The sequence below is a fragment of the Williamsia sp. 1138 genome (assembly GCF_002095435.2).
In the GTDB taxonomy this organism is placed as follows: Bacteria; Actinomycetota; Actinomycetes; order Mycobacteriales; family Mycobacteriaceae; genus Williamsia.
Genome location: NZ_MJEJ02000029.1, coordinates 1 through 57,671 on the forward strand (window position 1 = coordinate 1; position 57,671 = coordinate 57,671).

The following is a 57,671-nucleotide window of genomic DNA, read 5'->3' on the forward strand; positions in this document are numbered from 1 at the left end:
TGGGGCCACCCATTCACACCACCATCCCCGCAAAGAGATGACGCCGGCGCTGGTACAAAGCAGCGCAAAGAACGGGTTTATGTTGCTCCTTAGAAAGGAGGTGATCCAGCCGCACCTTCCGGTACGGCTACCTTGTTACGACTTCGTCCCAATCGCCAATCCCACCTTCGACGGCTCCCTCCCACAAAGGGGTTGGGCCACCGGCTTCGGGTGTTACCAACTTTCATGACGTGACGGGCGGTGTGTACAAGGCCCGGGAACGTATTCACCGCAGCGTTGCTGATCTGCGATTACTAGCGACTCCGACTTCACGGGGTCGAGTTGCAGACCCCGATCCGAACTGAGACCGGCTTTAAGGGATTCGCTCCACCTCACGGTATCGCAGCCCTCTGTACCGGCCATTGTAGCATGTGTGAAGCCCTGGACATAAGGGGCATGATGACTTGACGTCATCCCCACCTTCCTCCGAGTTGACCCCGGCAGTCTCTCACGAGTCCCCGCCATTACGCGCTGGCAACATAAGATAAGGGTTGCGCTCGTTGCGGGACTTAACCCAACATCTCACGACACGAGCTGACGACAGCCATGCACCACCTGTACACCAACCACAAGGGGGGCCATATCTCTATGGCTTTCTGGTGTATGTCAAACCCAGGTAAGGTTCTTCGCGTTGCATCGAATTAATCCACATGCTCCGCCGCTTGTGCGGGCCCCCGTCAATTCCTTTGAGTTTTAGCCTTGCGGCCGTACTCCCCAGGCGGGGTACTTAATGCGTTAGCTACGGCACGGATCCCGTGAAAAGGAACCCACACCTAGTACCCACCGTTTACAGCGTGGACTACCAGGGTATCTAATCCTGTTCGCTACCCACGCTTTCGTTCCTCAGCGTCAGTTACTACCCAGAGACCCGCCTTCGCCACCGGTGTTCCTCCTGATATCTGCGCATTTCACCGCTACACCAGGAATTCCAGTCTCCCCTGTAGTACTCAAGTCTGCCCGTATCGCCCGCACGCTTGGAGTTAAGCCCCAAGTTTTCACGAACGACGCGACAAACCGCCTACGAACTCTTTACGCCCAGTAATTCCGGACAACGCTCGCACCCTACGTATTACCGCGGCTGCTGGCACGTAGTTGGCCGGTGCTTCTTCTCCAGGTACCGTCACTTTCGCTTCGTCCCTGGTGAAAGAGGTTTACAACCCGAAGGCCGTCATCCCTCACGCGGCGTCGCTGCATCAGGCTTGCGCCCATTGTGCAATATTCCCCACTGCTGCCTCCCGTAGGAGTCTGGGCCGTGTCTCAGTCCCAGTGTGGCCGGTCGCCCTCTCAGGCCGGCTACCCGTCGTCGCCTTGGTAGGCCATTACCCCACCAACAAGCTGATAGGCCGCGGGCCCATCCCAAACCGCCGGAGCTTTCCACCACAAAACATGCATTCCGTGGTCATATTCGGTATTAGACCCAGTTTCCCAGGCTTATCCCAAAGTTTGGGGCAGATCACCCACGTGTTACTCACCCGTTCGCCACTAATCCACCAGCAAGCTGGCTTCATCGTTCGACTTGCATGTGTTAAGCACGCCGCCAGCGTTCGTCCTGAGCCAGGATCAAACTCTCCATGAAAACTCACTAAAACCACCCCCGAAAGGGCACGTTTCAACAAAATCCGTCAAGAAGAGATTTTCATAATCCCAACCAAACAAAAACTGACACCACCACAGGACTCAAAACCTGCGATGGAATCAAAAATAAACTAACTAATGCCGGCACCACAACCACCACAACAACCTCCCCCCTATGCCGGAGAAAAGTCACAGTGACAGAAGCAGCACCTAAATGGCACTAACAATCCATCGACACACTATCGAGTTCTCAAAGAACACACCCCCACCGACTTCGACACCCACAACAGGCGCCATCTCCGGCAAAGATATTTTTACTAGCAGATGTTGTCCCCGTCTCCGAGGCAACTCTACCAGCCTACCTGGTCTCCGTCTGCGGCGCAACTCTCCGTTTCGAGGCGGTGAGCAGCACCCGTGATCGTCTGACCTCAGGCCACCCACGACGATACGCTCCACACTGAAGTGGACTCGTTTCCATCCTGGGCGATCAACGTTGTTCCTTCAGGAAAAACATCCCGTCGGTGTTGTTGGCAACTCCGGACTCTCGCTCTCCGGCGCCTCACTCGCTGACTTGAAGAAAGTTACGGGAGACGCCTCCGTGGCGTCAAATCGCCTGGACGGCCGCCTAGATCGAGCGCCTTTCCCCAGGTCAGAGGCCCTCGGTTGCAACGCATACATACCCGCAGAGCCTCCGAAGAGCCTTTCCTGGCGTTGTGATGCCTGACACCGGCCCGCCGCCAGCGCGCCCTGTTGACAGCTACGACCCAGGCGTCCGGGCCCCGACAGTCGGTCGACTCCGAGAGAACTCACCCTTTGGACAGGGACTGCAGCCCTTTGGGCAGTTACCGGCGAGCGTCCATCGCCGTAGCGTCAAAGAATGCCGACCCCCACCTTGCTCCGGCGGCGCCACGTTTCGAATTCAGTTGTCGTGGAACAAAGTTCGATTCCGCCCGGATACCGTCGCAACAGTCTTCTGGCCTGGGCCCGTGACGAGAACGGCGCGCTCGACATTCGCCACGCTCTGACAACCGACACCATCTCCGACGCGCTCATGATCGACGAACTCCTGCAATTGGTGAACACAGGTGTGCTCTGTGGTCAGGAGCAGTTCGAAGCCGCGGCGATCGGCCTGATCCTCACCTGCGGCGACAGCCCGGAGTCCTGTTGGCAGGCGTTCTACCGGAACTCACTCGCGGAACTCGAGTCCGGCCGCTCACCGTTTGCCCCGATCCACCGCCGCGCGTTGTCTCTGCTGCAGGGTTCGAGCGTTCTGGAGGTGGGCAGCTGTTTCGGGTTCTTCGCTTTGCGCGCGGCCGCCGCAGGCTTTGACGTCTCGGCCTGCGATATCTCATCTGGTGCGGTCACCCTGCTGGGAAAGGCTGCCGGCCGCATGGGCCTGACCGTGCAAACCCAGGTCGGCAACGCCGTCGAGCTGCCTTATCCTACTGATTGCACCGATACCGTCACCCTCATTCACCTGCTGGAACACCTGCCCGACCAGGTGGACGTCGCCATCAACGAAGCGTTGCGGGTCGCGCGCCGGCGGGTGGTGATCGCGGTGCCCTTCGAAGAGGTACCCAGCCCCCACTTCGGCCACCACCAGCGACTGACCTCAGAAACCCTTGTCACCTGGGCTGCACGCGCAGACCATCGGGGTGCGCGGATCTTCACCGACCATGGAGGCTGGCTGGTCTTGCAGCCACCGGGCGCCTAGATCAAGCCCCGCTTGCTCGCCGAGTACACCGCCTCGGTCCGCTTACTGACCCCGAGTTTCCGGATGATGTTGCGGATATGGAACTTCACCGTCGACGGTGAGATGAACAGGGTCTCGCCGATCTTTATGTTGGACAACCCGTCTGCCATCAATTGCAACACCTGCCGTTCCCGATCGGTCAGCGTTTCCGAACTACCCTGGCCGGTGACGGCACGCAGCACCACCGCCGCACTACGTGGGTCGAACGCACTGTCACCCCTGGACACGGATTTGATGGCCCGGACGAGTTCCGTCGTGTCGATGTCCTTCACCACGTACCCTTTGGCGCCACTACGGACGGCCCTGACCACCAACTCGTCGTCAAGGAACGTGGTGAGCACCAACGCAGCCACCGATGGATAGCGCTTCGACAATTCACTGATCAGACGAAGGCCCTCGTAGTCGGCACCCGCGGTCAGTTTGAGGTCGACGACCATGACGTCCGGCGAACAGCGCGCCACGCCGTCCAGGGCCTCGGCGACCGTGTTTGCCTCCCCCACCACCGAGATGCTGCACTCCCGTTCGAGCAGCGACCGCATCCCTTCCCGCAGCAGCGCGTGATCATCTACCAGCATCGTGCGGATCGGTCGGGTCCGTTCACCGCGATCGCGGTCGATGACGTCCATCAGTTGTCCACCTTCTGTGTTGCCGGGATCTCGACCACTATGCGGACGCCACCCAGACGGGAGCGCCGGATTCGTAGATCACCGCCGAGTTCTATTGCCCGCGAATGCATGTTGGCCAATCCGTGGTGCCGGCCGGAGAGATCGCCGACCGTTGCGGTCCGCATCACCCGCCGCATGTGGTCGGGGTCGCCGCTCCCGTCGTCGTCGACGGTCAGCCGCACCTGAGACTCGGCGTAGCTCAGGGCCACCTTGGCGGTCGTGGCCTGCGCGTGGATAGCGGTGTTGAACAGCGCTTCGCCTGCGATCCGCAGGATCGCGTGCTGGACCTCGTGCGACAGGTCGCGTTGCCTGCCCACGACCTTGACATCGGTACGCAGATCGGCAGGCATGTGCATCGAGCAGAGTTCGTCAAGGATCGCCGCCAGGTCTCCCGCGCCGCCGGAAGGCGCGTGGTTGAGGGTGTAGATCACCGAACGCACTTGCTCCACAGCGTCTTTGGTCAACCTTCCCGCCACCGCCAACCGGTCGGCGAGGACGGGGTCGGCGTCGATTCTGCAGACCTCGATCTGCACCCCGGCCGACAGCACGGACTGTGCGACCGAGTCATGGAGTTCCCTGGCGATCCTGGAACGCTCGGTATTGAGAACCTCTTGGCGCATCGCAGCGGACAACTCACGTTGGGTTCGTTCGAGCTCGGTGTTTCGCTCCGCCAGATGCGCGGCGTGCCGCCTGCTCTCGTCGTAGGCCTGTTCGGCCCGATCCAACAGGTGTCGACTCTCCTCGAACAGTGCAGCGTTCAGTAGCGCCACCGTGGCCTGCCCGGCCAGGATTCGTAGCACCACCACATCGGACGGGTCAACCGTGTGAGTCAGTGGCATCCAGGCCGAGAGTCCACCGACAACCTCCCCGTCCAGTTCCACGGGGACGTGCACATGGTGGTCGTCGATCACGGGCCTGCCCAGCCTCACCACCTGACCACGCAAGATGTCGTTGAGGCGGTTCAGGACATCGTCGGGCAGGTTGATCGGTTCAGCCGCCGAGTCCACCCCTTCGAAGGCGTAGACCACACCGCTCGAGTCCATCATCAGGTGACGTGGGCCCGTGCGCTCGAGTCGGCCATCACTGAGGGCGAACAGCACCCAATCCGCACCCAGGTGTTCACGTGCGGCGTCGAGGACCGCGATCACCAGGGTCTCCGGCCCTTCGGCGGTTCGAACAAGCGCCCGTGAGATCCGTTCCAGCGCGCTGACAACCCGGGTCAGCCGCTGTTCTACACCTCGGAACTGCGCGTAGTGGGTGCCCTTGACCGAGCGCAGGCCGACCAGCGATTCCAGATCGCCAGAGCTGTCCGGGCGGGGCGTCACAGCGCTTCCAGGTATATCTCCGCGACGGTGTCGCGGTCGGGCCGGCGCGGGTTGGTGGTCATACATGAATCCGCGAGCGCGTAACCGGACAGCGTCTCGATGTCTGCTTTCTCAACACCGAGCGGGGTCAATGTCGCGGGCATCCCGATGCGTCCCGCAAACTTCGCGACCTGATCGGCCAGCCGTTCGGCAACGTCCATGGACGAACCATCGGTGGAGATCCCGACGGCTGCGGCCAAATCCACGAATCCATCAGCACAGACGTGCGCGTTGTAGCGGATGACGTGAGGCAGCAGAACCGAATTGATGGCTCCATGCGGTGCGTCACAGTGCCCGCCGACGGGGTGACTCATGGCGTGCGCCGCCCCCAGGATCGCATTCGTGAAGGCCATCCCGGCCTCCAGCGAGGCGTGCGCCATCGCCACCGAGGCCACCGGATCCGACGGATTGTCCACGAGGCGCTCCAGGTTGCGCCACGTCGTTGAAATCGACTGCAGCGCAAATGTATCCGTCATCCGACTATGTGCAATCGAGACGTACGCCTCGATGCAGTGGGTCAACACGTCCATCCCGCACTGTGCGGTGACCTCGGGTGGAACGGTCGCCAGGACCCGAGGATCGACGACGGTCACGTCCGGCACCAGGCCGCGGCCGATGATCGTGATCTTGGTGCCGCGCGCCTTGTCGTTCACGATGCAGAACTGGGAGACGTCGGAACCGCTGCCTGCAGTGGTCGGGATGGCGACCACCGGCGGAAGCGGCCTGCCCGCGCGGTCGATCCCCTCGTATTCGAGAATATGACCACCGTTCGAGGCAAGGATTGCGACGCCCTTCGCGGCATCGATCACCGAGCCGCCCCCGAGCGCGATGATCCCGTCGCAAGCGAAACGCTCGTACCTCTCGAATGCGGCAGTGATCTCGGTGGCCCGCGGGTTCGGGGAGACCCCGGTGAATCGCTCCGCCCGCAGCCCCACCGACTTGATCGTCGCCGTGAGCTCGTCGTACCAGGTGGTGGCGCCCACTCGCAGATCTGACACCAGCAAGGGCCGGCGCATCCCCAATCGTGACGCGGCGAGCGCGGCTTCCGTCAGGGCGCCCTCGCCGATGATCATCTCCGGCGCATGAAACTTCACCACCCGGGGCGAAGGCGTGTTGCGCGTCATCTGTCTATTCCTACTCCGATGAACAACTCACGACCGCGGGTTGCGGGGGTTTCCGCCGCAGCGATCATGAGAGTGCCGTACCGATCTCGTCGGCCCGCTCGATCAACTCCGCCGCATCGCGCGCCGACACAACCTCGTCGCAGTGAGCCGAATATTCGGTCATGTCGCAGCCTGCCTGGTTCCAATACCTGCTCGGCTCGGGCGTGATCCAGGCGAGCCGATGGACCCGACGCCTGAGTTCGCCCAGTAATTCCGGGTGGCCGGCGAAGCCGTTGCTGCGGGCATCACCCACGAACAGCACGCTGGTCCGCCGGTCGAGCAGCCCTCCGTGGGTCGAGAGCATCCTTCCGAGAACCTGCCCGTAGTCGCTGGTCGCGGCCAGATCGAGTCCGGGCGCAGACAAAACTCGGGCCAGTGCGTCATCGCCGTGGCCGACCAACAGCGGGGTCGTCACGTCAATCGGATCGTCCACGAACGCCAGCACCGTGCAGCGGTCGGCGATGCCGTGCAGCGATTGCGCCATCCGCAGGATGAAGCCCGCAACCGGTCGCACCGACAGGGACACATCGGCAACTACGAGCAGTCGAATCCGGCCGGGAACACGAGTGCGCCGGAAAAGATGGACCGGATCGCCGTCGGTTTTCAGTGCGGCCCGAAGTGTGTGCCGGATTGCGAGCCTGCCACTGCCCTGCGATCGCGCACGCGTCCGGGGGGCACCACGCATCCGGCGGATGATGCGATGGCACGCCTGGTCGATGTCGGCGCGCGTCACCACCACTGCGTCGCCGGCGGGCGCAGCCGGAGAGGCGGGCGGTACCGGAGGGGTCAGCGCCTCGACGAAAGCTTCGATGGCGGCCATCAGATGGTCCAGTTGAGCGGCGGTGAGGTCATCGTCGCCCGCAGTTCCGTAGGCGCGCCGGGCGTCATAACCGTCGAGACCGGCGAGCACCGCCTGGGCATCGGCGATGGTCAGAACTCCTGAGCGCACCCGCATCGGCGACGACGCCATCTCCCCCACGTCGGCAGCACCTGCGTTGTCGACCTCGATCGTGTACGTGATGCCGCCGGACACCGAATCCGAATCGGGGTCGACCGCAAGCGATTCCGCACCCGAGGACACCGTGAAATCGTTCTCCTCGCGATGCGCGGAATCCCCGTGCCGTTCGGCACCCTCAGGATCGGTCTCCATCAGGTCACCGATCTCGTCGGTGTGCTCATCGGCGCCGATCATCCGGGAAGCGCCTTCGAGCTCGGGGTCCCACGCGAACTCTTCCGGCAGGCCGCCCGCGGTGCCCCTGACCTTCGGGAGGGTGTCAGGGCCGTGCGCGGCGGCCGGACCGTCGATGAACAGTGCGGTGAACACCGACTCGAAGGCCTCGACCTCGTAGTCGTATTTCACCGTCACAGCCTGCAGGGCCGGCCGCAGCACCGGTAGGTCCGTGCCGAACAGCGCCAGCACCCGCCGCGCCTCGATGCTCTCGGCGGGCGACACCCGCACCCCACGCCGACGGAGCATTCGGCTCAGTACGCCGGCGACGATGTCCAGCACGGGGTCCCGGCCGGTCGACTCGAAATCCTTCACCCCAGACACCCTCACCGCTATCGCCGGCCCGCCGACCGTGCGCGGCCCGCGCCGAACGCCGCCGAGGTGACCGAACCTCGGGGGCTGCTGCCATCCGCAGCGATACCGGGCGCGCCGCGGGAGTGTTCGGACCTCTTGTCGCCATCCAGGGCCGCCATCGCCGTGTCGACGTCGGCGCCGAACTTCACCAGCAGCGACATCAGCGCCCTGGTCCGGTCCGGTGAATCGTCCCCCAAGATCGACGCCGCCCGCGCCGCGTCGATCACCTCGGCGATCGACGGACTCTTGCGTAGTGGGAGATCACGGAGGCGACCTGCCAGTGCCACCACGTCCGCAACGGCCGCCTCCTCGACCTCGGGGGCTCGCGACGCCACGATCTCGCGTTCGCGCGCAGCGTCCGGATACTCGACGGAGAAATGCACGCAACGTCTCTTCAGCGCTGCCGACAGTTCGCGAGTGTCGTTGGAGGTCAAAACGATCCACGGCTCGGAACGGGCCGTGAAGCTGCCCAGTTCGGGAATCGTCACCTGGCGCTCGGCCAGCACCTCCAACATCACCGCTTCCATCGCCTCATCCGTGCGGTCGATCTCGTCGATCAACAACACCACCGGCTCTGGTGAGAGGATCGCCGCCAACAGCGGCCTGGCGACCAGGAAGTCCTCGGTGAAAACACCGACGTCCTTGCGCGCCAGAGCCGCCGAGGCGGACGACAGATCCTCATACCCCGACAACTCCGCCGTGATCCGATCGCGGAGCATCTGGACATGGAGCAGTTGGCGGGCGTAGTCCCATTCGTACAGGGCACGAGCGTCGTCGAGACCTTCATAACACTGCAACCTGATCAACCGGCGGCCCGAGGCCGCTGCCAGCGACTTCGCGAGTTCGGTCTTTCCGACTCCCGCCGGCCCCTCCAGGAGCAGCGGTCGACCGAGCTCGGTTGCCAGGTAGACCACCACCGAGAGGTCGTGATCGACGACGTATCCCTCGCCCCGAAGCGCCTCGGCAAGGGCTTCCGGACCAGCGAAACCCGAAGTATCCGAAACGGTCTGGCCCACGTCCGCCAACTCTGTCATGCGGGTCCTTCCTTCTGTCGTGCGTGCCGCTCGACCCCCTGTGGGGGTCGAGCTCCGCCTTCGGCTCAGTACGTACCGGTGAACGCGTGCGTGACCATCGGGATCAGCGATTCGACGGTCGACTCGCGGGGGTTGCCCGGCGTGCACCAGTCGCCCATCATGTGTTCGGCGACGGCCTTGATCTGCTTGTCCGAGGTGTCCATCTTGTCGCCGCGACCCTCGTACTTGCCGGTGTTCATCCGGTTCTTGTCGTAGCTGTTGACCGACAGCTGACCGAAGTTGTCCGGGATTCCGAGGTCCTTCGAAAGCCGGATCGCTTCCTCGACCGCCGCGTCAGCTGCCTGGACCTTGGTCATCTTCGAGGTGTCGACGCCCATGAGCGCGGCGATCTCTGCATAGCGCTCGAAGCGGGACGGGAGGTTGTACTCCCACACACGGGGAAGCGCGATGGCATTGTTGAGTCCGTGGTGGCTGTCATAGAAGGCGCTCACCGCGTGCGACATCGAGTGCACCAAACCCAGACCTCCCGAGTTGAAGGCCTGTGCCGCAATGTATTGCGCGTGCATCATGCCGGTACGGGCCTCCAGGTTGCGGGGGTCGTACACCGCGGTCCGCAGGTGATCGCGAATCAGCTCGATCGAGTACTTCGCATTGCCCAATGACGGCGCGAAGTCCAGTCGCGAGACGTACGGCTCACTGGCGTGGGCCAGTACGTCGAAGCCGCAGAATGCTGTGAAGTGCTCGGGGCAGGTGTAATACAGCAGCGGATCGTCCATCGCCAGGTCGACGAGGCAGGAGTCGTCGAAGGCAACCCACTTGTGCGGATTGTTCATGTCCGACGTATCGGTGATCACGTACGCCCACGAGGTCTCCGAACCGGTGCCGGCCGTGGTCGACACAGCGATGTGCTTCGGGTTCTCCTTGTTCGTCGCCTTCGAAAAACCCTCGAACTCATTGATGTTGCGGCCATCGTGGGCAATGACCATGCGGGCGCCCTTCGCGGCATCGTGGCTCGAGCCGCCGCCGACGGAGATGATGCCGTCGCACTTCTCCGACTGGTACAGCGCAGCCGAATCCATGCAGTTGTAGTCCTTCGGATTGGATTCGACCTTGTCGTAGAGCACCACATCGACGCCCTGGTACTCGATCTTGCCGATCAGCTCTTCGATGATGCCCGAGCCGCGGAGTCCGGTGGTCATGAGCAGAACCCGTGTCATTCCGAGTTCTTTCGCCTCGACACCGATCATGTCGTGCGCGCCGACACCGAGCTTGGCTTTGGGGAACGGGTGGAATTCCTTGATCGGGAAATCCCAAATCTGGTTGAGCTCAATGGCCATTGCCGGACTCTCCTTTTGCGAGGGCAGAAAACTGTTGCCTCACAAGGATGTTGCCCAGGTCACACCGGACACAAGGGCACCTGACCCGGCCACCCGTAACCATGTCCGTACCGCCAGCTGCCGCACCTGGCCAAAGGGACAGGTGCGAACCGCACTCACTCCTCGGGCGTGACCCGTTCGATTCCGCCGCCGAGGCTGCGCATGATCTCGACGAAGTCCGGATACCCGCGGTCGATATGGGACACATCGTGGACCTCGGTGACGCCGTCGGCCACCAGGCCCGCCAGCACCAGACCGGCACCGGCGCGTATGTCCGAACTCCACACGGGAGCGCTCGACAGCCGTTCGATCCCCCGGATCACGGCGTGGTGGCCGTCGGTCCTGGCATCTGAGCCGAGGCGGACCATCTCCTCGACGAAACGGAATCGGGCCTCGAAGACGTTCTCGGTGATCACAGACATCCCGTCGCTGATCGCCGCAAGGCCGATGACCATGGGCTGCAAGTCCGTCGGAAACCCGGGGAACGGCAGAGTCGAGTAGTTGACAGCCTTCGGGCGCGTCGATTGCACGACTCGAAATCCGTTGTCGTATTTGGTGATCTCGGCGCCGGCTCCCTCGAGCTTGGTCAGCACCAGCTGCAGGTGCGCAGGATCGACGCCCCGGACGGTGATGTCGCCGCGCGTCATCACCGCAGCAATTGCCCACGTTGCACCGACGATGCGATCACCTATGACGCGGTGCGTCACAGGAGTCAGGCGCTCGACGCCTTCGACCGTCAGGGTCGAGGTTCCCGCACCGCTGATCCTCGCGCCCATCTGGACGAGCATCACGCACAGGTCGACGATCTCCGGCTCGCGGGCCGCATTGTCGATGGTGGTGGTTCCCTCGGCCAGCACGGCCGCCATGAGGATGTTCTCGGTGGCCCCCACCGAGGGAAACTCGAGGGAGATCGGCGCACCGACCAGCTTGTCCGCCTCCGCCACGACGCACCCGTGCTCGATGACACTGTGGGCACCCAGCAGACGCAACCCGTTCTGATGCATGTCCAGGGGCCTCGAGCCGATCGCGTCCCCGCCCGGCAGTGCGACCACGGCGCGGTGACAGCGGGCCACCAGGGGTCCGAGCACACAGACCGAAGCCCGGAATTGTTTGACCGCATCGAAGTCGGCATGGAACTTGGGTTCCGCGGGGGTATCGATGACCACTGTGTCGCCCGAACAGGTGACCGTAGCCCCGAGACCGCGTAGAACCTCTGCCATCAGCGGCACATCGAGGATTTGCGGGCAATTGGTGATGGTCGTGGTTCCCTCTGCCAGCAGCGCCGCTGCCATCAGCTTCAACACACTGTTCTTGGCGCCCACGACCTGCACCTCACCGGACAGCCGTGCACCGCCGGTCACCAGAAAACGATCATCACCCACGAGAGGTAGCGTAAGCGACCGGTCACGCGCCGACCGCGACGGGCCGCGTAAGGATTGCACCAGCCGTCGCGGCGCTGATCAAACTCCCTCCGCGGCGGCCTTCATTGCGGTCAGGCCCTTTTCGAAATCGCCACCGACCAGCCTGTCGACGGGCATGACCTTGGCGAATACCTTTCCCAAACCGGTGTTTTCGCCTGTCATCAGCCAACGGACGACACTTCCGCCCGTCGTCCCATTCGGCGTGATGGTGAAGACCACCTTGTTCGAAGCCTTGAACGGTCTGAGAAAAGTCACGTCCACCGACACCGACGAGGGCGGCACCAACTCGGTGAACGTCATGTTGCCCTGGCCCGCCTTACGGTTCCCCTTCCAGGTGTAACCCGCCCCCACCTGACCGTGCGGGCCCGAATAACCGCGTTCGAGGTCGGCGTCGAGCTTTTCCCAGGGCGACCAGCGCGTCCACTGATGGAAGTCGGCGATGAGCTCATAGACCCTGGCGGGCGGCGCAGCGATCGTGATCGACCGCTCGATCGAAAATTTCTGTGGTGCCATGTCATCGCCCCCGATAGTGCGGGCAAGCGCCCGGCCAGATGATGTCTACCGAGCATGACCCTACCGGGTACGTTTACTGGCATGGCTGTTCATCTGACCCGGATCTACACCCGCACGGGCGACAGTGGTACCACCGGTCTCAGCGATTTCTCCCGGGTGTCGAAGAATGACCCACGGGTGAGCGCATACGCCGACTGCGACGAGGCAAATGCTGCCATCGGCGCCGCTTTGGCACTGGGAGACCCCACCCCTGAGATCGCCGAGATCCTCACCCGTGTGCAGAACGATCTGTTCGACGCCGGCGCAGACCTGTCCACGCCCGTCGTCGAGAACCCGAAATACCCTCCACTGCGCCTGCTTCAGACGTACATCGACGACCTCGAGGCCTGGTGTGATCACTACACCGATCAACTCGAGCCCTTGAACTCGTTCATCCTGCCGGGTGGTAGTCCACTGAGTGCGCTGCTGCACGTGGCGCGGACCGTCACACGCCGGGCGGAACGATCCGCATGGGCCGCGATCGAGGCGTTTCCCGACGACACCAGCACCTTGCCCGCGCAGTACCTCAACCGGTTGTCCGACCTGCTGTTCATACTGTCGCGAGTCGCAAACCCCGACGGAGACGTGCTCTGGCAGCCAGGCGAACAACGCACCCGCGCCGCGTCAGACGGCAAAGACTAACGACGCCGTTCCCGATTGGAGCGTTCGGCGCGCTGCGACGGACGGGACTCGAGCCAGGACTGGAAGGCGGTCACCGCCCCCGTATCGAGCGCCAACTCGAACGCGCCACCGCGGTCGGCGAGTTCCAAAACGACCATGCCGTCCCCGAGTACGTCGCCCTCCGCGGGTGTAGGAGTACGACGACCCCGCGTGACGACAGACTGCCTGAGCACCGACCGAGCCGGCCCACCGCGCATACTGCGTAGCCGAAAATACTCCATGGCGTTGTCGTCGTAGCGGACCACGCCATGCCGCCAGGCACGCCCGTCGTCGGCGGGCAGCACCCGGAGCAATGCCGATGTGCCAGACCCACGCAGCTGATTGACCCGATAGACCAGATAGCACACCCCGATGGTGATCACCGCCACCACTGCGAGGGCAATCAAGTTCCAGTGCACACCGACACCTCCTTCAGCCCCCGCTAAATGCAGCGATCCCCGCAAACATGTGAAGTTTGCGGGGACCGATACCGTTCAGCCGTTCACATGGCCCCTGCCAACAGGATGCCACTTGTCCGGCGACTTACTTGACTTGGCCCAACTCGTCGAGTGCCCGCAGTCGAGATTGCGCGCGAAGGTACTCGTCCGAGCCCTCCTCGGCGACGTCGAGCGTCTCTTCTTCGGTTGCACGATCGATGTCGTCGGCCCACTCTGCGGACTCGGCAAGGATGGTGACGGTCTCTCCGGTGACGGAAAGGAATCCACCCTGGACCGCCGCCACTTTCCGGGAGCCGCCCTCCTCCTCGATGAGCACGAAACCACCCTGGATCAGCTGGCCGAGGAGCGGTTCGTGGTTCGCGAGAACACCGAGTTCGCCCTCGGTGGTCTGCGCGATCACGAAGGTCGCCTCACCCGAGTACAACTCGGAGTCCACCGCGACGACCTCGACGTGGAATGCGGTGTCAGCCATGAGTACCTGTCACTTCCTGGTGATCTTCTCGGCCGCAGCCTCGACGTCGTCGAGTCCGCCGCAGCTGTTGAACGCCTGCTCCGGAAGATGATCGAACTCGCCCTTGGCAACCCGATCGAACGCCTCGATGGTGTCCGCGAGCGAGACCACCGAACCCTTCTGACCGGTGAACTTCTCGGCGACGAGGAAGTTCTGACCCAGGAACTTCTGGATACGGCGGGCGCGCTGGACGGTGACCTTGTCCTCTTCGGACAGTTCGTCCATACCGAGGATGGCGATGATGTCCTGGAGCTCACGGTATTTCTGGAGGATGCGCTTGACCTCGTTGGCCACGCGGAAGTGGTTGTCTCCGACGATGGAGGCCTCCAGGATGCGCGAAGTCGAGGTCAACGGATCCACAGCCGGGTAGATACCCAGCTGCGAGATGGGCCGCGAGAGCTCGGTGGTGGCATCGAGGTGCGCGAACGTGGTGGCGGGCGCCGGGTCCGTGTAGTCGTCGGCGGGCACGTAGATCGCCTGCAGCGAGGTGATCGAGTTACCACGGGTCGAGGTGATGCGCTCCTGGAGCTCACCCATCTCGTCCGCGAGTGTGGGCTGGTAGCCCACGGCCGACGGCATACGACCGAGCAGAGTCGAGACCTCGGAACCTGCCTGCGTGAAGCGGAAGATGTTGTCGATGAAGAGCAACACGTCCTGGTTCTTCACGTCACGGAAGTACTCGGCCATCGTCAGGGCCGACAGGGCGACGCGCATACGCGTGCCGGGCGGCTCGTCCATCTGGCCGAACACCAGGGCGGTGTCCTGCAACACGCCCATTTCTTCCATCTCCAGGTGGAGGTCGGTGCCCTCACGGGTGCGCTCGCCGACGCCGGCGAAGACCGACGTGCCGGAGAACTCACGAGCGATACGGGTGATCATCTCCTGGATCAGCACGGTCTTGCCGACACCGGCACCACCGAACAGACCGATCTTGCCGCCCTTGACGTACGGGGTGAGCAGGTCGATGACCTTGATACCGGTCTCGAGGATCTCGGTCTTGCCCTCGAGCTGGTCGAATGACGGCGGCTTACGGTGGATACCCCACTGCTCGCCGTCACGGCCGAGTCCCGGGGTGTCCAGGCAATCGCCGAGCGCGTTGAACACGTGGCCCTTGACGACGTCACCGACGGGCACCGAGATCGGCTTCTCCGTATCGGTGACCTCCGCGCCACGGGTCAGACCATCGGTCGGCTGCATGGAAATGGTGCGCACCAGATTGTCGCCCAGATGCTGTGCGACCTCGAGGGTCAGCGTCTTGGCAACGGTCGGCAGCGTGATCTCGGCGTGCAGCGCGTTGAACAGTTCTGGGATCGAGCCGCGCGGGAACTCCACGTCGACGACCGGGCCAATGACTCGGACGACTCGACCGGATACCGAGCCGGCCTTCGAATCCGAGGAGGATTCGGTTACAGCTGTGGTCATGTTGTCTCTTCCTTGATTACGCGAGGGGGTTACGCGAGGGCCTCTACGCCACCGACGATTTCGCTGATTTCCTGGGTGATCTGTGCCTGCCGGAGCTGGTTTGCCTCTCGCGAGAGCGACGTGACCAGGTCCTCGGCGTTGTCGGTGGCCGCTTTCATGGCCGTCCGGCGAGCGGCCGATTCCGAGGCCGACGAATCGAGCAGCGCCGCATACACGCGGGTCGCCACGTACTTCGGCAGCAGTGCCGACAGCAAGGTCTCCGCACCCGGCTCGAACGTGTAGTTGCGTGCTGGTGCGGTCTCTTCGCCTTCTTCGGCCTCCGACACCACCAGAGGAGCTATTCGCCGCACCTCGGGCGCCTGGGTCAGCATGCTCACAAAGCGGGTGTAGACCAGGTGCAATTCGTCTACGCCTTCGATCTTTCCTTCACCGTCCAGAGCATCGATCTCTGTGCCCGACCCGGCGACGAACAGATCGACGAGGTGACCGGTGGCCGCGGCGGCATCCGGGAACTCCGGCTGCTGGGAGAAGCCGGTCCACGACCCCGCGACGTCGACGCCACGGAAGGTGAAGTAGCCGACACCCTTCTGCCCCGTGATGAAGATGATGGGCTTCTTGCCCTCGTCCTCGAGCAGCTCGAGCAACGACCGGGCCTCACGCAGCACGTTCGAGTTGTAACCGCCACACATTCCGCGGTCGCTGGTCACGATCAGCACCGCGGCACGCTTCGGGTTCTCCCTGGCCACCAGCAACGGATGGTCGAGGTTCCCCGAGTTCGACGCCAACTCCGAGAGAACCGTGGTCATCTCTTTGGAGTAGGGCTTCGCAGCGGCAACTCGACCCTGGGCCTTCGTGATCCGCGACGTGGCGATCAGTTCCTGGGCCTTCGTGATCTTCTTTGTCGACTGGACTGACCGAATGCGTGAGCGCAGTTCGCGAATACTCGCCATGGGAACTCACACTCCTTTCGGATAAGTCGAAAATGGTCGGATGTTCATAGGTCCTAGGACTTCCGGACCTTGATCTCTTCGTTTTCGACGTCATCCGCGGCAAGCGCGTCGGCGTCGGCCTCGTTCACGCCGCCGGGACCGTCAGAGCCCTGGTACGACTTCTTGAAGTTGTCGGCAGCATCCTTGAGTGCCTCGGCCTGATCGTCCGAGAGTGCCTTGCCGCCTGCGATGGACTCGTAGACACCTTTAGCACTGTGGTGCAGGTGGCCGAGGAGATCCGCTTCATAGCTGCGCACGTCGTCGATCGCAACCGAGTCGAAGTGGCCTTCACCCGCGAGGTAGATCGAGACGATCTGGTCCTCGACGGACACCGGTGAATACTGATCCTGCTTGAGCAGCTCCACCCAGCGGGCACCACGCTCGAGCTGTGCCTTCGACGCATCGTCGAGGTCCGAGGCGAAGGCCGAGAAGGCCTCCAGCTCACGGAACTGAGCAAGCTCCAGACGCAGCGAGCCCGAGACCTTCTTGAGGCCCTTGGTCTGAGCAGCACCACCGACACGAGAGACCGAGGTACCGACGTTGATCGCCGGACGGACACCCTTGTTGAAGAGGTCGGACTCGAGGAACACCTGACCGTCGGTGATCGAGATGACGTTGGTCGGGATGAACGCCGAGACGTCGTTGGCCTTCGTCTCGATGATCGGCAGACCGGTCATCGAGCCGCCGCCGAGTTCGTCGGACAGCTTCGCGCAACGCTCCAGCAAACGGGAGTGCAAGTAGAAGACGTCACCCGGGTATGCCTCGCGGCCCGGCGGGCGACGCAGCAGCAGCGAGATGGCGCGATAGGCCTCGGCCTGCTTGGAGAGATCGTCGAACACGATCAGAACGTGCTTGCCCTGGTACATCCAGTGCTGGCCGATGGCCGAACCGGTGTACGGGGCGAGCCACTTGAACCCGGCCGAGTCAGAGGCGGGGGCGGCGACGATGGTGGTGTACTCCATCGCTCCGGCCTCGTCCAGCGCGGTCTTGACGCCGGCGATGGTCGAGCCCTTCTGACCGATCGCGACGTAGATGCAGCGAACCTGCTTGCTCTCGTCGCCGCTCTCCCAGTTCGCCTTCTGGTTGAGGATGGCGTCGATGCAGACCGCGGTCTTGCCGGTCTTACGGTCGCCGATGATGAGCTGACGCTGTCCGCGGCCGATGGCGGTCATGGCGTCGATGGCCTTGATGCCCGTGGCGAGCGATTCCTCGACCGGCTGGCGCTCCAGCACCGAGGCGGCCTGCAACTCGAGCACGCGCTGCTCGTTCGACTCGATGTCGCCCTGCCCGTCGATGGGCAGACCCAGTGGGTTCACGACGCGACCGAGGAAGGCGTCGCCCACGGGGACCGACAGCACCTCACCGGTACGACTGACCTGCTGGCCTTCTTGCAGCTCCTCGTAGTTACCGAGGATGACCGCGCCGACCTCATCTTCGTCGAGGTTCAGGGCCACACCCAGCACACCGCCGGGGAACTCGAGGAGTTCGTTGGCCATCGCGCCGGGCAGACCGCTCACGTGAGCGATGCCGTCAGCGGTATCGGTAACAATGCCGACTTCCTCGCGCGATGCGTCGGCCTCGAATGACGAGACGTACTGCTCGATCGCTCCCTTGATCTCGTCGGATGAGATCGTCAACTCCGCCATGAGTACTCGTTCCTTGCTTTCGTTTGTGCTTGTGGTCTTCTGTCTGCCCACTCCGGAAGTGGTTTCCGGGCGGGCTCGCGGGTCGCTACTTCGGCAGGCTTTCGCTGGCCTTGGTCAACCTGCTGGCGATGTCGCCTTCGATCAGTTCGTCCGCGACCAGCACCTTCAGTCCGCCCAGGAGCTGCGGGTCGATCTCCGTCTGTACCGACATCTCGCGACGGTAGATCCGGCCCAGCACCGCGGACAGACGTTCGGTCTGCTCGTCGGTCAGCTCGGATGCGGCGATCACGTGCGCCACCGACTCCCCGCGCCGGGCAGCCGCCAGTTCGGCGACCTCACCGATGGCGACGTCGATCGGGGTCAAACCGTGCTGTAGCCGAACCGCGTTGGCCACAAGCGCTTTCGTGTGATCGGTGACCTTGCCGCCGATCACGTTGTCCACCAGCTGGATTCGACCATCCGCGGGCGTGTGGTAATCCGATAGCATCCGGGTGAACTCCGGCTCTGCGATCAGCAGACGACCAAGGCGGAACAGTTCGTCCTCGACCTCGGAGATCTTTCCGTCGCGGTCGGCGACGGTCAGGAGCGCGAGACGCGACAGCCGCTCGATGGCCGTGGAGAAGTCGCCGGCAGTCGACCATTTGGCCGCGACCGCTTCTTTCAGGACACCCAGAGTTGCGTCGGCGATCTTGCCTGCGAACAGCGAGTCGACGAGCGCCACCTTGGGTTCGGTGGAATCGGTGTTCTCCGAGAGGTGCTTGCGTAGAACTGGATTCGTGACCAGCAAGGCAGCGACAGAAGACAGGTCCTCCGCCACGGTCTGTAGTGCGGCGTCGTCGAGCGACGATGCCTTCTCGTCGAAGCCACGGGCCAGAGCCCGGACCGAGTCGCGGCTGACTGCACGCATCGATCGGGTTCCCACGGTCTCGGATGCCGGAGTGGTGTCGAACGAGTCCTCGTCGCCGGCCATCCCCTCCAGTTCGGAGATCGCCCGGTCCACGGATTCCGACTTCGCAGCCGGGTCGGCGAGATGCTCGCGAACCAGCTCGGCGGCCACGTCCAGGGACGCGACACCCAGCTCTCCGCGAAGCTGACGTACGAGGTTTTGACGGTTCAACTCGACCTGAGCCTTACCGTGCTCCTCGATCCGCTTCACTTCTTTGTCCGCCTGCACCCGCATCTGCTCGGTGATGGCCTGCGAGTCCCCGCGAGCTTCTTCGCGGATCCGGCTGGCCTCGGCCCGAGCCTGCTCGAGCGCATTCGCATGGGCGTCCTTGGCCTCGGCGAGCTTGGCCTTGGCGCGCTCGCTCTCGGCTTCCTGCTCGGCGATCGTCTCCTGCTGCTTGGCGATCGTCTTGCGCAGCACCGGCAGGATGTACTTCACGAAGACAAAGACGACAACAGCGAAACCGACGAGTTGTCCGATGAAAATCGACATTGATTAGCCCACCGTCCCGGACTTCTCGTCCTCTTTAGCGGAGATCCGATCGACCGATGCGGTCAGCTTCGGATCCGATGAGACATCGAATCCGAGGACCCGGCTGGCCAGCCCGGAGGCGAGCCTGCCGAGTTCTGCGTGGGCCTCCGACGCAGCCCGCTGCCCTTCGGCAGCCAACTGCTCGGAGGTCTCACGCTGAATTGCGTCCGCCGCCTCGGTGGCACGGCCACGCATCTCCTCGAGTTGCTCGTTGCCTTTGGCACGGGCTTCGTCGCGGATCCCTGTCGCCTCGACACGAGCACCCTTGAGTGCCGTCCGGTATTCGGATTCGGCATCCTCAAAACTCTTGGTGGCGTCCCGATGGTCCAGATGGGTCTGGTGAACGAGTTGTTCGCGTTCCTCCAGCACCTTGCGGATCGGCGGCACGACCAGCTTGCCGACCACCACCAGCACGATCACGAAGATGATCAGCACTACGAAGAACGTGCCGTTCGGTATGAGGAAGTTCTCTTGGGCGAGATCCATGGCGTCTTTCTATCTGTTTCCCGAGATCTATTCGGCGCTGATCGGGGTGGCGAAGACGAACAACGCCATGAAGGCCAGGTTGATGAAGTACGCGGCCTCGACCAGACCAACGGTGATGAAGAACGGCGTGAACAGCCGGCTCTGTGCCTCGGGCTGACGCGCGATTCCCGCGATCAGCTGCGCACCGGCCAGACCGTCACCGATACCGGCGCCGATAGCGCCGCCGGCCATGATCAGACCGCCGCCGATCAGTGCACCCATGCCAATCATTGGATCCATTTACTTTTCCCTTTCGGTGGTACTGACAATCGAATTGCCAGGTCTTTGGGCCCTACCAGCATTGCGCCGGCCAGGGATCGATCTAGTGGTGCTCGTCCTCCAGCTCCATTGACTGGCTGAAGTACAAGATGGTCAGCAACGTGAAGATGAACGCCTGGATCAAACCGACGAACACGTCGAACATCTTCCAGATGGAGTTGGGGGCCCACAGGATGTAGGCCGGGAAGATCGCGATCAGCGAAACCATCACACCGCCGGCGAACATGTTGCCGAAAAGACGGAGTGAGAGCGAAACCGGCTTGGCGATCTCTTCGATGATGTTGATCGGGGCCAGCCCGATCGCATGACCCTTGACCAGGGCCTTGGGATGGCCCAACCATCCGCGCCGGCGAACGCCGGCAGCGTGGTAGGCGACGAAGACGAAGAGAGCGAGTGCGTAGACGAAGTTGGCGTCGGAGGCCGGTGGCTTCAGGAGCTCGTGCGTTCCACCCTCACTGGTTCCGTACTGGACCGGCAGTACCGATATCCAGTTGGCGACCAGGATGAAGACGAACAGCGTGACGGCCAGGGGCAGCAGGAACGGCGCCACCTTCATGCCGATCCCACCTTCGACCTGGGCCCGCATCTGTGACGTCAAGGCCTCGAAGAACAGCTGGACCGAGTTCGGCTTGCCCGAAGACAACTTGGCCCGCACGAAGAACGCCAGCGCGATCACGACCAAGGCCGCGAACGAGGTGCCGATGATGGTGTCCAGGTTGAAGGACATGCCGAGGAACTCCACCACGGTGTGGTGACCGACCTCGATCTGCGCCTCGGCGAGATACGACGTATCTGTCATGACTGGGTACGAAGTCCTTTCATCACTGGAATCACCGTGTTGAGAACCAGGATCACCTGACACAATGCGAGACCGAACATCACGCCGAGTCCGTCTGGCCGGGCAAGAAATGCCACCACCAGCGCAACTACCGTGAGGGCCGCGAGTCGCAGAGCAGAGTTGACCACCAGCGGCCGCTTACGCGGATTCTCTTCTGCGGTGACACCTTGCACGTAAAGCTGAACAAGCTTGGCATTGGCCAAACTGAGGGCAATTCCGAAGAACATCCAGATGCCGAACATGATGTGCCCGAGGTAGGCACCGGCGACAACTGCGACGACTACCAACAATCCACTGAGAATCGCGGGTCGCACCAGACTCAGCGGAGCCTCCGGGAATACCGGCGCCGAGTCGGAGCTTGACGTCGTCATACCTCTCCTCAAGGGTCTAGCGTGGTCGCTAGCTCTGGGGCAGCGTGGCAGAGCCGCGCCCGTCGATCCAAAACATGATCCGGGCGACAGCTCGTCGATCCCTGTGACCATATCAACAACTTTGTGGCCGTCCATCGGGGGGTGGGTTGCCGGCAATTGCGGCTCTCACCTTGCTGAATCTTGGCTACTACAATAGATAGTACTACGTCCGGTAGTGCCCCGAATGTCCGGGTTAGGTTGTGCTTCGTATGAGGCTACGCGACCGCATCGGCGGATCCGACGTCACCCTCACGCGGTCGCCGGACGGCGCCTGTTTCGCCTGCGCAGCCGCGGCACGATCGTCGCCACCATGGCCAGGATCAGCCCCCCTCCCAGCAACGGCAGCACCACAGACGCGGAGAAGACCGTGCTCGCCGCCGCACTGAAGGCCAGCACCCCCACCCACAGATAGATGAGCAGTACCACGCGCCGGTGGGAGTGTCCGATCTCGAGCAGGCGATGATGCAGGTGCATCTTGTCCGGGGTGTAGAAGCCGACGCCTGCTCGCGTGCGACGCACAACCGCCATCAACATGTCGAGCATGGGGATGAACATGACCGCGGCCACCAGGATGATCGGCGCCAGCAGGGTGAAGACATCGGCCGGTCCGTAGGCATTGATCGCGATCCTGCCCGAAGCACTGGTCGACGCCGCGGCCAGCATGAGTCCGATCAGCATCGAACCGGAGTCGCCCATGAAGATCCGGGCGGGCTGGAAGTTGTGGGGCAGAAATCCCAGGCACGCACCTGCCAAGATCGCCGAGATCAGCGCAGGCGCGTAGTAGCTCACGTCCCCGCCCTGATCGTGCAGCAGTCCCAACGAGAACGCACAGATCGCCAACGCCGCGATCAGAGCCAGCCCCGCGGCCAAACCGTCGAGGCCATCCACGAAGTTGATCGCGTTGACCGTCGTCACCGTGATGGCAATGGTCAGCAGCCCCGACTGCAGCGGATCGAGGACGACGGTCCCGATCTCCCCGAACGGCACCGGCAACACTGTCCAACTCACGCCCATGATGACCAAGACGCCCGCTGCGGTGAGCTGCCCGACGAACTTGGTCAGCGCGTCGATCCCCCACCGATCGTCGATGATGCCCACCAGCACGATCACCCCGCCGGCGACCACCACTGCGTTCATGTCGTCGGTGTAGGCGAACCCACGGGTCAAGGCGGGGAGCTCACCCGCGAGCACCATTCCGGCAAGCACTCCGATATACATGCCGACGCCACCGAGACGCGGAGTCGGGACTGCATGCACATCGCGGGTTCGCGGTACCGCGACAGCCCCGACGCGAGTCGCGATCACCCGAACGAGTCCGGTGAGCAGATAAGTGATGACTGCTGCGGTGAGTCCCACCAGCATCAATTCGCGAAGGGGTACGCCCGCACCGCTGCTCGTGAGACCGGACTGGGCGGCAATGATCATGCTGCCGCCCTCACCCATCGAAGTCATCTCGGCCGCAAGCACGGGTCAACGCTACTAGTGCCCACATCCGATTCAGCGAACGCCTGCGAGCAGATCGCTGACATCGCCGGCGCCACGGGCGATCATGCACCATTGTCGGTTCACCACCATCCGCATGAGCCTCTCGGTGGTCGATGGGTCTGTTCGAGCCGCTTTCTGGCGAGCAACTCGCTCTCAGACTCGCAGACTCTCCACGCCGGTGCCCAGGACGTCGGCGATCTGCTCCGCGGTCACCGCGCCCTCGCGCACGATCTTCGGCGCCATGTCCGTCAGATCGACGATGGTGGACGGCATCGCCTTCTCGGCCGGCCCTCCGTCGAGGTACACCGCGACGGACTCCCCCAGCTGATCACGAGCTTCTGCGGCGGTCGTTGCGGGCGGACGCCCTGAGATGTTCGCACTCGACACGGCCATCGGCCCGACCTCCCGCAAGATGTCGATCGCGACGGGATGCAGCGGCATCCGCAGCATCACCGTTCCGCGGGTGTCCCCCAGGTCCCAGGCAAGTGACGGGGCTTGGTGCACGATCAGACTCAAACCACCCGGCCAGAAAGCCCGCGTCAGCTCGCGGGCCGTCGGCGACACCGAGAGCACCAGACCATCGATGGTCGTCCACGAACCCACGAGTACCGGGACGGGCATGTCGCGTCCCCTACCCTTGGCCGCCAGCAGGCTGTTCACCGACTCGGAATCGAAAGCGTCGCAACCCAACCCGTAGAGCGTGTCGGTAGGCATCACGATCAGACGACCGCCTTTGGCGGCGCCGACGGCGGCGCGTAGCCCGGCCGCCCGGGAGTCGGGTTTGCTGCAATCGAACGTAGTGCTCACGGATTCATCTTCGCACGTCGCGCCGAGACGAAACGCGGCCGACCGACGAGGTCGCTCATCTGCGAGATCCCTTCGAAATCGCCGCCGGCGTCGAGGGCCGCCATCACCAGGTCACCGGTCGTGTCGTCGTGCTCGATCGCGACGGCACCGCCCGGCACCAGCACACGGGCGATGGTCGCGATCATCGGGGTGATCACCGACATCCCGTCGTCGCCGCCGAACAGCGCCAGCACAGGATCGTGTTCGGCCACCTCGGCGGGCAGGTCCGCTCCGATCGGGATGTACGGCGGATTGGCAACGACAAGATCCGCCGACACCCCGGCGAGAACACTCGGATCACGGACATCTCCGGAGTGCACGACGACTCGGTCCCGGGCCGGCCGAGGGAGGTGAGAAAGGTTGCGCCGCAGCCAGGTCAGCGCGTCAGGATCGATCTCCACCGCGTGCACGAGCGAACTCGAGACCGAGGTCGCAAGAGCCAGCGCGAGCGCGCCACTTCCGCTGCACAGATCCACCACCACGGGATCGGGCACTGCGGCGAGAACGTCACATCCCCAGGACCAGAGGAGTTCGGTCTCCATCCGCGGGGTGAAGACACCGGGGCCCACCTCGACCTCGATCGAGCCGAACTGGACCCGGCCGACGATGTGCTGCAGCGGCTCCCGGGTCGCGCGGCGCCGTACGAACTCGTGGAATCGAGAGAGCTGGTCGTCGGTCAGATCGTCGACCATGACCAGCTCGCCGACAGTTCTGCCCACGACATGCGCCAGCAGCAACGCGGCGTCGACGTCCGGGGTGTCGACACCGGCTACGGCCAGGACATCCGTCGCCTGGCGACGGATCTCACGAAGGCTCACTCCGCCTCGAGGCGGGCCTGGCGATCGGCGGCTTTGAGCGCGTCCAGCAAGGCGTCCATCTCACCGGACAGCACAGCGTCGAGATTGTTCGCCTTGTATCCGATGCGGTGATCGGTGATGCGGTTCTCGGGGAAGTTGTAGGTGCGGATCCGCTCGGAGCGGTCAACGGTTCTGACCTGCGCGGCGCGACCCTCGGACGCCTCGGAGTTCGCGGCCTCTTCCGCGGCCGCCTGCAGGCGCGCGGCCAGGACCTGCATCGCACGCGCCTTGTTCTGCAGCTGTGAGCGCTCGTTCTGGCACGTCACGACGATGTTGGTCGGAAGGTGTGTGATGCGGACTGCCGAGTCGGTGGTGTTGACCCCCTGACCACCTTTTCCGGAGCTTCGGTACACGTCTATTCGCAGGTCGCCCTCGTCGATCTGCACCTGCTCGACCTCATCGGGTTCGGGGTAGATCAACACCCCTGCGGCCGAGGTGTGGATACGGCCTTGCGATTCGGTCACCGGCACACGCTGGACGCGGTGCACACCGCCTTCGAACTTGAGTCTGGCCCATACCCCGTCCGGGCCGTCACCCTTGGACTTGATCGAAATGGTGGCGTCCTTGTAGCCGCCGAGGTCGGACTCGGTGAGCCCCAGCGTCTGCGCCTTCCAGCCATGGCGTTCGCAGTACTTCAGATACATCCGGGCCAGATCGGCAGCGAACAGCGCCGATTCCTCGCCCCCGGCTCCGGATTTGATCTCGAGGACCACGTCGTCGCCATCATGCGGATCACGAGGGGCCAGCAGATCGGTCAGTGCAGTGTCCAGTTCGGACACCGTATGTTCCAGTTCGGGGATCTCTGCGGCAAAGGCACTGTCGTCGGCCGCGAGTTCACGCGCCGCCTCCAAGTCGTCTTCCGCCGCCCTGAGTTTGGTGTAGGTGGCCATGATGGGCGCGAGTTCCGCGAACCGTTTGCCCACCCGCCGAGCAGCAGTGGGGTCGTCGTGCAGTGCCGGATCCGACAGCTGAGTCTGCAGGCCGGCGTGCTCGGCGAGAATGTCGTCGATCGCGGACGGCTCGGGAGTACTCATGACCTGATTCCTTGGCAGTGGGGCAATGGTGAGGCGCACAACGAAACCGGCGCCCATCTCCGCCGCGAGGGCAGAGATGGGCGCCGGTCGGACAAGCTACTTTTCGGCTGCTGCGTCATCCTTCTTGGCTGCGCGCTTGCCGTACCGCTTCTCGAAGCGTGCGACGCGACCACCGGTATCGAGGATCTTCTGCTTGCCCGTGTAGAACGGGTGGCACTGCGAGCAGACCTCGACGTTGATCCGACCGTTCTCCTTGGTGGAGTGGGTCTGGAAGGTGTTCCCGCAGCCGCAGACCACAGTGGTCTCGACGTATTCGGGGTGAATTCCCTGCTTCATTTCTGGTGTCCCTTTCGGTGGTCGCCGGGTCACCTTCGCGGATCGAAGGTGTGAACCGGAACCGGACTCTGGCCGCTCAGTATGCCAGAGGCGCTGGTCTCAGGGCCAATCGGTGAACCGTGGTCACCCACCGGCAGCAGCGCGATCTGACATCTGCGGCACCATGGTGACAACGACGGACCGGTGGGAAACATTCCGCTGAACAGACGGGTGGGAACGTGACACAGACACTTCGGGCGGCAGCAAGTGGATTGGCGCTGGTGGCAGTGTTGGCGGCCTGCCAGTCAGCCGAGACCGGGCAGGCCGTCCGGGCCTCTGCCGGCGCAGGATCCGCTGCAGATTTCGTCCCGAGCGCAGAGAATCCGGATCCCACCGATCAGATCGACGGAGTTCTCCGGGTCCATTACCCGTCGCCGCAGCACGTCGGCCGGGACGGCCGCGTGCGCTACGAGTACTCGCCCCCACTGGGTGGTACCCATGACTACGGGTGGGCAGGATGCACGGGCGTGGTCTACCCCACCGGCATCCGCACCGAGAACGCGGTCCATTCCCTGGAACACGGGGCGGTGTGGATCGCCTACAACCCCGAAGACCTCGACGACGACGACGTCGAGCTGCTTGCGGCCCGAGTGGATGGGGTCGATTACACGTTGATGTCACCGTATCCAGGACTCGACCGCCCGATCTCGGTGCAGTCCTGGGGTCACCAACTCAAACTGGACGACGCCGACGACCCGCGCATCGACCAATTCATCACTGCCACCAAACAGAACTCGCAGTCCGGGGTCTACCCCGAAGACCCGACGGCAACCGGCTTCCCGGAACCGGGCGCGACGTGCTCCGCGGTTCCCGGGGTGTTCGATCTGGCCGATCCCCCACCATTTGATCCTCGGCAGGGCGACGTGCCCGACAGCTGAAGACCGGCGCAGACAACAAACCCACCCCGTTCCGGCAAACCCACTGGTTGCAACCAGTGGGTTTGCCGAGACGAAGTGGGTTTGTCTCGTTTTGCTGCTAGTCGTCGTCGCGCATCGCGCCCGGTGCGGTCTTCTGGACCTGCATCAGGAACTCGACGTTGCTCTTCGTCTTCTTCAGCTGACTGACCAAGAGGTCTATGGCCTGCTGCGAGTCCAGTCCGGCGAGCACGCGCCGCAGTTTGTGCACGATCGAGAACTCCTCGGGCGAGAGCAGCAGCTCGTCCTTACGAGTGCTCGACATGTTGACATCCACAGCCGGGAAGACGCGACGCTCGGAGATCTTGCGATCCAGTTTGAGCTCGGCGTTGCCGGTGCCCTTGAACTCCTCGAAGATCACCGTGTCACCGGTGGATCCGGTCTCGACCAGGGCCGAGGCGATGATCGTGAGCGATCCGCCGTTCTCGATGTTGCGGGCCGCACCCAGGAAGCGCTTGGGCGGATACAGCGCTGTCGAATCGACACCACCGGAGAGGATCCGGCCGGATGCAGGCGACGCGTTGTTGTATGCACGGCCCAATCGGGTGATCGAATCCAACAGCACGACAACATCTTTACCGTCTTCGACCAGACGCTTGGCTCGCTCGATGGCGAGTTCGGCAACCGACGTGTGATCTGACGGTGGACGGTCGAAGGTGGAGGCGATGACCTCACCCTTGACCGAGCGCTGCATGTCGGTGACCTCTTCTGGCCGCTCGTCGACCAGCACCACCATGAGGTAGCACTCCGGGTTGTTGATCGAGATGGCGTTGGCGATGTTCTGCAGGATCGTGGTCTTGCCGGCCTTGGGCGGGGACACGATCAGTGCACGCTGGCCTTTACCGATCGGCATGACGAGGTCGATCACCCGGGTCGAGATCCGATCACTCGTCGTCTCCAGCCGCAACCGCTGGTTCGGGTACAGCGGAGTCAGCTTGACGAATTCCGGTCGCTTCTTGGCGGTTTCGACATCAGAGCCGTTGACCGAGTCGAGGCGGACGAGCGGGTTGAACTTCTGGCGCTGATTCGACTGGTCCCCGTCTTTGGCCACCTTGACCGCACCGGTGATCGCATCACCGCGGCGCAAGCCGTTCTTACGGATCAGGTTCATCGACACGTAGACGTCGTTGGGGCCGGCGAGGTAGCCGGAGGTCCGCACGAAGGCGTAGTTGTCCAGGACGTCGAGAATGCCGGCCACCGGCTGCAAGACATCGTCATCGGAGATCTGCGGTTCGCCGCCGCGCCCCTCACCGGGACCGTCGCCTCGATCGCGCCCACGACGGCGCTCACGGAAGCGCCGTCCCCGACGGCCTCCGCGCTCGTCGTCGTCACCTGGACCGTTGTCACGGTTGTTGTTGCCTCGCGGACCGTTGTTCTGGCCTTGGCCGTCGTTGCCGCGGTCATCGCGGTTCCGATTACCCGAACCCTGGTCATCGCGGTTCCGGTTACCCGAACCCTGGTCATCGCGGTTCCGGTTACCCGAACCCTGACCCTCGCGGTTCTGGTTGCCGTCGCGGCCCTGACCACTCTCGCGGTTCTGGTTACCGTCGCGGTTCTGGTTACCCTGGCCACCGGCCTGGTTGTCACGGTTCTGGCCGTCCCGATTGCTGTTCTGGCCATCGCGGCCCCGTCGGCGCTGGCGCCGCTGGTCACCGCCGTCGGTCGCATCGTCGTCGGCGCCGTCAGATGTCTTCGTGGCGGTGCCTTGCGTGCCTTCCGTCGCCGGCTCCGCGGCATCCTTGGCACGCGGGGCCTCTGCCGCGGTGTCCGCAGCGGGCGGCTCGTTCGCCGCGTCTTTCCTCCGAGAGGTGGTCTTCGGCTCGACAGTGGTCGGCGACTCGGCAGCCGGAGCCTCCGTTTTCGCAGGCGACTTCTCCGCCGGCGCCTTCGCAGCCGCCTTTGTCTTCGCAGGTGCCGGCGCTGAGCCGCCGCTCTGACGCTCCTTGATGGCAGCTATCAGGTCGCTCTTGCGCATGCCCGACGTACCTTTGATTCCCAGCTCACCGGCCAGGCCACGAAGTTCGGTGAGAACCATCCCCGACAGCCCGGTCCCACGGCGACGTTCGGCTTTCGGAGTATCAACTCCACCGAGATCGAGAGTGTTTTCCGAGCCCGGTGCAGTGATCAGGTCCGTATCCGTCAACGGATATCCTTTCCTTCCCCCGCCGGTAGATTCGCGAGGGCCAAAGTTCTCGCACCTGGATGCCAGGTGAGAGATGCCGCTAAATTCTCAGCGGTCTTTTGAGGCTTGTGTCGTTCGCCGCGCTTCGCATTTCACTTCGCTGACGCCAGCGGACTATGACTGTCGAATTTGACGTCGTGTGAAGAGCACGCTTGAAAAACTTCGCGGCTTGACGGGTACATGCTAACCACGATCAGCGATCCCGGCAACACCCTGGGCTTTCGGCGTGTTCGGAGGATCCCCGATATCTGCAACGTGCACCTGCCGACAATCAGTGTACGACCACTCCGGGGGCAATCTCCACCTCATCGAGAACAAATCCCAGCTCAGCTGCTTTGTCCCGGGTCTGCGCGGGTAATTCGGATGCGGTCAAGGCCAGCACCGTCGGCCCTGCCCCCGACACCGTCGCGGGGACACCTCGTTCGCGCAACCACTGCACCAGAGTGGCGGTCGCCGGCATGACGGGGGCCCGGTACTCCTGGTGGAGACGGTCCTGCGTCGCAGGCATCAGCAGATCCGGTTCTGCGGTCAGTGCCACCACCGCCAGCGCGGCCCGGCTGACGTTGAACACCGCGTCCGTCCGCGCGACGGCGTCCGGCAACAATCCTCGCGTGATCGCAGTGGACGACTCGAACTGCGGGATCATCACGAACGCCCGGATCGCCGGGTGAACAGCCAACGTCCGCGCGAAATATCCGACACCGGGTGTGCTGCCCGCGGTGCCGTCACCCGCGGGTGAGACCACAGACTCCGACCAGGACACCACCGCTCCGCCCAGCACACTCGCCGACGCGTTGTCGGGATGGCCCTCGAAATCCGAGGCCAACTGTATGAGCGTTTCGGTGGACAATGGGTTCCCGACGCCGGCGGCCCGCACCAATCCATCGGCAACCGCGAGCCCACCAACGACGGCAGACGCCGACGATCCGAGACCACGTGAATGCGGAATGCTGTTGCGACACTGCACATCAAGGCCGGGGACCGTGACGCCCGCAGCCTCCAGTCCGCTGTTGATCGCGCGGACGACCAGATGTGCGTCGTCCAGCGGCACACCGTGGGCACCCTCACCGCTCACACTGATCCGGAGCCCGGGCTCCCCCACCGTCGCCGAGATGTCGTCATAGATACCGAGCGCGATGCCGAGACAGTCGAACCCGGGGCCCAGGTTGGCACTCGATGCGGGCACCCGTGTTGCGGAGTGGACACCAACGGGGAGAACAGATTTCATGCCGAGGGTTCAGCTCAGGTTCAACGCGCGGGCCACGGCAACCGGGTCCACCGGAATGGCTTCGACAGGCGGGATGCCCGCGAGCGCGGTGTCCGGATCCTTGAGCCCGTTTCCGGTCACGGTGCAGACGACGACCTCGCCTGCCGAGATCCAGCCGTCTTCCCGAGCTGCCAGCAACCCGGCCACGCTCGCAGCAGAGGCCGGTTCGACGAACACACCTTCGCGGCCGGCGATCAGTCGGTAGGCCTCCAACAACTTTTCGTCGGTCGCCGCGAGGAACTTGCCGCCCGACTCGTCCTTCGCCGCGATCGCCTGGTTCCAGCTCGCCGGCGACCCGATCCTGATCGCCGTGGCGATCGTCTCGGGATCCTTCACCGGTGCACCCGACACCAACGGTGCCGCACCAGCAGCCTGTACGCCCAGCATTCGCGGTGTCGAGGCGACGACTCCATCACGGTGGTACTCGGTGTATCCCTTCCAGTACGCGGTGATGTTGCCCGCGTTACCGACCGGGAGCGCATGAACGTCCGGGGCCCGTCCCAGCACGTCCATGATCTCGAACGCGGCGGTCTTCTGACCCTCGATCCGCGCCGGGTTCACGGAGTTGACCAATTCGATCTCGGTCCATTCCGCAGTCGCCTTCCGGGCCAGTTCGAGGCAGTCGTCGAAGTTGCCCTGGACCTGGATGATCTTCGCGCCGTGCATGACCGCCTGGGCGAGTTTGCCCATCGCGATCTTTCCCTCGGGTATCAGCACCGCACAGGTGATCCCGGCACGGGTGGCGTACGCCGCAGCAGAGGCGGAGGTGTTGCCGGTCGAGGCACAGAGCACCGCGGTCTTGCCGTTGTTGACGGCGTTGCTGACGGCCATGGTCATACCGCGGTCCTTGAACGAACCGGTCGGGTTGAGACCTTCGACCTTGAGGTAGACCTCGCAGCCGGTCAGCTCGGACAGGTGCGGCGCGGCGATCAGCGGCGTACCACCCTCGAGCAGAGTCACCACTTTCCAGTCGTCGCGGACCGGAAGGCGATGACGGTATGCCTCGATCAAACCCGGCCAACGGCTGTGCACTACCGATTCAGTCATTTGTTCCCTCCAGTCGCAGAACGCTAGATACGCTCAGCACGGATTCCAATTTCTCCAGTGCGGCAACAGTTTCCGACAATGCAGAATCGGGGGCGCGATGCGTCACGACCACCAGGCGGGCGTCGTCACCCGCGCCTTCCTGTCGCACCGTCGAAATACTGATGTTGCGCGACGAGAACTCGCCGGCGACGGTCGAGAGCACGCCGGGGCGGTCGGCAACGCGCATGGACACGTAGTAGCGCGTCCGCACGTCCCCCATCGGCGCGATCGGCAACGACGCGTAGGTCGACTCGAGTGGACCACGTCCACCATGCACCTTGTTACGTGCAGCCATCACCATGTCGCCCAGCACAGCAGACGCCGTGGGCGCACCGCCGGCCCCCTGCCCGTAGAACATCAGCCTGCCGGCATTCTCCGCCTCCACCACAACCGCGTTGAAGGCACCGCTGACCGACGCCAGCGGGTGTTCGAGCGGCACCAGAGCCGGGTAGACGCGCGCCGAGATACGTTGTGTGCCGTCCTCGTCGACGATCCGCTCACAGATCGACAACAACTTGACCGTGCAATCGAGAGCCTTGGCCGATTCCAGATCATGGGTCGTGATCTTGGAGATGCCCTCGCGGTAGACGTTGAGCGCGGTCACACGGGAGTGGAAGGCGATCGACGCCAGGATGGCGGCCTTGGCCGCCGCATCGTAGCCCTCGACGTCGGCGGTGGGGTCGGCTTCCGCGTACCCGAGGCGGCCGGCCTCGGCCAGCGTCTCGGCGTAATCGCTGCCGTCGGCATCCATCGCCGACAGGATGAAGTTGGTGGTGCCGTTGACGATTCCGGCGACCCGCGTGACGGTGTCCCCGGCGAGCGATTGCATCAGAGGCCTGATCACCGGGATCGCCCCCGCGACCGCCGCCTCGAAATACAGGTCGACCTTGGCGCCGGCAGCCGCGGTCGCGAGCTCGCCCGTGTAGTCGGCGAGGAGCGCTTTGTTCGCCGTGACCACCGATTTGCCGCCTTGGAGCGCCTCACGGATGAGCATGCGCGGCGGATCGATGCCGCCGATCAGTTCGACGACGATGTCGACGTCGTCCCGCTTGATGAGATCCTCGGGCCTGTCGGTGAGCAGAGCCGGGTCGATCCCGCGGGTTTTGCTCAGATCGCGTACCGCGACCCCACGCAACTCGACGGGGGCCCCTACCCTGGCCTCGAGGTCCGAGGCGTTGTCGGTGATGATGCGCACCACCTCGGTCCCGACATTTCCCATTCCGAGCACCGCGACACCGATCGGGCGCGCTTTTTTCTCCGTCACTCGTTCACCTCCAAGCTCAATAGATCCTCGACGGTTTCCCGACGCAACATCAGTCGCGCCTCACCGCCGCGGGTGGCGACCACCGCGGGTCGGGTGATCATGTTGTACCGGCTCGACATCGAGTAGCAGTAGGCGCCGGTCGCACCCACCATCAGCACATCCCCTGGTGCCACGTCGTCAGGCAGCCAACAGTCGCGGATGACGATATCGCCGCTCTCACAGTGCTTTCCGACTACACGACTGACAACCGCACGCGCCTGCGAGACACGCGAAGCCAGTCGGACGTCGTACTCGGCCTGATACAGCGCAGTTCGGATGTTGTCGCTCATGCCGCCGTCGACCGACACGTAGCGACGGTGCGCCCCGCCCGGGCCCAGCTGCACATCCTTGACCGTGCCGACCGTATACAGTGTGACTCCCGCCGGGCCGGCAATGGCCCGCCCGGGCTCCACCGCGATGGTGGGCGTGGGAAGGCCGAGCGCGGCCGATTCGCGCTCCACGATCGCCGCCAGCTTGTCGGCGACTTCCTGAACCGGCGGCGGGTCGTCGGACGGGAGGTACGAGATACCCAGGCCACCGCCGAGGTCGAGGATCGACAACTGGGCGGTCTTCTCCACGCCGAACTCGGTGACGACGTCGCGCAGCAGAGACAGGACACGATGAGCCGCGAGTTCGAAGCCGCCGACGTCGAAGATCTGCGATCCGATGTGGCTGTGGAGGCCGACAAGCCTGAGGTTGTCCGTCGAGAACACCTGCCGAACCGCGTCCATGGCCAGCCCGCCCGCGAGAGAGAAGCCGAACTTCTGGTCCTCGTGTGCGGTGGAGATGAACTCGTGCGTGTGCGCCTCGACGCCGACGGTGATGCGGACCAGCACATCCTGGACCACCCCGAGACGGCCGGCGATCTCGTCGAGTCGATCGATCTCGATCATCGAGTCGAGCACTACGTGTTCGACTCCCGAGGACACCGCCAGCTCCAATTCTGCTGACGATTTGTTGTTGCCGTGCAGTGCAATCCGATCCGCGGGGAACCCCGCCCGCAGTGCCACCGACAACTCGCCCGCCGAACAGACGTCGAGCGAGAGCCCTTCGGAGTGCACCCACCGCGCGATCTCGGTGGACAGGAACGCCTTCGATGCGTAGTGCACGTGCTGGGCAGATCCGAATGCCTGCGCCATCTCGGCACATCGCGCGCGGAAGTCATCCTCGTTGACGACGAACAGTGGCGTGCCGTACTTCTCGGCCAGCTCGGTCACCGGGATCCCACCGATCCGTGCGACATCGTGTTCGTCGCGATCGGTTCCTCGGGGGTAGACGTGGGCCGGCAGCTGTGCCAGTTCTGCAGGGCTGTTCGGCCTTTCGGCCAACTGGGGCGCCGCCAGCACCTCTGCGTGCCGCGGGCCTGCCGGGTGTGCGTTCACATTCTCTCCGGTGCGCTGACGCCGACCATCGCCAAACCGTTGGCGATGACCTGCTGGGTGGCGCCGCACAACGCGAGTCGAGCGGCGTGGAGTTCGGTCGGCTCTTCGTCGCCTTGGGGCAGTACCCGGCAGCGGTCGTAGAACTTGTGATAGGTGCTGGCCAACGACTCGAGGTAGCGGCAGATCCGATGCGGCTCACGGAGTTCCGCGGCCAGTGCGGTCACCGCCGGGAAGTCCCCGATGGTGCGGATCAAATCGCCTTCCGCGGCTTCGGTCAGCAGTTCCAGGTGGTCGCACGACAGCGAAAGTCCCAGCGACGCGGCGTTTCGTCCGATCGCGGCGAGTCGCGCGTGCGCGTATTGCACGTAGTAGACCGGGTTTTCGTTCGACTGACTGACCAGCAGATCCAGGTCGATGTCGATGTTGACGTCCACCGACGACCGGATCAGCGAATAACGTGCTGCGTCGACCCCCACTGCGTCCACCAGATCGTCGAGCGTGATGACGGTGCCCGCCCGCTTGCTCATCCGTAGCGGCTGTCCATCACGCACGAGGTTCACCATCTGACCGATGAGCACCTCGAGCCGGTCCGGGTCGTCGCCGAGAGCCGCCGCCGCCGCCTTGAGCCGCACCACATATCCATGGTGATCTGCACCGAGCATGTAGATGCACAGGTCGAACCCGCGATCACGTTTGTCCTTGAAATAAGCGATGTCGCCGGCGATGTATGCGGCTTCGCCGTCGCTCTTGATGACAACCCGGTCCTTGTCGTCTCCGAACGCGGTCGAACGCAGCCACCACGCACCGTCGTTCTCGTACAGGTTCCCGTTGGCCTTGAGTTCGGCGATGGCACGATCGACCTGTCCCGACTCGAACATCTTGTTCTCATGGGTGTAGACGTCGAAATCAGTGCCGAACTCGTGCAGGTTCGCCTTGATCGAAGAGAACATGAGGTCGACGCCATGAGCCCGGAACGCCTCGAGGCGCTCGGACTCCGGCAGTTCCAGGACATCGGGCACCGCCGCGACCACAGCCGCAGCGATGTCGCCGATGTAGGCACCGGCATATCCGTCGTCCGGGGTGGGCTCGCCCAGTGCCGCGGCCAGCAATGAGCGCGCGAACCTGTCGATCTGCGCGCCGTGGTCGTTGAAGTAGTACTCGCGGGTCACGGCAGCGCCCTGCGCGGACAGGACCCGCCCGAGGGCATCTCCGACCGCCGCCCACCTGGTGCCACCGAGGTGGATGGGTCCGGTCGGGTTGGCGGACACGAACTCCAGGTTCACCTTGAGACCGTCGTAGAGGGCTCCCGTGCCGAAAGCACCGGCGCCGGCCAGGACGTCGGCAACGACGGCGTTCTGGGCGTCTGCGGCGAGCCGGATGTTCACGAATCCCGGTCCGGCGATCTCTGCGGACGCGATGCCGTCGCGGGTCAAGAACTCTTCGGCCAGCCATCCGGCCAGCTCTCGCGGGTTCACGCCGACCTTCTTACCGAGCTGCAGCGCGATGTTGGTGGCGTAGTCGCCGTGCTCGGGGTTGCGCGGTCGTTCCACCACAACAGCCTCCGGCAGCGCGGACGAATCGAGTCCGTGGTCGGTGAGCACTGTGGAGGTGGCGGCATGCAGCAGTACCGCGAGGTCGGCGGGGGTCACGATGCACCATCCTATTGGCCGGTGCCTGCCTGATGACAATCGCATTGCTTTCGCTGCGACCCGGACCGAGGAGTTCGCCGGTGCCTCGGACTGAGTTTGTTTACGTTTCCGCACAAGTACACTGTGTGATCGCCGGTGGACCTCCTCGGCAGCGTCATGTGCGCACCCCATAGAACTGCACCGAAAGAGATCCATGGCTGACGCCAAGAAGCAGGGCGGCAACGTTCCGAAGAAGCCCAGGAATTCCGGCAAGCCGGCCAAGAAGAAGCCCGGTCAGATCCCGGTCGTGAAAGCCGGCGGGGGTGGTAAGGCGATTCCGTGGGCCACCATCGGCGCGGTTGCCGTGGTGCTGCTGATCGTGGCCGGTCTGGCCGTCTATCTCGTGCCGAAATACATGGACCAGCGGGAAGTCGCGAAGTTCACGCCGTCGTCGTCCAACCCCGATCCGTCGGACAAGATCGACGGGGTCGAGAAGATCTTCTATCCCGCCGGACAGCACGTGGAGCCGACACAGCGCGTCGCGTACGACAAGTCGCCGCCCTTCGGCGGTCCGCACGACGCGGTGTGGGCCACCTGCACGGGCATCGTCTATCCGAACGCGCTTCGTACGGAGAACGCGGTGCACGCACTCGAACACGGGGCGGTATGGATCACCTACAACCCGGCCACCATCGCTCCCGGCGATCTCGACACGCTCAAGAGCAAGGTCGAGGGTGAGCAATACCTGCTGCTCTCGCCGTACCCGGACCTCGACAAGCCGATCTCGCTGCAGTCGTGGGGACACCAGCTCAAGCTCGATTCGGCGGGTGACGAACGCGTCGACCAGTTCATCGAGGCGTTGCGGCGCAACTCGAACACCGGCGTGTACCCGGACAACCCACAGGAAGCGGCGTACCCCGAGGTTGGCGCCGAATGCGCGGCCATCCCGGGCGCGTTCGATCCGAGCAATCCGCCGCCCGCGGACGTGGGTCCGGTACCGGCCGACGCGGTCCCGATGACCGGTGTCGGCTCGACCCAGGCAACCGATGAGAACGGCATGGGGATCCCCCAGCCTGCTCCGGCCGGCTGATGCCTGTGGGCACACCCGACGACGAATCGCAGAACCCGCCGGACCCGGACTCCACGACCGACACCGGAGGCGGCTCGGGCGCGAACTCCACACCCGAGACCGGTAAGGAGTCGACACAAGACGACACAGAACCGTCGACTGCGGCGGGCCTCGCTGAACCGGTGCCCGGCCACAACCGAAAGCAGCTGTCCGCGTTACTGGTCTTGGGTGCGGTCGCGCTGCTGTTGGTGGGCGCGGTTGTGGGTTTGTTGCTGCGCACCACGTTCGACGGTGGCGACGACAATCGACCGGCCGCGGACTCTGCCGCGGTGGGCTTTTCGCAGGACATGATCCGCCACCACCAGCAGGCGGTCGAGATGGCAACCATCGAACTGTACGGCGGGAGCGATCCGCAGGTTCGCAGCCTCGCCTACGACATCCTCACGTCGCAGACGAACCAGGTCGGCCAGATGCAGTCCTGGCTGTCGCGCTGGGACTATCCCCTGGACAATCCGGGTGAGCCGATGTCCTGGATGGAAGGTCACAGCGGAGGCCACGCGCACGGCGGCGCGGGTACGGAGCCCAGTACCGACATGACCATGGACATGTCCGACTCGGGCGTGCCCATGCCGGGGATGGCGAGCACCGACGACATGAACAAGCTCCGAACCCTGCAGGGCGCCGAATTGGACAAGTACTTCCTGCAACTCATGCTGCGCCACCACCAGGGTGGGCTCGAGATGATGGAGTTCGCGACCGAGCCGGACCACGTCAGCGAGGACTACGTACGCAGGCTCGCCCAGCAGATGGTCAACGTCCAGGAGTCCGAGTCGGACACGATGACAAAGATGCTCGAAACACGTGGAGCGCAACCGCTTCCGATGAATTGACCCGCACGGTCGAGGTCGGGGGTCCGCCGGGATCAGTCGCGGCCGTGCAGGCGTTCGTAGGTCGTGCGATCGGTCGCATGGCGGCGTGCCCGTTCGGGGCTCTCCAAGTCGACAGGCAGACCATGCAGTTCGAGCCTGTGCGCCCGGTTCATCGGCATGTACGCCGCGCAGTAGAACACCGCGAGGATCAACCCCAGCAGGATCATGGCCAGCCGTAGATAGATCGGACCGGGGAAGAGCAAGAACGCCGCGAACACCGGGGTGAAGGGAATCATGCCGCGCACCAGGTGTCGTGGCACCCGCCAGGGTCCGGTCAGATCGCGACGCACCCAATCCTGCATCGAGTCAGGCAGTTTCCGTCCTGCCGTGTAGCCGAGCCACTGCCATGGAGTCGGCCTGGTCCGTTCGGTCATGTCCTTCTCTCCTTGTCGTACGGACGGGATCCGTGCATGTGGTGAGGTGATCACGGTTCCAATGAGATGGAGCCGGAGGCGATGGCTGCGGATGCCGCCACGTTGACCTCGGTCAGCACTCGGCGCAGCTCCTCCAGAGCCGCCAGCTCGACTCCCAGGGTGCGCACCACGGCCGGCGGGATCTTCTCCGCCTGCGTGCGCAGCGCCCTCCCCTGCTCGGTGAGTTCGATCGCCAGCTGCCGCTCATCGGCGGCGGTGCGGGTACGGGTGATCAGGCCCGCCGCTTCCAGTCGCTTGAGCAACGGTGACAGCGTCGGTGAGTCGAGCTGGAGGGCTGAGGCGATCTCACGCACAGACATCGGCGCTCGCTCCCACAGCGCCAGCATCACGAGGTATTGCGGGTGGGTGAGCCCCAACGGCTCGAGGAGGGGCCGGTACACGCCGAGCACGGTCCGATTGGCGACTGCCAGCGCGAAGCAGACCTGCCGCTCCAATGCCAAGGGATCCCCGTCGAGCAACACATTCTGTTCCATCCGATTCGACCCCTTGGTTATCACACTAATAGTTAGTGCACTAACTATATCTCGGGGCCGGTCCGGACGCAAGGGACCGGCTCACTACTCCGTCCGGCGATCCTCGGTCGGCGGAAAGTCGATGACCGAGCGCCAATACGACTCCGGCACCTGCTCACCCGCGCGCAGGATGATCGCCAGCCCGGTTGCCATGCAGATGCCGAGAATCCCCAACCAGAGACCAAACAGTCCGATGGCGATCCATGCCGCGACCACGAGCGGTCGCCAAGGATCGAGAATGATGAGCAGCGGCGCGAAGGCAAACCCCGTCCCGACGTACCAGGAGGAGCGGGCCCGATCCATGATCAGTACCGCGCGGAGCCAGCGCGGAGTACTCGGTGGCAGAGAAGACGGGGTGACCGAACGAGTATCCATGACAACAACGATGGCGGCCACGACGTCCGCGTTCGATTACCCGCGAGGTAAGAACCATCGCCATCGCCGACAAGCGATACGAGAAGATATGTGCCCCCGGCAGGATTCGAACCTGCGGCCTTCCGCTCCGGAGGCGGACGCTCTATCCCCTGAGCTACGGGGGCTCGTTGGGCGAGAGTCAGCCTAGCGCATCCGCCAACCGCAACCCAAAACGCCTGCGGCGCGCCACCTCAGACAGCAACGAGATGCGCTCCCCCGACACTGCTGTAGCGCGCAGGCGTGCAGGTCAGCACGATCACCTGAGTATGACGACCGGCGTGGCTGAGCACCGCACCCATGCTCGCCAAACGCTCTGGATCGGTGTATCCCAGCGCGTCGTCGATGATGACCGGCACCCCATCGTCCGGGTCGACCAGCATTGCGCACGCCAGCCGGCTGATGATCCCCAACTGCTCCTTGGCACCGCCCGACAGCGCATCGTGGTCAACGGTGACCCCACCCACTGTGCGCGTGATGATTCGCAACTCTTCGTCGACCCCGACCTGCAGGGTCGGACCGAACACGACCTTCCCGAGCCGCAAGATCTGATCGGTGAACGGCTGGACATATCTCCGCCGCGTGGCGTCTCGATGTCGCTCGAGAGTCTGCAACAACAACCTGGCAGCCTGCGCACGGGTATTGATGCGATCGAAATCCCCACGAGCGCCGTCCAACTCGGTTTCCGCCTGATGCACCTGGTCGAGTTTGCCGTCGTCACGTCGGATCTCGATCCTGGTCCGCAGCTCTGCGATCTCATTGCCGAGTTCGGCCAGCCGCGGTTCGCCGCGTTCGACCACCGACAGCATGTTCGCGTGTTGCAACTCCAGGGATTCGAGGTCGGCCTCGTCGATCCGATCGACGAGGCGACACACCTCGGAGTCTGCGTGAGACAACTCTGCCAGCAACCGCTCGTGCAGCCGGTCCGGATCGTCGTCGGGGTGGTCGGTACCGCCGCGACCGGCGATCTCGTCGTCCTGTCGCGCGAGTTCCACGCGCTCTGCCACCAGCTCGTCGCACCGCGTCCGCAGAATCCGTAACTCGCTGTCGATACTGCGGTGCTCACTGCGCAGTTCAGCTGTTCGCTGCACTGCTGCGGCCAACCGCGCCGCCGCGGTGCCTGCGCGGCGTTCGGCTTCCTCGACGTCCAGCACATCAGGGTCCGCGGCAGCGGTGAACTCGAGGCGTCTCTCGAGTTCCGACAATTCCGCACGCAGTTCCCCTTCGTCAGCGCCCGCAATGATCGCCATGAGCCGGCCGCGCAGGTTGTCGACCTCCGCTGCGGCTCGCTCACGAGCCCGGACCAGACCGCGCAACTCGGCCACGTCCTGAACCCCCGATTCCGCCAGCGCATCAGCGAGTTGCCGCTCGGCACGGGAACACCGGTCGATCAGAGATGCCGATTCGGCCCCGGCGGACAGCACGAGGCGAACCACGCCGGCCACCTCGACGATTGTCTCGCCGGTGATCGCCAGGGCGGAATCGTCGGTCTCGACCCCGTTCACCGTCACCGGCGCCTCGCCCAGCCTGTGCACGCTCACCGTGGCAGCCGCCGATTCCAGTTGCGCACGCGTGATGGTCACCGTCTGCAGCAGCTGCTCGAACGCCTCGAGGTCATCGCGGTCGTGTACCAGACCTGCCAGAGTGCGCTGTTCGGCCTCGAGCGCAGTGCGTACGGCTGTCACGCGCGCCAGGAGCGCGGCCAGTTCGTCACGGCGCGCGAGGAGGTGTGCCGAGCGGGCCGCGGCGCGCGCGCTGCGAACCAGGGACGCGGCTTCGGTATCGGCCCGGCGGAGCTCGTCGAGCTCTCGCTCGACGTCCGAGAGGGCAGCGGCCGCCTCCGCATCCTTGCGTTCGAGGGTCGCAATGGCACGTCTGGTCACCTCCACACCCTTGTCACAGTCCGCGATCCGCTTACGCGAGGCGTCGCGCTGTGCGACATCGCGTTCGTGCAGTCGCAACTGACTCCTGAGCAGAGCGGCGGCCGACGTCGCTTCGGCGTACTGCCGTTGCAACCCATTCGATTCGGCGGACCGTTCGGTGAGTGCCGACAATTCCACCTTCGCCAATTCGAGCGAGTTCGCCAGCTCACGACGGTTTCCGGTCAAGGTCTCCAAACGCGCATGATCGCCACCCAGTTGTTCCATCGCAGCTGCCAGTTCATTGCTCAGCGCCAGGGCTTCTTCCAGACGGGTTGCTGCCGAGGCCAATTCGCGTGACGGGCGACCCTGCCCTGCGGTGAAGTACCTTTCGTATTCAGTCCTCACCGCGTCGAGCAACATCGCATCGTTTTCGCCATCGCCGACGCCGGCCTTGGTCGTTCCCGCCGCCGCATCCAGGGCGCGTGACAGCGCCGAGCTGGCGGCGAGATCGCCCACCGTCGGATCCCCTGCCTGCAACAGGCGCAAAGCCTTGAACAGGGTCGCATCCACCTCATCGGCGAGAATCGAACTCACCTTGTCGTGGGCGGTACGTCCTGAGAGTTGCTCCGGCGCAGGTTCGTGTATGACCAATTCTGTGCGAGCGGTCTTGTTGTACTGCTTGGTGTAGGTGAACCTGTAGCGGCCGCACGTGATGTCGGCTTCGACCACCGTCCCGGCGTCCACCCCTGCGGGCGCCACCGCCCGCACCTTGCCGCTCTTGCTGTCCGAACGAACCTCGAGCAGGAGATCGAGAGCCTCGATCATCGATGATTTCCCGGCCTCGTTGGCACCTTCGACGACAGTGACGCCGTTGTCGGCGAAGTGCACCTCCCGTTCGACGACACCGCGAAAGTGATTCAGCCGCAACCGGTGCAGCTTCATCCGCTGCCACCTGCCAACCGAAAGAGCAGAGCGAGCGCCTCCTGAGCTGCAATCGCATCCTCACCGTCACCGGCTGCGCTGGTGGACAGTTCGGCGGCGGCATCACCGATGAAACCGGTCAACTGCAGGTGCGCGAAGTCGTTGTCGTCGGGCCTGATGACCAGATCATGACGCAGTTCCCACCAGGTGAGTGCAGCGAAGCGATCGGTGAACTCCTCGATCATCATGTCGAGTTCGGACCGTTCGGCGATACTCACCGAACCACGGAGCGCGAGCTGGACGACGGTCTGCGACTTGTTGTCGAAGGCGTCGAGCCTGCGGCGGAGTTCTGCGATGTCGCCGCCGCCGTTCACATCGTGCTCCACGGTGCGAAACGCCCATTCGCCCACCTGATGGGGGGTCACCGTGACCGACTGGGCAGGAGCGCTGTCGGAGGTGGACTGACCACGGGTCAACTCGACGACGAGCACTTGGCCCGGTTCGGCCTCGCGGTGGTCGTAGTTCGTGACCTCCTGGGCACCGGAATACCAGATCCGTCCGGAGTCACCGACCTTCGTCGTCGAATGCCGATCACCCAGTGCGACATAGTCGATCAGGCCGGCGGCAACGGCACGCTCGAGCTCGTCGACATCTATCAGGGACGGGTCTGCGGACTGCGGGGCATACACGTCGACTCTGCCGTGGCCGGCAAGGATACGGATGTCATCGCCGGGCTCCAGTCGATCGAGTTGCTGGGCCACCAGATCCGACAGAGGAACCTTGGTGGTCCACGGGGCAGCGATCAGAGAAACGCCCGGGCGCACCTGGACCGCACCTGCCGTATCCAGCACGTGAACATGATCGGGCTTGTTGTCTGCGAACACCTTCGAGTTGTAGATACTCGCAGCGTCCATCGGATCGTGGTTGCCCGGGAGCAGATACACCGGGCACGGCACCTGTCGCAGATGATCGAGACTCCGGCGGATCACCCGCGAGGACACCTGTCGATCCTCGAACACGTCGCCGCACACGAGGACGAACTCAGCGTGGTGGGCGTCGGCGAGCCTGCCGATCCGTCCGATGGCCTCCTGCCGCGCGGCGGTGTAGCGGGCCTGCGCGTCGCCACGGAGAAAATGCCGGGTCATCCCCAATTGCCAATCGGCGGTGTGGATGAAGGTCACGTGTCGTTCGGGCAAGAACAACGGTAGCGCTGCGCTCACAGTGACCTCCTCTCCGATCGCCGGTGACAGCGACGATCCTACGAGGGGTCTCCGACAGAGCGTTGGACGTCGGCCGGTGGGTCACCTGCGAGTACCGACAACGCCGGGTGGGCGTCAGCCCGGCGCGCTCTCGACGACGACCGCACCTGCCACCCCGGCGACCAGCAGGCGGGTCTCACCCGTCACCGCATATCCGCGTCGGTAACCGGTCCCGACGTCGTAGGTCGACTCCTGCTCGATCCTGCGGCCCTCGCGATCGACGACGATGATCTCGCAGAAGTACGGGGCATTGTCGCTGGTACAGGAGTATTCGACCAGACCGGCCGAAGGCTCTGCCTCGAGCACGCTCACCCCCGCGTAGATCGACGTGGACACAGGCGCTATCTCCACCGTGATCTCGTCCGACACCCCGATACGTCCCGCCGGTTCACGGGCAGCCAACCGGGAGAAGTCCATGTCCACGACTGCAGCGAGCAGGTCGGCGTCGACGCCGGCCAGTTCACGCACGGCGATTCCCAGCCAGTCGACATAGGTGGCGACCGGGCTGACCTTCCAGCCACCGTCCTGCGGGATCGCCACAAGATGTCCGAGCGACCGGTAAAGCCTGCTCGCGAACTCGCCGCCATCGGAGATACACCCACCCTCGTCCGGTTCGTCGTCGGCGACAAACCGCACGCAATCGCCGTCGAAGTCGATCGTCGCCCGGCGTCCGTCCGACCCGAATTCGAGCCCGATATGCGAAATCTTGATCCGGGCCTGCCCATCCTCGCCCGGTGTGACGTCGAAGTCGGTGTCGCGCACCGTGATCTGCACGTCGGGACCGAGACCCAGATCGGGGTCTGATTCGAGTTCTGCGTTGATACCCGCGGCGTAGGTGCGAAGCAGCCGCGCCTCCACACCGCCCATGGCGTCGGCCACGTGCCCGATGTCTGCGGTCGCGATGGTCTCGGCCAATCCCTCGACGAATCCGGCCGCAGCTTTATCCGGCGAGTCGAAGGTCACGTGCGATTCATCAGAATCCTCGGTCTCCCAGCCGGACTCCTCCGCCAGGTACTGCGCAACGGTGAACACGGGGCTGACGAACCAGCCACCATCGCGACGCACCGACATCAGAAACGGAGGCGTGGTGTCACCACCGATGACCAACGACTCGCTGCCGGAATCGCTGTCGGAGCCGCCACGGTAGTCGTACGAGACCTCGGCCCCGTTGATCGACACCGTGACCCCGATGGATCCGAGGCCGTCGATCCCGGCATCCGGGATCAGGTCGGTCAGCGATTCGGTTGCCTTCTCGTCGATCTCGACCACGATCGTCGCCCGCTCTATCACCACCTTCGTCAGATCCCGCGCGACCTCTTCGCTCGAGAGGGACAGGTCCGACACATCGATGCTCACCCCATCCAACTGGTCGGTCACCGAGTCCGCAGAGCCGCCGATCGATTCCTGCAGATCCGCCGTGTCGCGTAGCAACCCGGCAACCTGCGATGTCTCGTCCGGCGGCAGCAACAGCCCCAGAGCCGTCCAGTCCTTGTCCTCGAGCGCATCGAAGAACCGCTGTACCGACGCGGTGGCCGACGTGGCTCCTCCCACCGCACTGACCAGCAAGCGGTTGACGACGAATCCGGCCGTCGACAGGAGCGCGATCACGACGAGGAGGACGACGACCTTCGCCGCGGCGCGGCCGTGCCGTCGCGGCGGCGGCGGCCCGAACTGCGAAGGCCCGAACTGCGGTGGCCCGGATTGCGGTGGCCCGAACGACGGCTGCCAGTGCGCTGGGAGCCCGCCGGCCTGGTAACCCGGGACATCCGGAGGTACGTGGTTCACCGGCCGGTCCCGCCGGACTGCGCGACGGGACCGGGTGCCGGCCATCCGATGAATCCGTCAGGTGGCGAACCGGATTCGGGGCGCGAGCGCAGTCCGGGGGCCAGCAACTCACGCCAGACGATCAGCGCGGGCACGATGAAACCGGTCAGCCACAACGCCATCGGCGCCGGGTAGTGCCAGTTGATGCGAACACCCATGGTCACGAGTACCGCGAGACCGACCGCAAACAGCGTCGCGGCCACGGCGAGCAATGCCCCGCGTTGCTCGACGGGGCTCCCGGACAGGCTCTCCCGAACGTACGTCGCACCTGCGACGGCCGCAGTGAAGAACACCAGTGCCGCCAACGTTGCGACGGACGCCGAGTACAACGTCAGCCGGACCACCGAGACCGCCACCCACAGAGTCGACACCACGAGTACCAACCTCAGTGGGGGCAGATAATAGTCGCGCTGCGTCATCGCAGGAGGGGTGGCGAGCGCCGGAGAGGCCGCCGCGGCCCCCAGACCACCGAGCAGCCCGATCCCGAGGTATCCGAGTTGGACCGTGTCCACGGAATCGAGAGGAGTCCCGGGGATCGAGACGACCAGTGCCCAGGTCGCCGCAGCCCAGCCGAGCAGGGACAGGCACAGAGCCCCACCGACCCTGCCTGCCGCAGCGGCCGCCACGAGCTGCCCGACGATGGCGAGCCAGCACAGGACGACGAGCGCGGCGATGAGTGGATCGAGCACCCCGACCCTGATACCGGCGATCGCCTCGATGCCATCGACGAACCGGTAGAGCGCCGTCGCCGCCGCGGACAGCGCCGACACAGCGAACAGCCCGCCGATGACGATCAGTACCGTCCGGGCCTGTGCTCGGGTCCGGCGCAGATCCACGACGTCGAAGAGTTCGGAATCGCGTGGCTGAGCGGCCAGCACGGCGCCGGCGAAGCCGATCCATACCGCGGGACCCAGACCTGTGCTGCCGTAATCCCATTCGGCCCAGCGGCTGCACACGTCCCAGCCGATGTACACCGCGACCACTGTCAGATACGGCACGCCGAAGATGAGTTTGGTCAACCGCAATCTCGCCGGGGTCCATCGCGGACCGAACACGCCGCGACGGCTCGCCACGGGAAGCATCAGGGACAGTACCGAGAGCGCGGTGACGACTGCGACATCGATGCGCAGCGCAGCGACGCCGTCGGCATTCCATTCCAGCACAAGCGACACGAGCAGTCCCACAGCCGCGAGGACGTCCCGCACGCGGTCGGCCCGCGTCGGTATCGCCCCCGGTATCAACACCTGCACTGTCCTCTCCTCCCCCGACTTCGCCGCCCCCGCGCCCCCACGAGAGTTCACATCGTAAGTCATCTATCGGCCGATCCACCCACACCAGGCGCCGGCGCGGATACTGGATCGCATGTCCTTCACTCCCCGCCAGGGCGCAGCGGCCGCCGCGCTCGCCGGCATCCTCGGTGCTGCTTTGGGGACAGGGGTCGGATACCTGCTCGCTCCGTTGGTGGACAGGGGCTCAGCTCCTCTCACCGCGGTCGGTGGCGCCACCATCGATCGCGCGCCCGAAGGCGCCCGCGAGTTCGCCATCGAGGCGTTCGGGACCTCGGACAAGGCGGCCTTGCTGGTGCTCATCGCGCTGATCATGGCGGTGCTGGCGGCCTGCGCCGGATTGGCAGAATTTCGTAGACCACCGGTCGGACTCGTCCTGTTCGGGCTGGTCGGGGCTCTGGGTTCCATCGCCGCGGCGACGCGGCCGACCGCTGACATCTCCTGGGCGCTGCCGACGCTGCTCGGGGTCGCGGTGGGTATGGCCGCCCTGAAAGGACTCATACGTCGGATCCAACCCCGCACCGACCCGACATCGCGAACAGCCGACGCCGATGTCGAGCGTTCGCACGACGCCGCCGTCTCGGCCGGTAGGAGAAAGTTCTTGCTCGGCGCGGGGGCAGTCGGCGGTGGTGTGATCGTCACCGGTCTCGGTGGGGTGGCCCTGCGACGTTCGGTCGGCAATGTCGGAGCAGACCGCGCCGCATTCGACGTACCCGCCGCGACCAACTCGGTGACCACCGCCGCGCCGGGCGCCTCGCCCGGCACACCATTCCTCACCCCGAACGACGACTTCTATCGCATCGACACCGCGCTCGCCGTGCCGCAGGTCGACAGCGAACGCTGGTCGCTGCGGATCCACGGCATGGTCGAGCGGGAGATTCGCATCGATCTCGCCCGGCTGCGCCGTGAGCACACGGCCGTCGACGCGGTCGTCACGCTCACCTGTGTGTCGAACTCGGTCGGGGGCGACCTCGTCGGCAATGCGAAGTGGACCGGCTACCGCCTTCGAGACCTGCTCGCCGCGGCGGGGCCGGCCGCCGACGCGGACATGGTGCTCTCGACCAGTGCCGACGGCTGGACGGCCGGCACCCCACTGGCCGCACTCACCGACGGCCGTGACGCCCTACTCGCGGTCGGGATGAACGGTGAGCCACTGCCGATCGAGCACGGCTACCCGGTTCGGATGGTGGTCCCCGGGCTCTACGGGTACGTGTCCGCAACCAAATGGGTCGTCTCGTTGGAGGTCACCAGATTCGATCGCGCCCAGGCCTATTGGACGACCCTCGGATGGGCCGAAAAGGGACCGATCAAAACGAGTTCGCGCATCGACGTCCCACGCCCCAACTCCTCGGTGTCGACCGGACCGGTCACCGTCGGTGGGGTCGCCTGGGCCCAGGGCCGCGGAATCAGCGCGGTGCAGGTGCGCGTCGACGACGGCCGGTGGCAGGACGCCGAACTGATCGACCCCGACCTCGTCGACGCGTGGCGCCTGTGGAAGTGGGAGTGGAACGCAGAGCCCGGCCGCCACCAGCTGACCGTCCGCGCCATCGACGGCGAAGGAAATCCGCAGATCGAGACCGAAGCACCGTCGGTCCCCGATGGAGCCACCGGACTCGACACGATCGGTGTGACCGTCCGCAGCTGACCCCGCGGATTCAGCGCGGTGTGGCGCTGGCTGCGATCCACCCGGCGATCTGGGCCAGAGACGCACGGGCGGCATCGTCGTCTCGGTCCACGAGCCACCACTGGACCGTCCCGAACAGTGTCTGCAACGCAGAGCGGACGAGGATCCGCTCCGACACCTCCCACCGCATCTCGCAGCGATCCCCGATCTCGCGGAGGTAGGCGTGCCCGTACTTCTCGGCGATCTCGTTCTGCATCTTCGCTTGCCCTGCCGATGCTGATTCAGTGGGTTGCCGCAGCGAGAACAACATCGATTCGAGCATCAACAGCCATCGATTCGGGAACTCCGACGCCCTCCGCCACACTGCGATGAGAGCCTCTTGTATCCACTCTCGCAACGCATCTCGTCCGGTACCCAGGTTCCCGGTCGGCACCGACCCCAGCAGGGCCTCGAGTTGTTCGGCGACCACCTTTTCGATCATGGCGGCGACGAGCTGCTCTTTGTCGTCGAAGCAGTAATGCACGACGCCGAGCGAGACCTTGGCCTCCTCGGCCACGCCGCGCACGGTGACCGCGCTCATCCCGCCGCGATCGGCCAGCGCTAGGGCACAGTTGATCAACTGCGCGCGCCGGGCCTCCATCGACAATCGTCGTGATCCCGGGACGTCACTGCGCATGGCGCACAGTACATATCGCAGCGGCAACCGCGTCAACCGGGCGAGGTGTCCACACTGGTCAATCCCGCGTCGCAGCAGTTGCGGCGGCGGGCCCGGTCTCGACCGGCGTCTTGTCCGCCGGCGCGATCATGTGTCGGGGCTTGGCCATGAAGGTCGCGGCCACCACACCCAGCAGTAGTGCGGCGGCAGGCAGGAACAACGACTGACCCATGGCCGAGGAGAACCCGTCCCGCACCGCTTCGGGTAGTTGGCCCACCACAGCGTCCATCGACTGGGCACCGAATGCGGGCACCTCGGCGGCGATGCGGGTCTGCATCAGCGCACCAACGGCGGCGCTTCCGAGTACCGAACCTATGAGGCGGGTCGTGTTGTAGACGCCGGCGCCCGCGCCGGCACTGCTCATCGGCAGATTGCGGGTGGCTGTGGCGCCCAGTGGCGCCCAGATCCCGGAACTGGCGATACCCATCAGCGACACCGGAAGGAGCAGCTGCCAGATCGGTGTGGTCGGCGTGGCGATCACACCGAGCCAGGCAATTGCTATCGCGTTGAGCAGCAGAGCTGTTGCGATGATGTTGCGCGGGTTGACCTTGTCGACCTGCCGGCCCACGATCGGGGCGAGCACCCCGGTCAGGACCGCCATGGGAACGGTGACCACGGCCGATTCCGTCGGGGACAGGCCACCGACCAGCTGCAGGTAGTACATGAGCGGCACCATCATCCCGGCGGTCGCGAATCCCATGGTCGCGATACCGAGACTGGCGAGTGAGAAGTTGCGGTCGAGGAAGAGTTTCAGCGGTACCAAGGGTTCGGCGGACGACCGTACCTGCAGGATCTTGTGCTGCCAGTAGACGAACAGGCCCATGACGGCGATCCCGATGCCGATGAGGGTCCAGATCCAGGGCGCCCAATGGTACTTCTCGCCATCCTGGATCCCGAACACCAAGGCGGTCATGCCGATTCCACTCAGAGCCACCCCGATCAGATCGAAGTTGCGCTTGCTGGTGGGAACAGCCGGGACGAGCTTCCAGGCCAGCACCAGACCGATGATCCCGACCGGGACGTTGACGAAGAAGATCCATTCCCAACCGAGACCGTCGACCAGGATGCCCCCGGCCAGCGGGCCGAGCAGCGTGGCCACACCGGCCACCGTCCCCCACACCCCCATCGCCGCACCGCGCTTCTCGGCGGGGAACATCCTGGTGATGAGTGCCATCGTCTGTGGGGTGATCAGCGCGGCACCGACCCCCTGCAGGCCGCGAGCGAGAATCAGCATCTCGATCGACTGCGCCAGCCCGCACAGCACACTGGCGACCGTGAAGACGATCAGGCCGAGCTGATAGATGCGCTTGGGACCGAACCGATCACCGAGCCGCCCGGCAACCAGCATCGGCACCGCGTAGGTCAACAGGTACGCACTGGACACCCAGATGACCCCGTTGACGTCGGTGTCCAGCGCTCGTTGGATGGCGGGCTGGGCGACCGCCACGATCGTCATGTCGACCAAGATCATGAAGAAGCCGATGCACAGGGCACCGAGCGCTAGCCAGGGCCTCGTGGAGATCGGTGCGGTGGGAGCCGCGGTGGGACTGCTCATCGATCAGACCTCGTTCTGTGCTGGTGTGCCCGACCCCGGGGTCGGCGCCTCGTCGGCGTGCTGGTTGTGGTCGTGGTGTTCGTCGTTCGCTCGGCGGTGCCATTCGTCGAGCCACATCAGTTGTCCCGTCGCGAGACGGCCGCGCAACTGCCTGATCCATTCGATCTGGGCTGCGAGCGCGACCCGTCGACAGCCGGCGTCGAGCATGAACATCTCCGGGAATCCCCTCGCTGCTGCGCGCGAAACCTCCGCGTCGATTGCTTCCAGTTGGTCGTGCATGGCGTCCACGCGCTGTTCGAGGAGATCGACCACCTCGCCACGACCGAGGGTGTGCGCTTCGGCGAGCGCCAGATAGAGCGCCGGGTACTCGTCGGCCGGCGTGCTCAGCATGGCTGCGATGTTGTCGCGCAGCATCGCCCTGCCGTCGTCCGTGATCGCATACACCGTGCGCTCGGGCCGATTGCCTTCGCGCTGAATGTCGCTGACTAGCAGCAGTTCTCGGTCATGTAGGCGACCGACGGTGTGGTACAGCGAGCCGGGGCGCAGCTTCGCGAATCGGTCTTCTCGACGTTCGACGAGGGTCTGGAACATCTCGTACGGGTGCATCGGCCGTTCGGTGGCGAGGCCCAGGACGAGGACCGCGAGTGGGGTCAGCTCGATGGGTGACCGACCCTGCCGACCCGGCATGTTTGCCCCAGCCCTCCATCGACCCGAATACTCCGCACGGAATATACCGCTCCGAACCCCCAAAGCTCAACCGCGGCGAGCGACTACTCTGGGAGCGATGAGCATCGAGGAAGCAGACGCGGGGACCGAGTCCTCCGGCGGCTACGTGACCACCGGCGAGGAGTTCGTCCGTGACACGAACTACATCGACAACCGGATCACCCGCGACGGCGTCGGCCCCGCCGGCGAGACCTTTCGGGTCGAACCGGGCCGATACCGGCTGATCGTCGCGCGCGCCTGCCCGTGGGCCAATCGCGCGATCATCGTCCGCCGGTTGCTCGGTCTGGAGTCAGTGCTCTCGATGGGAATGTGCGGACCCACCCACGACTCCGACAGCTGGACATTCGACCTCGATCCCGGCGGTGTGGACCCGGTGCTCGGGATCCCACGACTCAAGGACGCCTACCTGGCGCGTTATCCCGACTACCCGCGGGGCATCACCGTGCCGGCCATCGTCGACATCCCGACCGGTGCGGTGGTGACCAACGAGTTCCGCCAGATGACCCTCGATTTCTCTACAGAGTGGGTCGATCACCACCGCGAAGGCGCACCCGATCTCTATCCGGAACGCCGCCGTGAGGAGATCGACGAAGTCATCGACGTCATCTTCAAAGACGTCAACAACGGGGTTTATCGTTGCGGATTCGCCGGCGACCAGCGGGCCTACGATGCCGCCTACGACCGGCTGTTCGAACGCCTCGACCAGTTGTCCGACCGCCTGCGCGAACAGCGATACCTGGTGGGCGACACCATCACCGAGGCCGATGTGAGACTGTTCACGACGCTGGTCCGGTTCGATCCGGTCTATCACGGGCACTTCAAGTGCAACCGCAGCACACTGAGCGAGATGCCCGTGTTGTGGGCGTATGCACGCGATCTGTTCCAGACCCCCGGGTTCGGCGACACCGTCGACTTCACCCAGATCAAGCAGCACTACTACATGGTGCACACCGACATCAACCCGACCGCGATCGTGCCGCGTGGCCCCGAACTCTCCCACTGGCGCAGTCCCCATCACCGCGAAGAACTCGGCGGTAACCCCTTCGGCGACGGAACCCCGCCGCCCCCACCCCGTGACGGCGAAGTCGTACCTGCCGGACAAGGAGCCTGAACTCCCCATGGCAAAGAAACAGCTCTCCTCCATCGGTGACGGCCAGGTCGTCGGCGCCGCCCGCAAGACCGAGGGTGTGGTCGACAACCTGGTCGACCACGCTCAGCACCTCCAGGCGCCTGCCGTGGCCAAGTTCGTGCACCATCTGCGCCGCGAGCACCCTTACGATTCGCCTGCCCAGATCATCGAACGCCTCGAGAATCGATTCCTGCTGGCCGTCACCGGATCCGGCGGGGCAGTCGGCGCCGCCGCCGCGTTCCCGGGAATCGGTACCGTCGCGTCATTCGCCTCTCTCGGCGCCGAGACGGTCTTTTTCATCGAGGCATCCGCGCTGCTGTCGCTGGCCGTCGCAGAGGTACACGGCATCCCGATCACCGATCGCGAACGCCGCAAGGCGCTGGTGTTGACCGTCGCGCTCGGTGAGTCCGGACTCGCCGTGGTTCGTGACTCGCTGGGAGCGAAGTCCGGCAATCTGGCTCGCGCCTTCGGTGGGGTCATTCCCACCCCGGTCCTCAAGACGCTCAACAAACGACTGGTCAAGACCTATTTCAAGAAGTACACCCTGCAGAAGCTGCCGCTGGCCTTCGGCAAGCTGCTCCCCGCCGGCTTCGGCGCCGTGATCGGTGGCGTGGGCAACCGCGCCCTCGGCAAGATCATCGTGAACAACTCACACAAGGTGTTCGGTCCTGCCCCGATGGCGTGGCCCGCCGCGGGCGGGCCACCGCACATCGTTCCGGGTGGTGCCCCGCAGATCGTGTCCCGTCATGACGGGCCGATCTCTAGTTGACCCGTACCGAAGGGGTCCGTCTCACCCGCCCCGAAGGAGCCCGGCCGAACAAGCCCGACGGGCCACAGCTCACCGATCGCTGGATCCGGCGACTGGGCCGTGAGTGTCTGCGGCACCGCCGCCTGGTCGCGATCACCCTCAGCGTCACCGGCCTGGCCGTCCTCATCGACCTGACGGTACCGCTGCTGACCAAGGCGGCCATCGACGAGGCGACGGGCGCGGCGTCTCACGGCTACACGATCGGGATGATTGCGGCGGCGATGGCTGTCCTCGCCTTTGTGCGTTTCGGCTGCCAGTACGGCAGGCGCGTGACGGCAGGCCGATTGTCGCTAAATGTCCAGAACTCGTTGCGGTTGTCGCTGCTGAACAGCGTCCTCCGACTCGGCGGCGGCGCGCAGGACCAGATTCGTACCGGACAGGTGGTCTCGAGGTCCATCACGGACCTACAGCTCGTGCAGGGTCTGCTGGCCATGGTCCCGCTTTCCCTCGGGGCCGCAGTCCAGGTCGTCCTCGCCCTCGGCGTGATGTTCTATCTCTCGCCGCCGCTGACGCTCGTGGCCCTGTTGGTGATCCCGACGGCGGCCGCCGTCGCCTTCGCGAGCCGCAGAAAACTCTTCGCCGCGACCTGGTCCGCACAACAGTCGGCAGCGGACCTGGCCCAGCATGTCGAAGAGACCGTGACCGGGGTGCGGGTGGTCAAGGGGTTCGGCCAGGAAGAACGGGCTGTGGACGAACTCGTCGGGTTCGGACGGCGACTCTATGCCCGCCGGATGCGGTCGGCGAAGATCAACGCGCGATTTGCACCGACGCTCGCCGCGGTGCCCCAGGTCGGCATGGTGGCCATCATCGCGCTGGGCGGCTATCTGACGATGAACGGATCCATCACCGTCGGAACGTTCCTGGCCTTCGCCACCTACGTGACGACCATGACCGGTCTGGCGCGACTGCTGACCAGCCTGCTGGTGTCCGCGCAATTGGCCCGCGCGGCCGTCGAGCGGGTCTACCAGGTGATCGACGAGCCCCCGGACCCTGCGCTCGCCGCGACCGGCCGCCTCCCCGACGGACCTCTCGGCCTGACCCTGCGCGACGTCGGCTTCACGTATCCGGGCGCTTCCTCACCTGTGCTCTCGGGGGTCGATCTCGACATCGCGCCCGGCGAGGTGGTGGCCGTGGTGGGCAGGCCCGGGTCCGGTAAGTCGACGCTCGCACTGCTCGCCGATCGTTTCCATCGGCCCCAGACGGGGATCATCGAACTACGAGGCGCAGACCAGGGGTTCGACGTCGGAGACCTGGCCCCGGACGAGTTGCGATCCGCCGTCGGCGTCGTCTTCGACGAGCCTTTCCTCTACTCCGACACGGTCGCCGCGAACATCGCCCCGAACGCCCACGTCGGCAAGTTCGAGGAGGACGGCCCACTGCCCGGAGGTATCGAGTCCGCGGCCAGGCGGGCGCATGCCGACGGCTTCGTCTCGGGTCTGGCCGATGGATACCGGTCGGTGGTCGGCGAGCGCGGCCTCACCCTCTCGGGCGGCCAACGCCAGCGCATCGCTCTCGCCCGGGCCCTGTACGCCGATCCGCGCATCCTGATCCTCGACGACGCCACGTCCGCGGTGGACGCGCAGACCGAGGCGGCCATCTTCACGCACCTGCGGACGTCGACGCGCACGATGCTGATCCTCGCTCACCGACGATCAACCCTCACCCTCGCGGACCGGGTGGCAGTCCTCGACCAAGGCCGCATCATCGACGTCGGGACCGAGGCGGAACTCACGGCGCGCTGCCCCCTGTTCCGTTCGTTGATGAGCACCGATGTCGACGAGTTCGACGACCTCGAAGACGAGTTCTCCGAGCTGCCCCTGTCCGCCCTGACACTGTGGCCCTCCGAGGCGCCTGCGCCCGTCGAACGACAACGCAGGCAAGCGCCCCCGGCAACCCTCGGCGTGCGGGGCGGAGGGGGCATGTCCGGCGCGCTCGGCGCGATGGCCCCGACGCCCGAACTGCTGGCGTCCGTTGCCGGCCTCCCACCTGCGACCGAGGATCCGGCCACCGACGACGCAGAGATACGGACCGACCGGCCCGACTTCTCGCTACGTCAACTCCTGCGTCCCGTGCGCTGGCTGCTCGCCGTCGTGGTCATCTGCATCTCGGTCGACACGCTGGTCTCGCTCGCGTTCCCCACCATCGCGCGTTACGGCATCGACGGCGCAACGAGCGAACAGTCCGGCCATCTGTGGATCGCGGCCATCGCGGGCCTGGGCGCGGTCGCGATCGGTTTCGTCGCCGCCGCGGTGATGACCGTCATCACCTCCCGGGCCGGTGAACGGGTGCTCTACGCGCTGCGGGTCCGCAGCTACGCGCACCTGCAGCGCCTCGGTCTGGACTACTACGAGCGCGAGCTGTCCGGCCGGATCATGACGAGGATGACGACTGACGTCGATGCGCTGTCGACGTTCCTGCAGACCGGACTGTCGACCGCGATCGTCAGCTCGCTCACGCTCGTCGGCGTCGCTGTCGCGCTCATCCTGACCGACGCCTCGCTCGGCCTGCTGATGCTCACCGTGTTCCCGCCGATCGTCATCGCAACGGTGGTCTTCCGGCGCATCGCCGCCCGCGCGTACACGCGCTCGCGCGAGCTCGTCAGCGAGGTCAACGCCGACTTCCAAGAGAACGTGGGCGGCGTGCGCACCACCCAGGCCTACCGTCACGACGGTTTCGCAATGGCTCAGTTCACCGCCCGCGCAGCCGCCTACGTGCGTGCGCGGATGGTCTCGCAGCAGGCGATCTCCATCTTCTTCCCGTTCATCACGCTGATGTCCGACCTGGCGACCGCGGGCGTGATCGCCTTCGGCGCGCATCAGGTCGCCGCCGGCGAGACCAGCCCGGGCACGTTGGTGGCCTTCGTCCTCTATCTCGGGATGCTGTTCGGACCCGTTCAGCAGCTCTCCCAGGTCTTCGACGGGTACCAGCAGGCCCTGGTCGGGCTACGAAGGATCTCCGACCTGCTCGCCACCCGGAGCAGCGTTCGATGCCCCGACGGCGCGGACGGGACCGCACCCGCGAGCCGAGAAGACGAGCACGGTTTCGCCGGGCATGCCCAGCTCCAGGGCGTCGGCTTCCGCTACCCGGGCGCAGTGCGCGACGCCCTGTCGGACGTGGACCTCGACCTGCCGGCCGGAACGTCCCTCGCGCTCGTCGGGGAAACCGGTGCGGGCAAGTCCACGATCGTCAAACTCCTGGCCCGCTTCTACGACCCGACCACCGGGTCTGTCCGGATGGACGGCACCGACATCCGCGACTTCCGGCTCGGGCACTACCGGTCCAGACTCGGCGTCGTGCCGCAGGAGCCGCACCTGTTCACCGGAACGGTCGCCGACAACATCGCCTTCGGCAGACCGCAGGCGAGCCACGATGAGATCGTCGCCGCGGCGCGCGCGGTCGGCGCGTTGTCGATGATCGCCGAACTCCCCGGTGCGATGTCACATCCCATCGGCGAGCGCGGCCAGGGACTCTCATCCGGACAGCGGCAGCTCATCGCACTGGCCCGGGCGGAGTTGGTGAACCCCGACCTGTTGTTGCTCGACGAGGCCACCGCGACCCTCGATCAGGCCACCGAACGCCGGGTGATGGCGGCAGGCAGGCACCTGACCGGGTCGCGTAGCTCCGTGATCGTGGCGCACCGTCTGGCGACCGCTGCCAGGGCGGATCGGATCGCCGTGGTCGCGGGTGGACGGATCGTCGAGCTCGGAACTCATTCAGAACTCTTGTCGTTGAATGGCAGGTACCACGCGCTGTGGAAGGCGGGTATCACTCCGGATGAGGCCGGCGAGTCAATGACGACCCGCGGTGGTGGCCGACCGGCATAGCCCCGCCGACGCATGGGGACTAACCTTGACACCCGGAGACTTCGCAAAAGCGTCAGGTCGGCTTGGCAGCCAGACCAGTAAAGGAATTGAGGCGAGATACTGCCGTGAGCAGCAGTTCGATTTCAGACTTCGGGCAGAACGAGTGGCTGGTTGAGGAAATGTACCAGCGCTTCCAAAAAGATCCGAGCTCGGTGGATCCGAGTTGGCATGACTTCCTCAAAAACTATGCCTCGGAAGGTAACGGATCCGGGGACGACAGCCCTGGAAGTACCGGCTCGGGCAGCAAGGACTCCGCCGACGGCGGGTCCGAGGGGAAGAGCGAGAAGAAGGCCGCGGCCGCGTCGTCCGGCAATGGTGCCTCGGCACCGAAACCGGCCGTCGACGCAACCCCGGCAAGCAAGGCCGCCGCCGGGCAGTCGGACACCAGCCGGGACGCATCGGCGCAGACGACGGCCCAGACCACGCCTGCACCCGAGAAGAAGAGCCCGCCGAACGACGCCGCCAAGGCCGCGCCCAAGAAGGCTGTGCGCCCGACGACCGACGCCCCGCGTAAAGACGCGAAGAAGTCGGCGCCTGCGAAGGCGGCTCCGGCAGAGACCACCGACGAGGCCACGAACAAGGTGTTGCGTGGACCAGCCGCCGCGATCGCCAAGAACATGGCGGCCTCGCTGCAGATCCCCACCGC

At 64.9% G+C, this 57,671-nt stretch carries 49 protein-coding genes, 1 tRNA gene and 1 rRNA gene (1 of these 51 running past the window's edge); 10 read left to right on the forward strand and 41 right to left on the reverse strand.

Annotated features, from left to right (window positions below; all coding sequences use genetic code 11):
• Window positions 1-93 precede the first annotated feature (93 nt).
• Window positions 94-1,615: ribosomal RNA gene (locus BH683_RS04530) — 16S ribosomal RNA — on the reverse strand.
• Window positions 1,616-2,491: 876 nt separating this feature from the next.
• Here BH683_RS04530 and mftM point away from each other — a divergent pair.
• Window positions 2,492-3,328 carry a mycofactocin oligosaccharide methyltransferase MftM gene (gene mftM / locus BH683_RS04535; protein ID WP_084835089.1) on the forward strand — a complete coding sequence of 279 codons (837 nt, stop codon included), beginning with the start codon at window positions 2,492-2,494 and terminating at the stop codon, window positions 3,326-3,328.
• On the opposite strand, the gene BH683_RS04540 is transcribed toward mftM, so the two are convergent.
• The 8 genes from BH683_RS04540 to BH683_RS04575 all read right to left on the reverse strand — a co-directional run bounded on the left by BH683_RS04540 (window position 3,325) and on the right by BH683_RS04575 (window position 12,485).
• Window positions 3,325-3,993, reverse strand: a complete 669-nt coding sequence (locus tag BH683_RS04540; protein ID WP_084835090.1) for a response regulator transcription factor — start codon at window positions 3,991-3,993, stop codon at window positions 3,325-3,327. The genes mftM and BH683_RS04540 overlap by 4 nt on opposite strands.
• The gene (locus BH683_RS04545; protein ID WP_246833188.1) at window positions 3,993-5,357 is read right to left on the reverse strand and encodes a histidine kinase; all 1,365 of its coding nucleotides are present in this window, start codon (window positions 5,355-5,357) and stop codon (window positions 3,993-3,995) included. The genes BH683_RS04540 and BH683_RS04545 overlap by 1 nt, the downstream gene beginning before the upstream one ends.
• On the reverse strand, window positions 5,354-6,520 hold the full coding sequence (locus BH683_RS04550) for an iron-containing alcohol dehydrogenase (protein WP_084835092.1): 1,167 nt from the start codon (window positions 6,518-6,520) through the stop codon (window positions 5,354-5,356). The genes BH683_RS04545 and BH683_RS04550 overlap by 4 nt, the downstream gene beginning before the upstream one ends.
• A gap of 64 nt (window positions 6,521-6,584) precedes the next feature.
• The gene (locus BH683_RS04555; protein ID WP_084835161.1) at window positions 6,585-8,036 is read right to left on the reverse strand and encodes a VWA domain-containing protein; all 1,452 of its coding nucleotides are present in this window, start codon (window positions 8,034-8,036) and stop codon (window positions 6,585-6,587) included.
• A gap of 83 nt (window positions 8,037-8,119) precedes the next feature.
• The gene (locus BH683_RS04560; RefSeq protein WP_084835093.1) at window positions 8,120-9,175 is read right to left on the reverse strand and encodes a MoxR family ATPase; all 1,056 of its coding nucleotides are present in this window, start codon (window positions 9,173-9,175) and stop codon (window positions 8,120-8,122) included.
• Between the two features lie 65 nt (window positions 9,176-9,240).
• Window positions 9,241-10,512, reverse strand: a complete 1,272-nt coding sequence (gene mdo, locus BH683_RS04565; RefSeq protein WP_084835094.1) for an NDMA-dependent methanol dehydrogenase — start codon at window positions 10,510-10,512, stop codon at window positions 9,241-9,243.
• Between the two features lie 155 nt (window positions 10,513-10,667).
• Entirely contained in the window at window positions 10,668-11,933 is a 1,266-nt protein-coding gene (gene murA, locus BH683_RS04570; RefSeq protein ID WP_084835095.1) for a UDP-N-acetylglucosamine 1-carboxyvinyltransferase, read from the reverse strand.
• A 78-nt stretch (window positions 11,934-12,011) separates the two neighbouring features.
• Complete coding sequence (locus tag BH683_RS04575) at window positions 12,012-12,485, reverse strand: SRPBCC family protein (protein ID WP_084835096.1); 474 nt, start codon at window positions 12,483-12,485, stop codon at window positions 12,012-12,014.
• A gap of 81 nt (window positions 12,486-12,566) precedes the next feature.
• On the opposite strand from BH683_RS04575, the gene BH683_RS04580 reads away from it, so the two are divergent.
• Window positions 12,567-13,166, forward strand: coding sequence for a cob(I)yrinic acid a,c-diamide adenosyltransferase (locus BH683_RS04580; protein ID WP_084835097.1), 600 nt, complete (start codon window positions 12,567-12,569; stop codon window positions 13,164-13,166).
• On the opposite strand, the gene BH683_RS04585 is transcribed toward BH683_RS04580, so the two are convergent.
• From BH683_RS04585 to rpmE, 15 genes are all read right to left on the reverse strand, one after another.
• The gene (locus BH683_RS04585; RefSeq protein WP_084835098.1) at window positions 13,163-13,603 is read right to left on the reverse strand and encodes a DUF2550 domain-containing protein; all 441 of its coding nucleotides are present in this window, start codon (window positions 13,601-13,603) and stop codon (window positions 13,163-13,165) included. The genes BH683_RS04580 and BH683_RS04585 overlap by 4 nt on opposite strands.
• Before the next feature lie 124 nt (window positions 13,604-13,727).
• Window positions 13,728-14,114, reverse strand: a complete 387-nt coding sequence (locus BH683_RS04590; RefSeq protein WP_084835099.1) for a F0F1 ATP synthase subunit epsilon — start codon at window positions 14,112-14,114, stop codon at window positions 13,728-13,730.
• 9 nt (window positions 14,115-14,123) lie between these two features.
• Window positions 14,124-15,575: a F0F1 ATP synthase subunit beta gene (atpD, locus tag BH683_RS04595; RefSeq protein ID WP_084835100.1), complete on the reverse strand. Its 1,452-nt coding sequence runs from the start codon at window positions 15,573-15,575 to the stop codon at window positions 14,124-14,126.
• Window positions 15,576-15,604: 29 nt separating this feature from the next.
• Window positions 15,605-16,525 carry a F0F1 ATP synthase subunit gamma gene (locus BH683_RS04600; RefSeq protein WP_084835101.1) on the reverse strand — a complete coding sequence of 307 codons (921 nt, stop codon included), beginning with the start codon at window positions 16,523-16,525 and terminating at the stop codon, window positions 15,605-15,607.
• A gap of 53 nt (window positions 16,526-16,578) precedes the next feature.
• Window positions 16,579-18,210 carry a F0F1 ATP synthase subunit alpha gene (atpA, locus tag BH683_RS04605; RefSeq protein WP_084835102.1) on the reverse strand — a complete coding sequence of 544 codons (1,632 nt, stop codon included), beginning with the start codon at window positions 18,208-18,210 and terminating at the stop codon, window positions 16,579-16,581.
• A gap of 85 nt (window positions 18,211-18,295) precedes the next feature.
• On the reverse strand, window positions 18,296-19,648 hold the full coding sequence (locus BH683_RS04610) for a F0F1 ATP synthase subunit B/delta (RefSeq protein WP_084835103.1): 1,353 nt from the start codon (window positions 19,646-19,648) through the stop codon (window positions 18,296-18,298).
• Between the two features lie 3 nt (window positions 19,649-19,651).
• Window positions 19,652-20,173 carry a F0F1 ATP synthase subunit B gene (locus BH683_RS04615; RefSeq protein WP_084835104.1) on the reverse strand — a complete coding sequence of 174 codons (522 nt, stop codon included), beginning with the start codon at window positions 20,171-20,173 and terminating at the stop codon, window positions 19,652-19,654.
• Between the two features lie 27 nt (window positions 20,174-20,200).
• Window positions 20,201-20,452, reverse strand: coding sequence for a F0F1 ATP synthase subunit C (locus BH683_RS04620; protein ID WP_023957890.1), 252 nt, complete (start codon window positions 20,450-20,452; stop codon window positions 20,201-20,203).
• An 82-nt stretch (window positions 20,453-20,534) separates the two neighbouring features.
• The gene (atpB, locus tag BH683_RS04625) at window positions 20,535-21,290 is read right to left on the reverse strand and encodes a F0F1 ATP synthase subunit A (protein WP_084835105.1); all 756 of its coding nucleotides are present in this window, start codon (window positions 21,288-21,290) and stop codon (window positions 20,535-20,537) included.
• The gene (locus BH683_RS04630) at window positions 21,287-21,700 is read right to left on the reverse strand and encodes an ATP synthase subunit I (RefSeq protein WP_084835106.1); all 414 of its coding nucleotides are present in this window, start codon (window positions 21,698-21,700) and stop codon (window positions 21,287-21,289) included. The genes atpB and BH683_RS04630 overlap by 4 nt, the downstream gene beginning before the upstream one ends.
• Before the next feature lie 288 nt (window positions 21,701-21,988).
• Window positions 21,989-23,164, reverse strand: coding sequence for an MraY family glycosyltransferase (locus BH683_RS04635; protein WP_281492287.1), 1,176 nt, complete (start codon window positions 23,162-23,164; stop codon window positions 21,989-21,991).
• Window positions 23,165-23,377: 213 nt separating this feature from the next.
• Window positions 23,378-24,031: an L-threonylcarbamoyladenylate synthase gene (locus BH683_RS04640; protein WP_084835107.1), complete on the reverse strand. Its 654-nt coding sequence runs from the start codon at window positions 24,029-24,031 to the stop codon at window positions 23,378-23,380.
• Window positions 24,028-24,888: a HemK/PrmC family methyltransferase gene (locus BH683_RS04645; protein WP_084835108.1), complete on the reverse strand. Its 861-nt coding sequence runs from the start codon at window positions 24,886-24,888 to the stop codon at window positions 24,028-24,030. The genes BH683_RS04640 and BH683_RS04645 overlap by 4 nt, the downstream gene beginning before the upstream one ends.
• Window positions 24,885-25,961, reverse strand: coding sequence for a peptide chain release factor 1 (prfA, locus tag BH683_RS04650; RefSeq protein ID WP_084835163.1), 1,077 nt, complete (start codon window positions 25,959-25,961; stop codon window positions 24,885-24,887). The genes BH683_RS04645 and prfA overlap by 4 nt, the downstream gene beginning before the upstream one ends.
• 96 nt (window positions 25,962-26,057) lie before the next feature.
• Complete coding sequence (rpmE, locus tag BH683_RS04655) at window positions 26,058-26,297, reverse strand: 50S ribosomal protein L31 (protein WP_084835109.1); 240 nt, start codon at window positions 26,295-26,297, stop codon at window positions 26,058-26,060.
• A gap of 218 nt (window positions 26,298-26,515) precedes the next feature.
• Between rpmE and BH683_RS04660 the strand changes: the two genes are divergently transcribed.
• A complete protein-coding gene (locus tag BH683_RS04660) occupies window positions 26,516-27,214 on the forward strand; it encodes a DUF3105 domain-containing protein (RefSeq protein WP_084835110.1) in 699 nt (232 codons plus the stop codon).
• 97 nt (window positions 27,215-27,311) lie between these two features.
• Here the strand turns inward: BH683_RS04660 and rho are convergent, their stop codons facing one another.
• From rho to argS, 6 genes are all read right to left on the reverse strand, one after another.
• Window positions 27,312-29,393, reverse strand: coding sequence for a transcription termination factor Rho (rho, locus tag BH683_RS04665; protein WP_084835111.1), 2,082 nt, complete (start codon window positions 29,391-29,393; stop codon window positions 27,312-27,314).
• A gap of 310 nt (window positions 29,394-29,703) precedes the next feature.
• Window positions 29,704-30,660, reverse strand: a complete 957-nt coding sequence (thrB, locus tag BH683_RS04670; protein WP_084835112.1) for a homoserine kinase — start codon at window positions 30,658-30,660, stop codon at window positions 29,704-29,706.
• Window positions 30,661-30,669: 9 nt separating this feature from the next.
• Window positions 30,670-31,746 carry a threonine synthase gene (gene thrC / locus BH683_RS04675; RefSeq protein ID WP_084835113.1) on the reverse strand — a complete coding sequence of 359 codons (1,077 nt, stop codon included), beginning with the start codon at window positions 31,744-31,746 and terminating at the stop codon, window positions 30,670-30,672.
• On the reverse strand, window positions 31,739-33,049 hold the full coding sequence (locus tag BH683_RS04680) for a homoserine dehydrogenase (RefSeq protein WP_084835114.1): 1,311 nt from the start codon (window positions 33,047-33,049) through the stop codon (window positions 31,739-31,741). Before BH683_RS04680 ends, thrC begins: the two co-directional genes overlap by 8 nt.
• A complete protein-coding gene (gene lysA, locus BH683_RS04685) occupies window positions 33,046-34,470 on the reverse strand; it encodes a diaminopimelate decarboxylase (RefSeq protein ID WP_084835115.1) in 1,425 nt (474 codons plus the stop codon). Before lysA ends, BH683_RS04680 begins: the two co-directional genes overlap by 4 nt.
• Entirely contained in the window at window positions 34,467-36,119 is a 1,653-nt protein-coding gene (gene argS / locus BH683_RS04690) for an arginine--tRNA ligase (protein ID WP_084835116.1), read from the reverse strand. The genes lysA and argS overlap by 4 nt, the downstream gene beginning before the upstream one ends.
• 193 nt (window positions 36,120-36,312) lie before the next feature.
• On the opposite strand from argS, the gene BH683_RS04695 reads away from it, so the two are divergent.
• On the forward strand, window positions 36,313-37,188 hold the full coding sequence (locus tag BH683_RS04695) for a DUF3105 domain-containing protein (protein ID WP_084835117.1): 876 nt from the start codon (window positions 36,313-36,315) through the stop codon (window positions 37,186-37,188).
• Window positions 37,188-38,057 (forward strand): DUF305 domain-containing protein, encoded by an 870-nt coding sequence (locus BH683_RS04700; protein ID WP_084835118.1) that lies wholly within the window; start codon window positions 37,188-37,190, stop codon window positions 38,055-38,057. The genes BH683_RS04695 and BH683_RS04700 overlap by 1 nt, the downstream gene beginning before the upstream one ends.
• Before the next feature lie 32 nt (window positions 38,058-38,089).
• On the opposite strand, the gene BH683_RS04705 is transcribed toward BH683_RS04700, so the two are convergent.
• From BH683_RS04705 to BH683_RS04740, 8 genes are all read right to left on the reverse strand, one after another.
• Window positions 38,090-38,470, reverse strand: coding sequence for a DUF5313 family protein (locus BH683_RS04705; protein WP_084835164.1), 381 nt, complete (start codon window positions 38,468-38,470; stop codon window positions 38,090-38,092).
• 50 nt (window positions 38,471-38,520) lie between these two features.
• On the reverse strand, window positions 38,521-39,003 hold the full coding sequence (locus tag BH683_RS04710; RefSeq protein ID WP_084835119.1) for a MarR family transcriptional regulator: 483 nt from the start codon (window positions 39,001-39,003) through the stop codon (window positions 38,521-38,523).
• 84 nt (window positions 39,004-39,087) lie between these two features.
• Entirely contained in the window at window positions 39,088-39,417 is a 330-nt protein-coding gene (locus BH683_RS04715; RefSeq protein ID WP_084835165.1) for a hypothetical protein, read from the reverse strand.
• A 91-nt stretch (window positions 39,418-39,508) separates the two neighbouring features.
• Window positions 39,509-39,581: transfer RNA gene (locus tag BH683_RS04720), tRNA-Arg, on the reverse strand.
• 66 nt (window positions 39,582-39,647) lie between these two features.
• Entirely contained in the window at window positions 39,648-42,257 is a 2,610-nt protein-coding gene (locus BH683_RS04725; RefSeq protein ID WP_084835120.1) for an AAA family ATPase, read from the reverse strand.
• Entirely contained in the window at window positions 42,254-43,456 is a 1,203-nt protein-coding gene (locus BH683_RS04730; protein ID WP_084835121.1) for a metallophosphoesterase, read from the reverse strand. The genes BH683_RS04725 and BH683_RS04730 overlap by 4 nt, the downstream gene beginning before the upstream one ends.
• A gap of 114 nt (window positions 43,457-43,570) precedes the next feature.
• Entirely contained in the window at window positions 43,571-45,325 is a 1,755-nt protein-coding gene (locus BH683_RS04735) for a proline-rich domain-containing protein (protein WP_084835122.1), read from the reverse strand.
• The gene (locus BH683_RS04740) at window positions 45,277-46,632 is read right to left on the reverse strand and encodes a hypothetical protein (RefSeq protein WP_143695975.1); all 1,356 of its coding nucleotides are present in this window, start codon (window positions 46,630-46,632) and stop codon (window positions 45,277-45,279) included. Before BH683_RS04740 ends, BH683_RS04735 begins: the two co-directional genes overlap by 49 nt.
• Window positions 46,633-46,681: 49 nt before the next feature.
• Between BH683_RS04740 and BH683_RS04745 the strand changes: the two genes are divergently transcribed.
• Window positions 46,682-48,250 carry a molybdopterin-dependent oxidoreductase gene (locus BH683_RS04745; RefSeq protein WP_084835124.1) on the forward strand — a complete coding sequence of 523 codons (1,569 nt, stop codon included), beginning with the start codon at window positions 46,682-46,684 and terminating at the stop codon, window positions 48,248-48,250.
• A gap of 10 nt (window positions 48,251-48,260) precedes the next feature.
• Here the strand turns inward: BH683_RS04745 and BH683_RS04750 are convergent, their stop codons facing one another.
• Genes BH683_RS04750 through BH683_RS04760 form a run of 3 tightly spaced genes read right to left on the reverse strand, consistent with a single transcriptional unit; the run spans window position 48,261 to window position 51,186 of the window.
• Window positions 48,261-48,905, reverse strand: coding sequence for a TetR family transcriptional regulator (locus BH683_RS04750; protein ID WP_084835125.1), 645 nt, complete (start codon window positions 48,903-48,905; stop codon window positions 48,261-48,263).
• Window positions 48,906-48,963: 58 nt separating this feature from the next.
• On the reverse strand, window positions 48,964-50,499 hold the full coding sequence (locus BH683_RS04755; RefSeq protein ID WP_084835126.1) for an MFS transporter: 1,536 nt from the start codon (window positions 50,497-50,499) through the stop codon (window positions 48,964-48,966).
• A 3-nt stretch (window positions 50,500-50,502) separates the two neighbouring features.
• Window positions 50,503-51,186, reverse strand: a complete 684-nt coding sequence (locus BH683_RS04760; protein ID WP_084835127.1) for a PadR family transcriptional regulator — start codon at window positions 51,184-51,186, stop codon at window positions 50,503-50,505.
• 97 nt (window positions 51,187-51,283) lie between these two features.
• On the opposite strand from BH683_RS04760, the gene BH683_RS04765 reads away from it, so the two are divergent.
• The 4 genes from BH683_RS04765 to BH683_RS04780 all read left to right on the forward strand — a co-directional run.
• On the forward strand, window positions 51,284-52,336 hold the full coding sequence (locus tag BH683_RS04765) for a glutathione S-transferase C-terminal domain-containing protein (RefSeq protein ID WP_084835128.1): 1,053 nt from the start codon (window positions 51,284-51,286) through the stop codon (window positions 52,334-52,336).
• 7 nt (window positions 52,337-52,343) lie between these two features.
• On the forward strand, window positions 52,344-53,123 hold the full coding sequence (locus BH683_RS04770; RefSeq protein WP_084835166.1) for a hypothetical protein: 780 nt from the start codon (window positions 52,344-52,346) through the stop codon (window positions 53,121-53,123).
• Window positions 53,124-53,206: 83 nt separating this feature from the next.
• Window positions 53,207-56,986 carry an ABC transporter ATP-binding protein gene (locus BH683_RS04775; RefSeq protein WP_246833192.1) on the forward strand — a complete coding sequence of 1,260 codons (3,780 nt, stop codon included), beginning with the start codon at window positions 53,207-53,209 and terminating at the stop codon, window positions 56,984-56,986.
• 104 nt (window positions 56,987-57,090) lie between these two features.
• Window positions 57,091-57,671, forward strand: the start of a protein-coding gene (locus BH683_RS04780) for a multifunctional oxoglutarate decarboxylase/oxoglutarate dehydrogenase thiamine pyrophosphate-binding subunit/dihydrolipoyllysine-residue succinyltransferase subunit (protein ID WP_084835130.1). It continues 3,289 nt past the right edge of the window; 581 of the gene's 3,870 nt are visible here — the first part of the coding sequence; its start codon is at window positions 57,091-57,093; the stop codon falls past the right edge of the window.

Coding starts and splice junctions, on each gene's coding strand:
- thrB (WP_084835112.1), bottom strand. CDS start 30,660: ATGAAATCTGTTCTCCCCGTTGGTGTCCACTCCGCAACACGGGTGCCC.
- BH683_RS04550 (WP_084835092.1), bottom strand. CDS start 6,520: ATGACGCGCAACACGCCTTCGCCCCGGGTGGTGAAGTTTCATGCGCCG.
- atpA (WP_084835102.1), bottom strand. CDS start 18,210: ATGGCGGAGTTGACGATCTCATCCGACGAGATCAAGGGAGCGATCGAG.
- BH683_RS04715 (WP_084835165.1), bottom strand. CDS start 39,417: ATGGATACTCGTTCGGTCACCCCGTCTTCTCTGCCACCGAGTACTCCG.
- BH683_RS04590 (WP_084835099.1), bottom strand. CDS start 14,114: ATGGCTGACACCGCATTCCACGTCGAGGTCGTCGCGGTGGACTCCGAG.
- BH683_RS04555 (WP_084835161.1), bottom strand. CDS start 8,036: ATGCTCCGTCGGCGTGGGGTGCGGGTGTCGCCCGCCGAGAGCATCGAG.
- BH683_RS04770 (WP_084835166.1), top strand. CDS start 52,344: ATGGCAAAGAAACAGCTCTCCTCCATCGGTGACGGCCAGGTCGTCGGC.
- BH683_RS04760 (WP_084835127.1), bottom strand. CDS start 51,186: ATGCCGGGTCGGCAGGGTCGGTCACCCATCGAGCTGACCCCACTCGCG.
- BH683_RS04620 (WP_023957890.1), bottom strand. CDS start 20,452: ATGGATCCAATGATTGGCATGGGTGCACTGATCGGCGGCGGTCTGATC.
- BH683_RS04745 (WP_084835124.1), top strand. CDS start 46,682: ATGTCCTTCACTCCCCGCCAGGGCGCAGCGGCCGCCGCGCTCGCCGGC.
- BH683_RS04630 (WP_084835106.1), bottom strand. CDS start 21,700: ATGACGACGTCAAGCTCCGACTCGGCGCCGGTATTCCCGGAGGCTCCG.
- BH683_RS04735 (WP_084835122.1), bottom strand. CDS start 45,325: ATGGCCGGCACCCGGTCCCGTCGCGCAGTCCGGCGGGACCGGCCGGTG.
- mdo (WP_084835094.1), bottom strand. CDS start 10,512: ATGGCCATTGAGCTCAACCAGATTTGGGATTTCCCGATCAAGGAATTC.
- rpmE (WP_084835109.1), bottom strand. CDS start 26,297: ATGAAGCAGGGAATTCACCCCGAATACGTCGAGACCACTGTGGTCTGC.
- BH683_RS04710 (WP_084835119.1), bottom strand. CDS start 39,003: ATGGAACAGAATGTGTTGCTCGACGGGGATCCCTTGGCATTGGAGCGG.
- mftM (WP_084835089.1), top strand. CDS start 2,492: ATGCCGACCCCCACCTTGCTCCGGCGGCGCCACGTTTCGAATTCAGTT.
- atpD (WP_084835100.1), bottom strand. CDS start 15,575: ATGACCACAGCTGTAACCGAATCCTCCTCGGATTCGAAGGCCGGCTCG.
- prfA (WP_084835163.1), bottom strand. CDS start 25,961: ATGAGTACTCCCGAGCCGTCCGCGATCGACGACATTCTCGCCGAGCAC.
- BH683_RS04540 (WP_084835090.1), bottom strand. CDS start 3,993: ATGGACGTCATCGACCGCGATCGCGGTGAACGGACCCGACCGATCCGC.
- BH683_RS04750 (WP_084835125.1), bottom strand. CDS start 48,905: ATGCGCAGTGACGTCCCGGGATCACGACGATTGTCGATGGAGGCCCGG.
- BH683_RS04635 (WP_281492287.1), bottom strand. CDS start 23,164: ATGATCATTGCCGCCCAGTCCGGTCTCACGAGCAGCGGTGCGGGCGTA.
- thrC (WP_084835113.1), bottom strand. CDS start 31,746: ATGACTGAATCGGTAGTGCACAGCCGTTGGCCGGGTTTGATCGAGGCA.
- BH683_RS04765 (WP_084835128.1), top strand. CDS start 51,284: ATGAGCATCGAGGAAGCAGACGCGGGGACCGAGTCCTCCGGCGGCTAC.
- BH683_RS04700 (WP_084835118.1), top strand. CDS start 37,188: ATGCCTGTGGGCACACCCGACGACGAATCGCAGAACCCGCCGGACCCG.
- BH683_RS04615 (WP_084835104.1), bottom strand. CDS start 20,173: ATGGATCTCGCCCAAGAGAACTTCCTCATACCGAACGGCACGTTCTTC.
- BH683_RS04575 (WP_084835096.1), bottom strand. CDS start 12,485: ATGGCACCACAGAAATTTTCGATCGAGCGGTCGATCACGATCGCTGCG.
- BH683_RS04560 (WP_084835093.1), bottom strand. CDS start 9,175: ATGACAGAGTTGGCGGACGTGGGCCAGACCGTTTCGGATACTTCGGGT.
- BH683_RS04705 (WP_084835164.1), bottom strand. CDS start 38,470: ATGACCGAACGGACCAGGCCGACTCCATGGCAGTGGCTCGGCTACACG.
- BH683_RS04755 (WP_084835126.1), bottom strand. CDS start 50,499: ATGAGCAGTCCCACCGCGGCTCCCACCGCACCGATCTCCACGAGGCCC.
- BH683_RS04695 (WP_084835117.1), top strand. CDS start 36,313: ATGGCTGACGCCAAGAAGCAGGGCGGCAACGTTCCGAAGAAGCCCAGG.
- BH683_RS04740 (WP_143695975.1), bottom strand. CDS start 46,632: ATGACTTACGATGTGAACTCTCGTGGGGGCGCGGGGGCGGCGAAGTCG.
- BH683_RS04580 (WP_084835097.1), top strand. CDS start 12,567: ATGGCTGTTCATCTGACCCGGATCTACACCCGCACGGGCGACAGTGGT.
- atpB (WP_084835105.1), bottom strand. CDS start 21,290: ATGACAGATACGTCGTATCTCGCCGAGGCGCAGATCGAGGTCGGTCAC.
- BH683_RS04610 (WP_084835103.1), bottom strand. CDS start 19,648: ATGTCGATTTTCATCGGACAACTCGTCGGTTTCGCTGTTGTCGTCTTT.
- BH683_RS04725 (WP_084835120.1), bottom strand. CDS start 42,257: ATGAAGCTGCACCGGTTGCGGCTGAATCACTTTCGCGGTGTCGTCGAA.
- BH683_RS04600 (WP_084835101.1), bottom strand. CDS start 16,525: ATGGCGAGTATTCGCGAACTGCGCTCACGCATTCGGTCAGTCCAGTCG.